The organism is Lysinibacillus sp. LK3 (assembly GCF_001043675.1).
Lineage (GTDB): Bacteria > Bacillota > Bacilli > Bacillales_A > Planococcaceae > Lysinibacillus > Lysinibacillus capsici.
Window position 1 is genome coordinate 1 of the sequence record NZ_LDUJ01000007.1, and the last position, 57671, is coordinate 57671.

The following is a 57671-nucleotide window of genomic DNA, read 5'->3' on the forward strand; positions in this document are numbered from 1 at the left end:
CTGGTACGATTGCTGATGCTACAAGTGCTGCTGTAGCTGTAGTTGCGAAAAATTTACGACCTTTGTTTTGTTTTGTCATAGTATATTCCTCCAGAATATTAATAAATTATATTATTCTGTGAGAACAATATTATCGCGCTATTTAATTATAAAATTATAAAAATATGTATAAATCGTTCCCACAAATAATAATTCAACAAATTATATGTAAAGCATTCTTCTAAATTTTTCATGATTAAATATCCCAATCAAACTGTAATTTGCTTTACAAGACAATAATATAACTTCATTACCAATAAATAAACGCTAAAAATAAGGTAATTTTAATACTGCATTGGTTATATAGGGAATCTTTTCATAAAAAATTTCTATAATTTAGAAATACTATAACCTTTAACGGCAAAAGTAGCTGTTTCAATTAAATTTACAAATAATTCCTTTTTAATCTAATCCGATTTCATTATTTTTTCGATATAATGATATACTGAATCATAAATTTTTATCCTTCTGAAATTACATCTACGATTCTATTATCCATTTATGCCTCGTTAGAAATATTCAATTGAGTATCTGAATGCTTTGATTGCAAATTCTTCATTTACCCCATTATCCTATCTCCCCTATAGAAATAGATTGCCTTAGCTGAATCTAATAATAAAAAGAAACGGATTGGGGAAATGCTTATTTCCCAATCCGTTTTATAATTTTGATCATAAAAGCACAACAAGCAGTACTTACTTTGAAAGATCAAGACTTAATGAGATCTACTAACAACAGACCAAACCTGTTCAAACAAATGTAGATGGTCCCCCTGATTCCACCGTTCAGCAAAATAAGGATTATGGAAGTAAGTAAAAGCTACAATAACTGCCATCCCCTTATTTTCCCAACCACTAATTTCTTCAACTTTTTTAGCAAGATGCTGGAGATGATCTTTAATTAAATCTTTATTTGTTTCTATATAATTTGTATACAACAGAAACATTTTTTGATGATTTTGATACAGATTTCTTTTTGTGACATGAAGAAGCCATAGCCAATCATGTAAAGCGATTTCCGCATCAACGCCTTTTTTAGGACTCCATTCAAACAAATCTTTAGAAGTATTATCCAACCACTTAAGGGCAAGCTTTTGGAGCAAATCATCCTTATTCTTATAGTGTTTATAAAGCGCAGCATGTGTTACGCCTAGCATCTTTGCAATATCTGATAATGTTGTTTTATTTATACCTTTGCTTAAAATAATTGCTTCAGCCGTAGAAAAAATCTTCTCTTCTGAAAGAATAGCCATTAAATATACTCCTTTCGCTTCTTCATAGTTACATTTTGTTGACAATGTAACTATAACATGTGTAATATGCAATAACAAAGTTACAAAATTAAAAAAATGTAACTTTCAATAACAGGTTGTGGAGGATGAATTTTATGGTGAAAGAAATGTATGAACGTGTTGCTTTGGTATTAGGCGGATCTGGAGGGATAGGACGTAATGTTGTAGCAAAATTAGCACAAGAAGGTTATGCAGTTGGCGTTCACTTTTCTTCAAGTGAATCAAAGGCTAACGAATTAGTTGAAGAAATATTAGCTGATAAAGGACATGCTATAAGTGTGGGAGGTGATGTAGCAAATGAAATAGAAATGAGTATGGCTTTTGATCAAGTAGAAAACGCTTTTGGTGGTATAGATGTCGTGATAAATACAGCAGGAATCATGTTACTTAGTCCAATTGCAGATTTGAATTTAAATGATTTAGATAAAATGCATCGCACAAACATCAGAGGTACATTTGTTATCTCACAATTAGCTGCACAACGAGTAAGGAGAGGTGGCTCCATAATTAATTTCTCTACCTCTGTTACTCGTAGCCAATTTCCAAACTATGGTGCTTATGTAGCAAGTAAAGCAGCTGTTGAATCTATTTCAATGATTCTAGCTCGTGAATTAAGAGGAAAAGATATAACTGTTAATACAATAGCTCCTGGACCAACGGCAACACCTTTGTTCTTCAATGGAAAAGATGAAAAACAGATTCATAATTTAGCAAATGCTGTACCATTAGAAAGACTAGGAGAACCTAGGGATATTTCAGAAGTTGTTTCTTTTTTAGCAGGACCAGCACGTTGGGTAAATGGACAAGTAATCTTCGTAAATGGTGGTTTAGCTTAATAACGAACTGTTACCAAGGTAAATACCCCTTTAGATTAATCTAAAGGGGTAAGATAAAAAATCATCTATCTCTTTTTGTTATTCTGGTAATGCCTACATGACCTTAGGCTCCACAAGCATAATATGGCATTCCTTTTCAGCAAAGGGCATGTGTTCCGCTCCTCCAGGAACAATAAACATCTCACCTTTGGATATTTTCACCTGACCATCCCGAAAAGCAATAAACATCTCCCCTTCGAGCACAATAAATACCTTATCAGCCCCTTGATGTTCATGCCATATAAAATCCCCAGCAATCTTCACCACTTTGAATTGAAAATCGTGTATTTCACCAATAATTTTCGGTGACCAAAGCTCCTTTAATTCGGATAATTTCTCATTTATATTGATAACTTGATCTTGCATATTCATCTCTCCTTATTTACTTTTGGAAAAGGTTTTTTCCTATTATTCGCCCTTTTGTAAGGCTTCTGTTATATTTTGCAAAGCGTACTCGATAGCTAATGGACCTCCTGTAATAGCGGAAGTATCCATTAAATGAATATTACCTTTTTTTACGGCATTCATATTATTCCAGACATTGCTTTGATTTAACTCACTCATTAATGCTTCCTTTTTTGTAATATCACCGATAAGGAAAATATGGTCTGCTTGAATAGTTGAGATGCCTTCAAATGCAGCGAATTGATTATTATTCCCCTTAAATGTATGATCTGGTGTTAGACCCAAACCCTTTTCTTTATCGAAAGCAAGTGTATAAACAGGGTTATCTTCACCAAGAACATTAAACGTTTTTCCGTCCCAAGACAAAATAAGCGCTACAGACTCTCCTTGAATTGACTTTAATGCTTCACGTCCTGTTGAGATATCTTTCATCATTTTATCAATTACTTTTTCCGCCTCATCGTCTTTTCCGATAATCTCGGCTACTGTACGAAGTCCATATTGCCAGTCTTCGTAGATGTCCTGTGATTGCAACGTAATGACTGGGGCGATTTTTTCTAGGGATTCATACAATTTTTCATGATGTTCTGTTGCTAAAATATAATCAGGACCAATCGATAGCGTTTTTTCAATACTAGGAGACAATTTATCGCCTAATTCCTCTGTTGAATCTAGCTTACCGTTTAAATAAGACAAAGTGGATAAATATTCTTTATCAGTAGAAGCTGCAGGTGGCTCACCTAATGCAACTAAAATTTCAGGGTAAAAATACCATAATGAAACAATTTTTTCTGGTTCTTTCTCGATGACAAATTCCTTACCTAGGGCGTCTTTAATGGTTCTAGGCCAAGCAGTTTCTTCTACATTAACTGCTGATGAAGATATGTCTCCTGTAGTTAACCCCTTATTTTCAGCAGGCGATTTATGACAACCTCCCAATATACCTGCTAGTAGTAGCATTAAAAATAGCAGTCCTTTAATCTTTTGCATTGAAATTCCTCCAACATAAAATCTCTGATATACACTTAGTATAGTAAAGTCATGTTTGGCGGAGAATGGAAGCTTGGTGAACTTAGCATGGATTATTGATGAACTTATCTCGATATTCAGTAGGAGAGATACCATATTGCTTCTTGAATACTCTACTAAAATAAAAGGGATCAGTAATTCCCACCGTTTCTGCAATTTGTTGTACAGGCACATCACTTGTAAATAGCATTTTTTGAGCCATGTTTATACGATAGTTTAATAAATATTCTGCTGGACCCATCCCTGCATGCTTTCTAAATATATAGGATAGTCGATTTCGATTAACGTTATATTGTTCGGCAAGAGAGGTAATGGAAAGGCTTTGATAATAGTTTTCATGAATATAAGTAGTTATTCGTTCGAATAGAGTGTGAGACGCACAGCTATTTTGTCGATTAGCTACACATAATAATGCTTCATTCAGTACATCACGAAATAGCATTTCTGTCTGAAACATTGATATACCTCCACGCTGATTATATACATGCCATAGACGCATAATTAACTCGATTAGACGAGGAGATTGTCCTATCGGTAATTCAAAATGCTGATGTGAAAAACTTGTCTCTGCTAAATTCTCCGTACATATCCTGTACAAAACCAGAATATATTCCCAATTTGCATCATCAAAATTTTTTTGATTTAGTTTCATCTTCGCTCCCCCGTGTACAACTTTTCCTGGAGAAAAGATGTAAGGGGTGCCATTAAATTGAAATTCTATTTTTCCAGAAAGGGGAAAAACAAATCCTGGAAAAGAATCTGTATAATCCGCGGAAGGTACACCTGTATTTCTAGAATATCGATAGATTCCTTTTACTTGGAAAGGAGTGTTTGCTAAATGCTCTGCAAGCTGATTTACGTCGATTTTCATACTTATATACCTCATTTCAATAATAATTTGTTTGGAAAACCAATATTTGTCATACAGCAAACTGCACGTACCACATTAAGTTATTGCTTTTTCAAGGTGTAGTCCTCGGTAGTTGGGTTGAATTATAGTTTTCATCTTATTCATTACCAAAAATATAAAAAGGTAGGGATGACGGCTCTCGCCTATCCCTACCTTATCGATAACGATTATCATTGTCAATTAAGTTGAAGCCTCCCTCTTATACCCAAAGATCCATCAACCTCACTCATTTCATTTCTCTATCTTTTATCCTCTACCTAAAAGCAATTTCTTGCAAATCATCTCCTATTTCTTGTGAAAAGGATTTTATTTGGAAGGCTTCTGAAAGCCTTTGATTCTCAGATAAAGCTACTACTTGTAACAATTTTTCTTCATAAGTTTGTACAAAATGATCAAGCGTCGGACTGGTTACTTTCAGGACTTTCGCAATATGGAGACTTGAAACTATACCTTTGCTCAACATTATAGATTGAAGTATCAATTTTGTAATCAACACTTCGATGAACGTCGAAATGTTTATATTTTACAATGAGTCTGACAGTGAAAACATTTATGGGAGGAACTAAAAATGAAAATAATGAAACAAATGCCAAATACCAAAATAATAAATCCTAAAATTTTATATTATGGATTTCCGGTAATTTTACTAAGTACGTTAAATGAGGATGGAACAGTAAATATTAGCCCTTTATCTTCTTCTTGGGTATTAGGAGATTGCATTATCTTAGGGATTGGTCTTGGAGGAAAGGCAATTGAAAACTTAGAACATCATCCTGAATGTGTCATAAATATCCCAGACCCCTCTCTCTGGGAAAACGTGGAACAGTTAGCTCCTTACACAGGAAAAAATCCAGTTCCAGATTTTAAGAAACAGATCGGTTTTACATTTAGAAAAGAGAAATGTGATATTAGTTGCTTAACACCTATTGGGTCTACAACGGTTATTCCTACTCGAATTATGGAGTGTCCTATTCAAATCGAAGCAAAGGTAAAACATATACGTATTCCAGATTATTCTCCTAATTTTGCTATCGTTGAGACCCAAACGACACAAGTACATGCCCACGAAGAAATAATTATTGACGAAAATCATATTGATCCAAATAAATGGAGTCCACTAATTTATAATTTTCGTCATTATTTTGGTTTGGGTAGCAACCTTGGAAATAACTTCCGCTCTGAGATCTAAACATTGGGATTAAAACATATGGTTCACAAAAAAAGACCAGGTTCTCATTTGAGCGCATGGTTATTTGTTAATAATTAGGTCTATAATAATATGCTTGCTGCTCATACGCACTAAATACTTCACTATTAAGCAATACAATAATTAAATCTGTTTTTTTCCATTTAGAAATGAAAAATCTTTCTTAGAACATTCACTTTATCTCTTTCATAAATTCTCTAAAGTCTTCAACGATTTCTTTTGCTTTTGTACGATATAAGAAATGATCCCCTTCAAATGTCATCACTTTCCCATGGACAGAATTAGCTATTTGTTTTTTATGCTCTGGTATCCATTTGTCCGTTACTGGATGCTTCTCTTGTATAAACAAAATAACTGGAAGATTTTTAGGAAATATTAAACTTTCAGCCGCTTTAAAGTTAGCATACATCATTTCAGCTTCATTTAACTGGCTGAGATTATACATATTTTTGAGCTTAAGAATTTTCAGTTGTTCTTTTGTTTTCTCATCATAGGGTAGTTCGACATATGGGTCATCACTAAGCTTCATCTGCAATCTAGCTAAACCTGATTTTTTTAGTAGTTTTAAAGTAGTTATTACTGAAGGTTCAATCTTTCTTTCACTTATTGTTGGAACACTACTATCCAGCCCGACAAATGCACTTACTTCGTTTGGATATTTGTTCACATAATCCAATCCGTAAAGGCCTGAAATGGAGTGGCCCATTAGAATATAACGCTCAATTTGAAGACGCTGTAATGCTTCATGGATTTCACTAACAATATTCTCAGTGCTTCTTTCTTTTTCGGTAAGAGCACTTAATCCATAACCAAAAGGCTCAATGACCACAACCTTGTAAAATGGAGATAATTCATCTACTAGTAGTTGAAAATCAAGTGCTGGTGCTGCTGTTCCATAACCAGGTAAGAGTACGACGGTTTCTTCTCCTTCTCCCTGGATAAAGACATTCATTTTTTTCCCATCTACGGTGACAGACTGACCATAAGTTTCTAGTTTTCCTTGCTCCATTTTGCTACAAACAATATCAACAAGGAAAACAACCGCTAATAAAAGTAATATGGCTATAATTAAACCTACTACTATTTTACTTATAAAGGTTATCGTTTTTTTCATTATTTTGGCACGAGGGTATAGAACAGCAAGCGATAACTGTGTTTTCCTTTCTTCTCGTGCCACACCTCCCTTTCATACTTTCTTCTCCCTATCAATCTATCTCGGCTACTTTCATAAACCGCTAAGGATAGCTTATACAATGAAGGTGTACTGCCTATGACAACAATATGAACAGCGTATGAACAAAAAAATAGTACGTCATTAAATAAATACAGAAAGGACCTAATGATTCTTTTGCTATGACATTGCTTAATTGACATGAAAAAAAGGATCTTCAAATCGAAGATCCTTTTGCTACTTTGTCAGATTTTCTGTATTTAGCTTTTACATTTTTTAATAATCCATCTTTATCAAGCAAAGTTGGTAAACTGATACCGATAACGATTATGACAATACCTGCTATTTGCAAAGTTGTAACCGTTTCGCTTAAGAGGATAACTGATACCATCACCGCGATTGGCAATTCAACAGCACTCAATATGGATGACATACCTAATCCCACTTTAGGCACTGCAATTGTGAATAAGAAAACTGGTATAATCATGCCAAATAACCCCAATGCTAAACCATAAATCCACAGTCCTTCGTTAAACAAAGTGCCATTCCAAATAATTTCTGGAGACTGAAAAGCCGCAGTCGTCATGAAAGCGAAGAAAGAAACCAATACTAAGCGATTAGAGGTTGTCATACTTGCGGTTGTCTTTCCGTTTACATATAAAAATAAGGAGTAACAAAGAGCAGCTGCTAAACCCCATAACCACCCTTGAAAAGGTATTTGAGACAAATCAACATCAATTATGCCTGCAGCTGGTATGGTTCCAGCTATTAATATAATTAAAGAGATGAATTCAATTCTACTTGGAAATTGCCGTTTTGTGATACAAGAAATCAGCATACCAATCCATGTAAATTGGAACAGTAATACTACTGCCAAGGAAGCAGGCAAAAAGTTTAAAGAATGACCATATAAAATATTTGTTAACCCTGTTAACATGCCTGCAAACAGAAGGATTTTAACGCCTTTAAAGCTAAAATTTGATCTATTTGTAACTAAGGAAATACATACTGCTATACAAAAGCCGATAAAAAACTGACTTGTAACTGCCTCAGATACAGAAAAGCCACTACGCATTGCCAGTTTTATAATAGTTGAAACGATACCAAAACTACTAGCTGCAATCACTACTAATAGGGGATAAAGATACATCTTGATTATTCACTTCCCTCTCAAAACTTGTCTATTGATGAAATTTTGTTTATGATTTTGAGATGTCGAAAAAAATCATAATCTCCAATATATATCACAGATTGTTATTTTACAATCTTTTTTTCGTTAATAATGAATCCTCTCGTAGAGGAAAACCTAATTTCTAAAAATGATAAAAAAGCCAAAACCCACATGTATCAAGGGTTTGGCTTTTATCTTTGTATTTCATTAATAAAGAATGTTAAATTGAATGTTTTTTCTCAATTTCCTTCAGCATAAATCTTATACTGTAATAATCCAATCAAAAAAACACCCCCTCTATAAAGAACATAGAAGTGAGATGTTTTTAATGTTCACTAATAGTATTAAACGGCCGCAAACGTTTAACGTGACTCTTTTGGCGGTTGGCATACATCACATTTTCGTTGGTTTTTATTTTTAAATTTCGTAAATGTTTTTTCAAAGTTAGTACCACATGCACATTTAAATAGTAGCTTTTGAGAAAAACCATGGTATTCAGTCGTTAACAACTTACTTTCTGAATTGTTCTCAACAAATTTCTGAATTTCACCAATCGTCCAACGTTTATTCATTTCCTTACACCTCCATATTTAATCGTTCCGCGGAGGCTTTTCTTGGCATCCGTTATAAAAAAGAGCTTAAGTATCTTAAGTGCCTCATTATAACATGAGCTGGCTCACAATAAAACAGAAGTTTTACAAGCGTTGGAGGGCTGTACTCTTGCCTGTTACGGTTCGAGCGAGCCTCTAAACATTTGGTTTTCTAAGGAAATTTCATCTTTAATCATTATTTTTAAGATTCAAAGCTTTTGAATCTGCTCTTTAATATCCACCGTGCATAATCCTCCGTGATAACAAATCACCGATTCAATGTCTAGGTCTACATATTTTTTTAAAGATTGTTGAGCAACCTCTATATCTAAAGTGGTTGGAACATGAATCCCTCCCAATATACCATTTACACTATACATCGAATCGCCGGCAACAAGCGTTTTACTTTGCTTCAAATATAAACTAATATGGCCAGGCGTATGTCCTGGCGTATGGATAACTCGTATTCCCCCACAATATGGTAGTTCTTGACCGTCTTTCAAGGTCTCATCCACTTTCCCCTTGGGTGGATTCTCTATGTGCCCGTCTTTCAAAAGCAGTAAATCCCCCTGAATATAAGGCTTATCTAGTTCGTGCGCATAAATTTTTATATGACTACCGCAATTTTGCAATATTTCAGGAAGACTGCCTATATGATCGATATCCTGATGTGTCAAAATCACAACTTTTAATTGGTTGAACGACACGCCTACCTCTTCCATTGCCTTACGTAAATCTTCCATTTGACCTGAACATCCGGTATCAATTAAAACAGCCATCTCCTGATCCCATAAAAGCGTTGGATGAATGAAGGCTCCGTTAAATTTAAGCTCCAGAATCTCTACTCCCCTAGAAATTTTCATCATTTCTTCCCCTTTATGATTAGATTTTATTATTCTTTTACATCCTGAAGAACGGTCCTTTTCCGCCAAAGCAACTCTCTCAATGTTTCAAAATTGACTAGAATCGTTCCAACAATAATCGTCAGAGTACCAATTCCTGTTAACCACGAAATATATTCATGATAGAAGGTAACGCCTAATATAACGGCAATTACTGGTGAGATATACAGCCATGTGGACGGAAAAACAGGATTTGTTCGTGACACAAGCCAATAATAAATGCTGTGACCAATCATTGAACCAAAAATAATTAAATAAAAAAGAGAACCAATTGAAGCTGGACTTAAAAGATAATGAAGCTGAATGTTCTCAGTAAAAAGTGACAAAATGATTAATAAAATCCCTCCATGCATCATTTGTGCTGCATTTAAAGCAATTGGAGATGTTGTTCCAAATTTTTGGATGACATGCTTCGTATAAATTGTTCCAGATGCATAGAAAACTTCACCTAAAATAATAGCGAAACAACCAACCATCCAGAAGGGACTAATCTCAATTGCAAAACTAGGTAAGATTAAGAACGTAACACCAATGACTCCGACAACACAACCAATAAATGATTTTCGGTCTCCTTTTTGCTTCAATATAAATGTCTGAATAACAATAATCATCATTGGACCTGTAGCAGATAAGACAGCTGCGATTCCAGATGTCACATACTGTTCTGCCCAATATAATGTGGCAAACGTTCCAAAGGTTAAGGCCACTCCTGTAAAAAACATTTCTTTTCGAAATAATAACCGGATTGTCGTTTTTTCGCGCCAAGCCATAAAACTAAATAGTAGTAAACCGGCAATGAAAAAACGAAGACCAGCTGATAAAAACGGAGGAACCCCTGCATCAACACCAACTTTAATTGCTAAAAATGTTGTCCCAAAAATCAAACACATAAAGAAATAATTAATCATTACCATATCAAACTCCTCCTCTTTTTCTATCATAAAAGAAGTAGGATAGAACAGATTAAAAAGGATAGAACAGATCAATTTGGTTCGTGGTACAATCGGTTTGAATAGGAGGAATCGATGTGGGCAAAGCAAATCAAAATGAAGATTATCTTTTTAAGAAAGTCTATGATGATGTACTGCACCGAATAGAGCGTAAAGAATGGAAAGAACATGAAAAGCTTCCCTCCGTCCGGCAATTAGCATCTGAAATGAATGTCCATCGGCTAACGGTATTAAAAGCTTATCAACTATTAAAACAGCATGACAAAGTTTATGTAAAAGATAAATCAGGCTATTTTGTCCAATCAATTGTAACAAAATATATTGAATGTTTAGATCAAGACAATCCCATTGTTTCAGCATACGTAAAAAAAAATCATTTATCCGAAATCCATCAGCCATCTGTTTCCTATCATTTATCTCAGGCATTGATTGATCCTAATCTTTTGCCTAATCACTATTTTTCAAATTACGTGAAGGAAGTGTTTGACCTATATCCGAAAGTACTGGCAACCTACTCAACGGTGCAGGGTGATTTAGAACTACGTGAGACACTGACCCAATATTTTATCAACCACTATAAAACACATTTGAGTCCAGATGAACTGTTAATAACATCTGGCTCACAGCAAGCCATTCACTTAATTGCTCAAGCTTTTATTAAGCCAAGAGACGTCGTTTTATTTGAACGTCCAAGCTATAGTGCTGCGATTGATATCTTTAAAGCACAAGGAGCTCAGATTGTTACGGTGGATATCCACCCTGAGGGCTACGATTTAGAACAGGTCGAATACTATATTAAAAAATACAAGCCACGCCTATTTTATCTCAACCCTACCTTCCATAATCCAACTGGTTATACGGTTTCTGTTGAGCAGCGCAAAAGATTAGTGGAATTAGCTGAGCACTATCGGTTTCTAATAATAGAAGACGATGCCTATCACGACATTTATTTTGACCAAGCCCCACCACCTCCAATTTACACATTTGATAGTGTTGGGACAGTCATTTATATCCGAAGCTTTTGCAAATACATCTCTCCTGGTTTGAGAATTGCAACTGTTATTTGTCCATCATCATTAATGAAATCACTATTAACAGAAAAATCGCTAGCTGATAATGGCTCACCACTTCTCAATCAAAAAATTTTTCTCCATTACTTCTCCTCACTAAGATTGCAACAACATTTGGAGAAAATCCGAATTGCCCTACAGATTCGAAAGGAAATTATGGAGGAAGAGCTAGCTGTAACAGGCTGGCGATGGAACAGTCCAAAAGGCGGTCTAAATTTATGGGTACAGCTCCCAGACGATCTTCCAACTGAATTATTATTATCTAGAAGCATCGAACAATCGATCTCCTTTGTGCCAGGTCAAGTTTGTGATCCATTAAAACAACTATCCTCCTGGATACGTTTAAGCTATTCCTATGCAAATGAAAAACAGCTAAGAGAAGGAGTAAAAAAGTTGGTTACAGTGGCGCAATCACTTTCTAAGTGATCGGACTAGCGATTTAATTTCATCTATAAACGGTGGTATTCACAGCTTTATCAACCATTTCAATTATTTTTTCATCGGTGGCACGAATCGTAATAAGCGGTAGACATAGCAACAACAGGCAGACATATACACCTAACATATTCAGCTGTCTATTTGAATAATATGAAAAAAAGTTATACACCTAGCTCTTATCTGTTCAAAAGAATTACAGCACCTCACAGCAAAAAATTGTTCTCGGTGTAGAACACAATTTTACCAAGGAATGATAAGAGTGCTTTCAGATTTGAGAAAGCCATATTAACTCTATATTCCAGTAAAAATAACAGCCAAATTATTATTGAAGAGAGATTTAGAAAAATTTCTATTCTCATAACCTCCCTGTAGAATGATAGAATGTTTTTATACAGTGATAGAAGGAGGAGAAAGATATTGTCTAATCAAAATGAGTCTTCATTAGATAAGGAAAAGCAGCCTAATCCGAAAGTTAAAGTAGAAAGAAAAGAGGGGGAACCAACTGCTGCTTTCAAGGGGGCTTCCTGGGGCGCATTGTTAGTAGGTGTTACGGCATATTTTATAGGCTTGTTTAATGCAACGATGCAACTAAACGAAAAAGGATATTACCTAGCTGTTTTAATATTTGGACTCTATTCAGCAATATCCTTACAAAAAGCAGTAAGAGATAAAGAAGAGGGAATACCAGTTACTAGTATTTATTATGGTATTAGCTGGGTTGCACTTATTGTATCTATTTCATTAATGGGCATTGGGTTATATAATGCTGGAAGTATTGTTTTAAGCGAAAAAGGGTTCTATGGTATGTCATTTGTTCTAAGTTTATTTGCATCCATCACGGTTCAAAAGAATATTAGAGACACACAGAGAGCTAGAGAAAGAGATTAAGTTACTGAAAGAGTCGAGAAGTTCATTCTCGATTCCTTTTGTCATTTTTTCTTAAGCTCCATACTCCTCCAGACTATAAAAAAAGAGCATGGCTGTCATCAGCCATACTCCTCTCAATTTTATTTTTCTCCGCTTATTTCGACTAAAATTTTAGATTGTGTTTTGTCATTTGTTAACGTTTTGAATCCTTTTTCAACAATCTCATCTAGGTCAATTTGACTTGTGATGATCCCTTGTGGATTTAGTTGACCAGCGCTCATTGCATCAATTGTTCTTTGGAAAATTGACGGTGTATAAACAATGGATGATAATACATTAACACCTGTGTTTGTAAGTTGCATTGGATTCCATTCGATTGGTCTTGCAAAAATCGAAACAATCATCATGTTACCACGAGGTTTTGTTACATCAATTGCTTGTTTAAAGGTAGGAGCAACTCCTGCCACCTCAAAGGATACATCAACCCCATCTGCAACAATCGCACGAACTGCTTGTACAGGATTTTCTTTACCTGAATTAATAGCATGGGTTGCACCTAATTCTTTTGCCTTTTCTAATCGATCATCGGATAAATCTAATACGATAACTTTACTAGCACCTGATGCTTTTGCAGCGATTACTGTTAATAATCCAATTGGTCCAGCTCCAAATACAGCAACAGAATCACCTAATGTAACCCCAGCATCTTTAACAGCTTGTACAGCAACAGCCATTGGTTCTACCAGTGCACCATCTTGTAATGTTAAGTTATCTGCTAAACGATGTATATTCGTTACAGGGACATTAACATATTCCGCAAATCCACCGTTTCCATGTAAACCGATGAAGTTAAATCCATCATAACGATCGACTTCTTCATGTTTATTTCTATATGTTAATGTAGGGTTGATGACAACTCGGTCCCCAGCCTTAAAGTCAGTAACCTTAGAGCCAACTTCTTCGATGATACCAGCAAATTCATGTCCCATTGTAAGTGGGGCAACTTCACCTGTTAATTCAGCTTTTTCATTAACTGGTACGAAAACCGGACCTTCTTCGTATTCATGCAAATCACTTCCACAAATACCAGCCCACGCTACTTTTACTTTCACTTCTTCTTCTCTTAAAGCGCGTAATTCAACCTCTTCAACTCTAATATCTTTCACACCATGCCAAACTGCAGCTTTCATTTATGTTACCCCCATAAAATTATTTAAATTGGTACCATAAAATAACATCCTTAATAGCTACTCGTGCATGATCAAAATCCGACACTTCTATACACTTGATAAAAGTATTGATGGACATATGATAGGATTCAACTAGATTCATCTTCCATTTGGTTTGTGCAGCTACATTTGTAACAAATATTGTTTCTTTAAAGAATCGTAGCATAGCAATATTTCCTGTAACATCAAAAAACAATTGTAACAAGTGGGCAAACGAAACAACATATTCATAAATATTTTCAGCAGACTTTCTTTGTTTCATAGCTTCAAATCGAAATAATAGTTCATTTTGCAAATCGGCAGTCCATTTAGATTCACACTTGGTTAGTGCAATATCCAATAGATGATAAAGCGCTTCCAAATAATCCTTTAATTCCTGATCCGTTATAATCTTCACTCTTACACCTTTATGTTGTACTTTTTCAACTACACCATCTTTTTGTAAAAGATATAGAGCCTCACGGACAGGTGCATGACTTACTTGTAACTCCTTTGCAATTTCTGCCTCTATTAAGCGCTGACCTTGTTCATAGTAACCAGAAAATATGCGAAATAATAATCGTTCAGCTATTTGCTCAGAAATTGTTTTTTTTGAAATTGAATTTTCATCAAACCCCATTAAACCACTCCAATAAATTTATATCCTTTTATTTTAACATAGTTCAGTGTATAGGGTGATTAGCTAAAAGCGTTATATATTATGGATTATAGATTATCGATAATCTATAAAAGTATTTTAATCTATAAACTCATTTCTTTCAAATATCTTGTTTTGGGTAGGTAACTAAATAATATGAAGTACCTTTTAAGAGAAAATTTATAAATGCAAAAAAGATGGTGTTAAGTTGATCAGACCGGTATATGGAGATAATTTGCGATATGAGTTACTCAATAATAACCTATAAAAAATGCACACAAACTGCTAGTTATTGTCTAACAATTTGTATGCCATTCATCTTAAAGTGATTTGTTATGAGTTGACGATGTATATCCCTGTTTCTTCCACCAACGACTGTTGCGCTATATGAACCACTAATCTTCTCTGTTGCAATTTATATGGGCTTACCAGCACTTTGCGTACCGAATGCAACCTTTTAATTATACTATTTCAAAAAGACTTAGGAATAACTCCTAAGCCGTAATCATGTTTCTTCTCATATGAAAAAGAGTCTGTACCCCTAGTCTCTATTCTCTATATAACTTACAATTTGATTGGCAACAGTTGATGTTAACAACGTAGATATATTACTTAAAACAATAATTGTTGCGTCACTTTCTATCAACCTTAAATAGGAGGAAGTAAAACCATTAATCCCGCCATGATGAAAAATGAGCGTATTATTCTTTTTTGTCTTAGTAATGTTCCATCCATATCCATGGCCAAAACGACCTGATGAAAGCATCTGAGTTGTTATATTTTTCGATAGTAAACAATTATTTTTTATTGCATCATCAAGTAATTGTAAATCTTCTACTGTAGAAAATAACCCACCAGCAGAATAGGTGTTAGACATATTGATGAAACTAGCATGATAAATATTATTTTTTTCTAACTCATAACCGTTTGCTTTATACTTTTGAATAGCCACGTTATAATCAAGACCAGTATTTAACATAGATAGAGGCTGAAGAATCTTTTGTTTAAGAAACTCTTCATAACTTAAACCACTTGTCTTTTCTATAATCTTACCTAATACAATGTATCCTGAATTAGAATAATTAAACTCTTTCCCTGGTATAGATTTGAATGAACAAGAAATAATCCAATTTATTAAATCATCTGGTGATTGTAGTTGATAAGATTTTAATAAAAAATCAGGTTGATCAGTAATATTACCAATGCCAGATGTATGAGTTAATAGATGTTCGATCATAATTTGGTTACCTTTTGGAAAATTAGGAATAAAATTATCCACAGTATTATGTAACTGTAACTTTTGCTCTTCAACTAGCATTAAAATTGCAATGGTAGTAAAGATTTTAGTTACAGATCCAATACGGAACTTTGTAATAGCTGTATTTGGTATATCCCATTCATAATTAGCTTTTCCAAATGATTCTTTATATATTGTTTCTCCTTGATCAACCACTAAGATATTTCCACTAAACCCCTCTTCTTTTGAGTTTAAAAATGAATGAATATATGATTTTAGCAAATATCAAGCACTCCTTATTTTGTACTATAAGTTACTTGAAATGTTATCCAATGGCATTTACCAACTTCCTCCTTTCGAACTTTACGAGATCTTAAAGCTCATTTCTAAGATTTCTGCGAATTTCCTTTTGCTTTAACTTTATTAATTCTATGATACTTTTACAGATTCTTTTAAGTGACTCATTTGATTTGTAAGTGAGTACGAAAATACTGCCACCTTCTATCATGCTAAAGACTAAATACGCCATTTCTGTAGCTTCCTCAGGGGGCCAATTTGATTGGATAAACTTTTCTCTTAATATCATGATAAGTTCTTCATAGGCATTCTTGCATGCTAAACGAAGTTGCTCACTCATATGCCAAGTTTCCAAAGAAATAAGTGCTAGTGGAATTCCATCATGTGCAATTTTTGGATTGAAACTTAAACATTGCCCAAAAAAACACTCTAAAGCTTTTATTACATCATCATGCTGTGAAAATAAATTTCTCAACTCTTGAGCAGCAAAATCTTTTGTTCGATTAATTGCCTCTGTCGCTAATTGCTCCTTGCCTTCAGGAAAATAATAATAAAGCGAACCTTTTGGACAACCCGACTCTTTAATAATTTGATTTAATCCAGTAGCATGGTACCCTTGTTTTTGAAACAATGTTGACGCGGTCGATAAAATTTTCATTTTACTTTCTTGATTTCTAGACATTTTCCCCTCCGAAATTATAATGACTGGTCTATATAATAAATTGTTAAGACTATAAAGTCAATAGAACTGATTATTGCTTCACCTTTACTCGTTTAATAGTTAATTCAACTTTCATTTTTAATGGCAAGCTCTAATTCCTCTCCTTTTATGATTACTTGATCTACATCAAATAATTTATTTTAATTACCCATTAATTCAGACTGCTTTTCACCAGGATCAAAATTTTTTAAAATCATCACCATCTTTTTTTCTCTTCATATTCTATAGAATCAGAATATTGAGGGGGAAACGTATGGGGATTGAATTCACAGCTCTCCATTGGATTTACGTGGTTTTTATTGTGCTCATCATCGGATTTATGGTTAAACGTCGCGATACCACCCTCATTTGTGTAGTAGGCATCTTTATGCTAGCGATTGTTGCAACTGGTGATTTTACTTCTTCCATAAGTGGTGTGTTTAACAGCTTTATTTATGCCATAACTGAGCTGCTATCAACGATTCTTATTATTTCGATTATCGTGGCGATGAGTCGGGTCATGATGTCTTCAGGTATTAATGAGGTTATGGTGGCCCCTTTCACAAAGATCATTAAAACACCCGCACTCGCTTATTGGACGATTGGACTTTTAATGATGTTTATTTCTTGGTTTTTCTGGCCATCACCTGCAGTAGCGCTATTAGGAGCCGTGCTCTTGCCTGTTGCGATTCGGGCGGGCCTCCCAGCACTGGGGGTTGCCATGGCCATGAACTTATTTGGGCATGGTATTGCATTATCGAGTGATTTTGTCATTCAAGGGGCTCCAAAATTAACGGCTGATGCTGCTGGTATCCCTGTTGGAGATGTTGTTTCAGCCAGTATTCCGCTTGTTATCACAATGGGCGTTGTAACGACAATTGTTGCTTATATTTTTTTAAGACGTGATATGAAACGAGGAACGCTACTTTTAAATACTGGCAACAATGAGGAGGAGGAGGGTGAACAAGAAACTGCGGAAAACTTACTGTCAATTGGGCAAAAACGATTCTTCGCCGTACTTATTCCTATTGCCTTTATCTTAGACGTTATCGCTATGTCAGTATTCAATTTAACGGGCGGCGATGCAACGGCTTTGATCGGTGGAACCTCTGTTTTTATTTTATTATTGCTTAGTATGGTTGCTCATAAATCAGCGGGATTAGAAAAGACAACAAGTTATTTGATTCAAGGATTTCAATTCGGCTTTAAAGTCTTCGGACCCGTAATTCCAATTGCTGCTTTCTTCTATCTTGGAGATGCTGGCTTTACACAAATTCTTGGAGATCACCTCCCCGCTACTTCACACGGTATTGTCAATGATCTGGGTGTCGGTCTTGCAGCAATAGTTCCGTTAACAAAGGAAATTGCTGTTGTTACATTGGCAGTTGTTGGTGCCATTACTGGGTTAGATGGTTCGGGCTTCTCCGGAATTTCTTTAGCAGGTTCGGTTGGTAGTCTATTCGGGAATGCTATTGGTGATGGAACAGCAACTTTAACAGCTTTAGGGCAAATCACAGCGATTTGGGTTGGTGGTGGTACACTAATTCCTTGGGCATTAATCCCAGCAGCTGCTATTTGTAATGTCAGCCCATTTGAGCTGGCAAGACGAAATTTAATTCCTGTAGTCATTGGACTGATTGTGACAACGATAGTTGCTGTGTTTTTAATTTAATAAAAATAGTAAGAGATGGTCACTAGGTTATCAGTAGCCATCTCTTTCACTCTCCGTATAATACTTTTGTAAAATGTCATAAAACATTTCTTTTAGTTGAGATTTTTTCATGCCTAAAATATAAGCCTCTATCAATAATTGCTCCACTTTCATAGCTATTTGGTGACATGAAATAGTCGTTGCTTTATTAGGATCTACGATAATAAATGCTCTAGACTGAGGCTTAATGGTGATGATCCCCTTTTTTTGAAGCTCTTTGTAGCTTTTATGAACTGTATGCAGATTGAGGTTTGTTTGTGCTGCTAGCTGGCGAATTGAAGGCAAATGTTCCCCCTTTTTTAAGCTTCCAGTCGCTATGGATAAAAGTAACTGCTGTGTGAGTTGTTGATAATATGGAATTTTGCTTCTTCGATTTACTTTTACATTCATTTGTCGAGGATTTCCTCCATATTAAAATTTCTTTTTGGCAATAAAATGATGCATGATAGCCATCATGAATAGTACAAGTAACAGTGTGACAATTATATTAAAGCTATACCATTTTTCTATGTCACCTGTCATGATTATCGTTGTAGCATACAAACTATTACTAGCTGGATTTATGACATCTAAGAATGGATGTAAACCAGCACAAAAACGACAAATAAATAAGACACCAATACTAATTAAAGCAATAAATGGTGTACTATTAAAAAATGTACTCATCATGGCAACAAATGTAATGATGAACAACAGCCAAATACAATAAAATGCTAAAGCTATCAATGCGCGCATTATCGGTACAGAGGTAAATAAATAAGATGTATAGCCAAGGGACATTGCATAGCCAAGCGAAATACATAGGACGGCTAAAATATAATGAGTAAGGAGTTTACTGTTTAAGTAGGATGTGATTGATACTGGCCTTGTTAAAATGAAGGCCATCATTCCATTCGCTTTTTCTCCTTGAATAATACCCATCGTTGCAATAGCAAGGATGATTATACCTAATTGATCAAATTGCGAATTAAGGGTTGAAGCAAGCACTTCTTCTCCCCCTGGCTTTGCCATTGTTGGATCAATTATAATCCCTTCTATACCACCCATTGATTGTAAAATAGCAGGCAAGAAATACATCATAATCGGCTGAGTTAAACCTAGGAGGATATAGACGATTGGTAGCCAAACGACTTTATATTCCTTTGTCATTTGATTCATTTCTTTTTTACTTAGTGCTATAAACGTATTCACTTCAAATTACACCACCAATTCTAAAAATATTTCTTCTAAGCTTTCTTGAAGGCCAAGATCAAACTTTGTAAATAGTACATTTGAATCCAATCCGTACTGTAGCAATCGATGGGCGTCCTCTTCCAAGTGATTGACATATACTTTAAAACCATCCCCACAATTTTCGATTCTCTTTACATAAGGTAAATGTTCAATCGTTGTTAGCCACTTAACATCTTTCTTTTGAACCGCTAAAAAGATAGCTGAATCTTGATAGCGATTAAGTAACTCTAATTTTGTTGCATCTTCTATTTTGTAACCATTTTTAATGACCACAAAGCGCTCACAAACTTCCTCCGCATCGCCTAAAATATGTGTAGAAAGTAGTATGGTCGTTTCTTTTTTTATGTCTTTTAATAGATTCAGCACTTCACGTCTACCAATTGGATCTAGGGCTGAAACTGGTTCATCCATAATGATGAAAGCTGGCTTGTGTAATAAAGCTTGTGCGATTCCAAGACGCTGTTTCATACCTCCTGAAAATGTTCCAACATGAGCATGTGCTTCTTTCCCTAAGCCTACCTTTTCCAGAAGAATTGGGATGTCTTTTTGTAATTGATTTTTCGAAATACCCGAAAGTGTCCCCATAAAGGCTAAAGTTTCAGAGGCTGTCATCCACGAGAAGAAATTAGGGTACTGTGGTAAATAACCAATATGATTTTTCATCTTTGAAATTTTTTGCCCATCAAGTACAATGTCCCCTGCATCTGCATAAAGAATATCAGCAATAATCTGAATTAATGTAGATTTTCCTGCCCCGTTTGGTCCAATAAGCCCTACACATTCATTCGAATCTATAACCATTGAAAAACTACTTACTGCCGTTTTCTGTTTAAATTTTTTCGTAATATTATTAATTTCTAAGCGCACGTTTATTGACATCCTTTCTTCCCATCACGAAATATAGAACAGAACCAATTGTATTAAAGAACAAAATAATAATGGCCCACATTAGTATGTTTTCTCTGCTATCTCTGTGTTTATATAAATCTATTAGTGCAACAGTGATAAGTAAAAAACCTACGAGTACAAATGGTAAAAGAATTGGTAGTATGCTTGCCCAATCAATTTGATTTAAGTCTTCAAAACCATAGTGTAATTTCATTTTTATAACCCCCTTCATTATCATTATCAATAATGATAACAAAAGAATGAAAAAATTTCATTACCTTTTTACTGTACATCTTTAAAAAAACGCTATAGTATATTTTTTGATAATGTTCTCAAATTGATAACATTTGATTGCTTCCCTTGATACTATCTCATTTTCTGGTAGGAGGATCGGTTTATGCGTAATAAAGCAGAGGTATTAATGCACCCTGTGAGAATGAAAATTTTACAAGCTCTGATGCACAATAAAGAAGAGGGTTTAAGCACATTGGAGATGATTTCTGTCATTAAAGATGTACCACAAGCCACTCTATATCGTCATATCCAAATTTTAGTCGATGAAAATATCATAAAAATTGTGAAAGAGCGAAAAGTTCGTTCTGTTACAGAGAAGTTTTATGCATTAAATGAAGGAGCAGCAAAACTTAGTAAGGAGGATTGGACTCAACTCACAACCAAGCAAAAATTAAATTATATTTCCTACTATCAATTGGCTTTACTATCTCAATATCAAAATTATTTGCATTCACTTGATGAAAAAGAAAGCACAACAGATTTAGCAACTTTTTCTTTAATCGACTTAACGTTAACGGACGATCAATTCAAAAACTTTGAAAATGAATTAAACGATTTATTAACTAAATACTATAATATGACCGATTCAAATAAAGGTTTGGAGACTAAAACAATTGCTTTAAATATTATTCCAAAGCCTTAGGTACTATTGACGTAAAGAAATGGAGAAGATTTATGAAAAAAGGAAAGTCACTAGAAAATATACGAAAATTAATTATGATCATTATTGGGGCAGTTATAGCCGCATACGGACTAGAGGCCGTGTTAATTCCGAATGCTGTCATTGATGGCGGTGTAACAGGTCTTAGTATTATGGGTGCGCACCTCTTTGGTATCCCGTTAGGCGTACTGCTCTTTGTATTAAATATTCCGTTCATTTATATCGGCTACAAGCAAGTTGGAAAAACCTTTGCCTTAATGAGTAGCGCTGGTATTGCAGCATTATCGATTTCTACAGTGCTTTTACATGACGTCAAAACCATTTTAGGCCCAAATGATCCCCTCCTAATTGTCTTATCTGGTGGTATGCTCCTTGGTGTGGGTATTGGAATTGTCCTACGAAATGGTGGCGCTTTAGATGGCTCAGAGGTTTTAGCTGTACTATTATCTCGTAAAATTCCATTTTCAGTCGGCGATATTATATTATTTATCAATGCCTTTATTTTCTTAGGGGCAAGCTTTATCTTTGGCTTAGAGAGTGCTCTCTACTCAGCGTTAACTTACTATATTGCCAAAAATGTTATCGATATTATCCAAGTTGGTTTAGAAAAATCAAAAGAAGTTCGTGTTGTTAGTGGAAAATCCGAGGAGATTGGAGACGCTATCCAAGCCCGCTTAGGACGTGGTGTTACCTATACACATGGACGTGGTGGTTTCTCCAATGAACCAACAGAAATCTTAAACTGTGTCATTAACCGTATGGAAGAAAATAAATTAGTTTCGATTATTAAAGACATCGACGAAGGCGCTTTTGTAGTCATTTCTGATGTGTCAGAAGTTCGTGGTGGTAACTTTAAGAAACGAGATATCCATTAATTTCAAAGTAAGTAAGGCGCACTATGCCTTACTTACTTTTTTTAGTTGCTTCTATCATATTTTACGCCTCCTATTAAACATAATCCTCCCAGCATTACTACTAAGGAAGCCCCAACTAAGGCATACTGATAGCTATTTGTGTAACTTGCAAGTGTGCCTGCAATGGATGGACCAATCATTTGTCCGAGCGCATAGCCAGCCGTTAAATAACCTATCATTTGATGACTATTAACTGGTGCAAGTTTCCTCGCTAATGTTGTACAAACAGTTGTAATTCCCATAAAGGTTGCCCCAAAAATGAAGGCACTAGCATAAAGGGTCATCGAATTTGTAGCTAGCGCAGGTAAAACAATACCTATCGCTTGCAGTAGCATAGAGATGAGTAAAATTTTCACATAGCCATAACGCTGTGCTAGCTTAGACCAAACGATACATGAGGGAATTGCTGCAACACCCACAACAAACCATACAAAGGCTGCATCTCCATGAAAGCTTGTCGACTCCTGTGCAATTGATACAATAAATGTGCCTGTGACAATATAGCCAAGCCCCTCTAAGCTATAAGCGATGATTAACCATTTCATCCAAGACTGAGGAGGCGTTTTCTGTGAAATTATCTGGCTTTCCACTAGTTGTTTACTTGGTGTAATAGGCTTAATGAATAGTACAATCAAGACAAACAATACAATACTAAATAAAGCTAATACGATCCAAGTTCCATTCCAATGGAAAACAGCTTGGATTGGTGAAACAATTACCGCACTTAATGCAATCCCTATTCCCACCCCACTATAGAACAGCCCCGATAGATGCATATGACTACTGCTGGCTAACTGGTCTAGTATAAGGCTTGTTATAACAACAAAAATAAAAGCACTCACAACACCCGAGATAAATCGTAATAAATACCAAATGATGATTACATTTGTAAAGCCCATGAAGGCTGTTGTTAAAATGCTGATACCAAGGGTAATTTGCAAAAAGAGAATACGTTTATTCCCTATTGGTAAACGACCTGCCACCCAGGCTCCAACCAAATAACCTAAGTAATTACTTGTTGCTAAGTAACCTGCTGTTGCTCGGCTAAATTCAAAAGTTTCTTGCATATAAGGTAAAATAACCGTATACGAAAAACGGCCGATGCCCATAGCAATAACTAAAGCAAAAATACCCCCGATTAAATAGCGTACGGTTTGCTTGTGCATATCATCACTCCTTCTATTTCACTATATCGAATATCTAGGTATCAAAAATAGATCTAATTCTTTATAATAAGTATCAATAAAATTGATAGCTGGAGGGCATATGAATATTAATGATTTAACGATTTATCGAACAGTCGTCCAAACAGGTAGCTTTTCTAAAGCTGCCACAGCACTTAATTACACACAATCCAATATCTCTATGAAAATACAAAGTCTTGAGGCAATCTACGAAACAACCTTTTTTTATCGTGGACATCGAGGGATACGGCTAACACCAAAAGGAGAACAATTCTACGAGTTAGTCCTAAAAATGCTTCATCTCTATGAAAAAACCTTTGAGATCATACATGAAACGGAGGAACAACGAGGCGTTTTACGAATTGGTTCGATGGAAACAACTGCTGCATTGCATTTACCAACTCTGTTAAGCACATTTCATCAAGCACATGAACAAGTGGATATCACCATATTAACAAGCCCTTCTCAGTACAATATTGAACGGGTAGAAAACTATGAACTAGATGGCGCATTTGTTACCGGACCTGTTTATAAAGAAAATATAATGATGAAAGAGTTTGTCTGTGAAGAGCTTGTTATTCTCACTTCTAGCAAGCATAAACCTATTAAGCATCTACAGGATTTAGAGGGAAGCACTGTGATTACATTCCGACATGGCTGTTCCTATCGAGCCATCTTGGAACATTGGTTACATGAAGAAGGGGTTCGACCACAAAATCGAATGGAGCTTGGTACGCTTGACGGTATTATTGGCTGTGTTGCTGCTGGGTTAGGTATTACCTTACTACCACTTGCCATTGCGGAAAAATATATGGCAACACAAGCATTAACATTGCACAAGATAAAGAACAAGCAAGCACATATTCCTACATGGTTTATTTATCGTAAGGACGAAGTACAATCCCCCATCCTAACTTATTTTTTAGAAGCCATAGAAGCTTATGACTATCCGACAGTTTGAGGGTTCTATCCTTCAGTTTTGAAATTCTATCCGTCAGTTTTGAAATTCTATCCGTCAGTTTTGAAATTCTATCCGTCATTTTAACAATTCTATCCTTCCCCTAATAAAAAAAGCTGTTCAGCAGATTATCTCCACTGAACAGCTTAATATTAGGCAATAACGGTTTCCGCTATGTTAGAAGCATGATCACCAATTCTTTCTAAATTACTCACAATATCCGCAAATACAATACCTGCTGAACCTGAGCAAACTCCTTCATTTAATCGCTTAATATGCAACTTACGTAAACGTCTCTCCATATTATCAATTTCATTTTCTTTTTCTATCACTTGCTGTGCTAAGGAAAGATCACGCTTATCAAGGGATTCAATAGACATTTTCACAGTTTCTAATGTAAAAACAAACATATCTTCTAACTCCTGCATCGCTTGTTGACTTAAACGAACGCGATTACTATCCTTGTATTGCAGAAGCTCAATTATATTTTCTACATGATCACCAATTCGTTCGATATCCCGAATATTTTCAAATAAAGCATGATGCACTTGGGAATCATGGGTTGATAGAGATTGTTTTGATAGCTCCACTAAATATTCCGTTGATTTGCGGTCTAAATTATTAATGGCTTCCTCCAATTGGCCGACCTTGCCGATTAACTTAGCATCATCCGTTTTCAAAATCGTTAACGTTTCTTCTAGACCTTGAATACTATACTCGCCCATGCGCACTACTTCCATTTTTGCTTGACCTAATGCCACTGATGGTGATTTGATAATCAAATTTTTATCCAAAAATTTTGGTTTGTATTCAATAACTGAATCTTCGCCTGGAATTAGTTTCGTTACGACATAAGCCCAAACACCTATGAACGGTAACTGAATGATTGTATTGATGACATTAAACGTTCCATGTGCAAAGGCTATTTGCATTTTCGGCTCTAAATTGAGCACCCCTGCAATCCATTCCACATAGTTCGTAAATAATCCCAATATGAGCATAAAGATAATTGTACCCACTACATTAAATAGTAAATGTGTGGCAGCTGCTCGCTTTGCTGCAATAGAAGCACCTAAAGCGGCTAGAATTGCTGTAATCGTTGTACCAATATTATCTCCAAACAAGACAGGTAATGCCCCGTGTAAAGTTATTAAATCTTCAGCATAAAGCCCTTGTAAAATCCCTACTGTAGCTGAGGAAGATTGAACAATCAGGGTGAATATCGTTCCTACTAATACCCCTAAAATCGGCACATCAGACATTTGTACAGTCAAATCTAAAAATGGTTGCCAATCTCTAAGTGGCTTCATTCCACCACTCATAAGCTCTAAACCAATAAATAAACCTGCAAACCCGAATAATACTTGTCCAATATTTTGAATGAAACTTTTCTTAAAGAAAAATAAGCATATCGCGCCCACTGCCATAATTGGATATGCGTAAGCACCTACATCTATTCCTATAATAAATGCTGTGATGGTTGTCCCAATATTAGCTCCCATAATAACGCCTATTGCTTGACGCAATTTCATAAGTCCTGCGCTCACTAGTCCAACAGTTATAACGGTCGTACCTGAACTTGATTGTATGAGAACTGTAACCACAATACCAACTAGTACACCCATCAATGGGTTTGTTGTAAATTTATCTAAAATATCTCTTAGTCGATCACCTGCAGCCTTCTGCAAGCCATCTCCCATAAATTTAATAGCGAAAAGAAATAAGCCTAACCCTCCAAGAAATTGGAAAATCATCTCCTGTACATTGATAGCCAATCCATTCAACCCTTTCCTTGTTGTCAGACTTTATTATTAATAGTTTTAAGCTAGCTGTACATATCATTTACAATGGATTAAATTAATGTTTACACGCCCTTTACAATTAGTCCAAAAAACGGACATATTCAAATCAAATTCAACAAAAAACAAACAAAAAAAACATGAAAAAATCTTCAATCAGATTTTTACATGTTTTCTTTTGACGACTGAATGCATTTCCATTAGGCTGTAATTAGACACTGAAGGGAGTTTTTTATGGATATTTTTATAGCTAGTAACCGCCAATTACCGATCCGCTACTATGTGCAGGAAGCAATTTGGATTCGACGTGGTGGCAGTATTAAGCTGCCAGATTTAACACTGCCATTTTTCGTTGAGGTAGAGATTAAAAATCAATATAATTTACATATCATTGCAGATTATATTATGGACTTTCAACGACAATACAAGCATACTGAAATCCAATTATTAATCAGAAACACAGCTACCCTAGCAACCCTGCAAGACATGCTGTCACATCATACACAAACACAACATGCCATTACTATTCTTCCATTGTAGTCAGTTATGTAGCTGCTAACGGCAATGTGATAATAAAGTACAGTGTCTCATTTTTGTATTTTGCGTGAATCGTTCCTCCGTGAAGCTCCACTATACTTTTGGCAATCGCTAGTCCAAGCCCTGAGCCCTCGGTTACATTTGTTCTCGATTGATCTTTTTTATAAAATCTCTCAAATAAACTAGCAAGCTCCACCGATGTAAAGGCATCACTTTGATTCGCTACACAAATACGCACATGGTGTGCTTGTCCTTCAAGGGAAACCATAATTTTCCCTTCAGCAGTACTATAATTGATCGCATTGATGAGGAGATTATCAAAAACTCGTACAATCTTTTCCGAATCCAGCGCAGCAACAATTCGATTCTCTGGAAAATGTTTTATAAAAATACGTTGTTTCTCCTCTGCTAACGGTACTAATTCCTCCATTAGTTGTTCGAGCAGCTCATTTACACAAACTTGTTGTCGCATTAAAGTATTTTTATCATTCGTGAGCTTAGTATATTCAAATAAATCGTCTATTAAATTTTTTAATTGTTCGGATTTAGAAAAGGCTATTTTCAAATATTCGTCATATTGCTCTTTTGTCTCATACTTCTCTTCTCTTAATAAACGCAAATAACCCATGATTGAGGTAAGAGGTGTTCTAAGGTCATGTGAAACATTTGTAATAAGCTCGTTTTTTTGTTGCTCAATTTTCCTCTCCATCTCGATACTTGTCATAATTTCTTCTGCCATTTGATTAACATTATCCGTTAGTGAAGCAATTTCATCTTGGCCTTTTTTCTCAATACGAAAGGCTAAATTTCCTTTTGCGATTTCCATAACCCCCTCTGCTAATGCCTCAATTTGATTCATTTTGCGTTTTGTTATCGAGAAAAATGATACGATAAACAACATAACACCAATGAAAAAAGGTATGGGACCTTCATTCGTACTTGTGATGGCTTCTCCTTGTGGAAGTCCACTAACAAAGAAGTAATAATTTTTATCTTGTAAAGTTAGTGGCACTAATGTAGTAAACTCTTCACGAGAAGTTTCGATCATATGATAGGCATTTTCAAAAGGTTGATTCATTGTAAAGCCCATGACATGCCTTATTTCTTCATGCAAATCGATTTGTTGCTCTTTTACCTGCTTTGTTTTATATAAGATCTTACCTGCCTCATCTGTGACGACAATTTTGAATGCATTGTCCTCATTTTCTATTTTTCCATTTTCTTGATCGATCAATTCTCTTAATGCTTCAACACTATTTTCTTGGGTTGCCAATGCTGCTGTATCCTGTGCATGATAATACATCATCTTCATACTACCACTATAATCCACAATCACTGTCTCATTGTTATTCTCAAAAAATGGCACTACTGCACGTGCCACTAAAAAACTGCCAAGTGCACATAATAAAAACGTTGTAAATAGTTGAATACGAATGCTACGTTGAATATTATTTTTTATTTTCGCACCAATTTGCTTCAGAAACCTTGGGAACTTTAAAAGCCTAGAGAACTTTTTCAACTTTATACCCTACTCCCCATACGGTTTTAATATATTGTGGATTCCTTGGATTTGCCTCAATTCGCTCTCTAATTTTTCGAATATGTACCATTACAGTATTTTCCGATTGAAATGCTTCCTCTTTCCAAACTTTTTCATAGATTTGCTCTGCACTCATGACAATGCCAGGGTTACTAACAAGCAATTCCAAAATAGCAAACTCCCTAGGTGTCAGCTTTACTCTTTCATTGTTAACAAAAACTTCATGTGTCGCTGTATTGATACGTAAATCGCCAACTTCCAGCTCCTCTCTATTGCTGCTATGTAAGCCACTCATTTTCAGATAGCGACGGAGCTGTGATTTAATACGTGCAATTAGCTCTAACGGATTAAAGGGCTTAGTCACATAATCATCAGCACCTATCGTTAAACCACTAATCTTATCCATATCTTGAGATTTGGCAGTTAGCATAATAATAGGCATTTCTGCTATTTCTCTTACCTTCATACACATTTCAATGCCATTTACTTTAGGCATCATTAAATCCAATACAATTAAATGTACTTTATGCTTCTTTACTAACTGTAAGCCCTCTTCTCCATCACATGCCTCTAACACATGAAACCCCTCATTTTTCAAATAAATGCCTATCAGATTTCTTATCTCTTTTTCATCATCTACAATTAAAATTGTTTCATTACTCATCTAATCCCACCATTAATCAAATATTTTCCATTCATAATGCTCCTCCATTTTAGCTATTTTATTATTTTCCGTATATAAAAATAATAAATACAGCTAACAGTCACGATGAATAACCCAAAGTACATACCATATTTCGTAGCAATCAAAGAAATATATTCAATTTGACTGCCAAATAATAAACCTAGTGTAAAATAAATCAATGTCCAGACAAAGCCTGTTGTATAGGAAAATAAGGCATATGTTTTAAAAGACATATTATTCATTCCCACCAAGTAAGGGAGGATATGTCGAACAATTGGAATAAAGTAACTCAGGACTAATGCAAAGTGTCCATATTGATCTAACAATTCTTGTGATTTGGTTAAGTACTTTGCCTTTTTCTTTTTCACAAGTTTATCGAGTACACGATGACCAAATAGTTTTCCAAGTATAAATCCTAGAGAAAGCCCTGAAACAACGCCTAAATAAGTAAGTAAGAAAGATTTCCATATGATCAATTTTCCTAGCGACGATAGAAAACCACCACTCATGACAATCATTTCATCTGGTAGTGGCATGCCTATGATCCCTAGCCATAAACTAAAAAACAAAGCAAAATAGCCATATTGTTCAATAAATAATAAAAGATCCTTTAGCTCCATTAGCTGACCCTCGTATTTCCTAGCCTACAGCTCAATACATAGGCTGGTGGCATATTAATCCATACTTTCTCATGTGAAATATTCTGAAAATAGGTTTGAAAAAATGATTTTTTCACAAGTGAATATTGGAAAGTAATGAATTTTCCATTGTACAAACAATCCCTCACATTTTTTAAAATACAACACGATACTTCCGCCTTTAACGATGTAAATGGCAGTCCAGAAATAACATAATCTATTTTTTTGATATTCAAATCCGTCAAATATTGCTTCAAATTTTCTGCTGAACCATGGATCACTACAACATTGGCTACATGAGCAAATTGCCTACGCAGTTTCTCACAAAAAATCGCATTATGTTCAATGAGAACAAGTAATGTAGCTGGCTTTTTTCTTTTCACAAGCTCCTTTGTAAAGGCCCCCATCCCAGGGCCAAGCTCTATAATGCATTGAGCCGTCTCAAAGCAAATAGGTTGCACCATTTTATGCGCTAATTTCTTAGAACTAGGTGATATAGCGCCTATTGTTTTTGGATGCTTTATAAATTCAGTAAGGAAGGTGATGAGCTGCATTTAGTTGTCTCCTCGCTTTGCTTTCTTTATTGATGGTTTTAACTATAAAGAGACTTTCTTAAAGATTTGCAAGGAGAATTCTTAACTTTTTCTTAATAATTGACATTATTTAGTTAGTAGATCAACACGATCTCATACGGTGAAACAAAAAAGTCGCTCATTTTCATTCATGAGTGACTTAATTGCTTGATTTCTATATTCATCTTCATTTTTCTTTTTACACTCTTCATCCCTAAATCTCATAAAATTCAATTTCATTGGTATTGAACTCACACACATTAATTCTATAGATGTAGCCTCCTCCCCATTCTTTATAACGTTTAAGTAACCGTTTCCCCAAGATGATTGATCGCAATATAATCTTCATTTTTAGCTGTATCAATAGTAATGATCATATTTCCCTCTTTTCTTAACAGCTTTATAAAGGCATGGTCCTTTCTTATACGACTTATTGTAATTTTAATCTTTTACTCTATGTCTTATGATTCCAATATTAATCCCTCTTATAATTAATTGCCCTAAAACATAAAAGAATGAAACAAAGATAATGGCTATATCTCTTCCAAAAGGCTTAAACCAACTTCCATCATCATCTATAAAAAAATGGCCTAACATTAAAGACAAAGCAGTCATCCAAAAATTTAGGACAATGAACAAAGGTAGATGAACATTTCTAGATACTATGCCAACTCCAATGATGGAAAAAAGAAATAATGGCAATAAGAAGCTGGCCTCTTGGTTTGAGAGGTGGCTATTATACTCGTAAAAATGAAATAAAAACGGAAATGGAAATAGCGACAACATACTTTGAATGCATCTTTTCATTTCAGCTACACCTCCACAAAAATATAATATGATTATTTAAGTGTAATTTTACACTAATTATAATCTTTTATCTATAAAAAATAAAATGTATAGGATGGTAATTCTTCTGTATTAACTTCCTCCTGAACATCAGTACAATTTCCCTTAAGATTCATAAAAGATAAAAAGGTACTTCGTTCTAATGACTATTTCCTACATAAAATAGGCATACAATTGCTGCCAATCGAATAGAAACCTATATAGGGAACATTTAGTCATGGGAAAAATAAAGTGGGGTGTGTAAGGATGCTTAAAGTAAATGATGCAAAAGAAATGGTACTTGAAATTGTGCAAGATGACCCATTGTTTGTGGCACTGCAACATACACCTTTAGAGGAAAACCTCTATAATGATGGGTATTTAGCAGAGATCGATGAATCGAAACACTATACAATTGCAGAAGTCGCGGGCTGGTTTGATATTACAGACGCCATGCTTCGCTACTATTTAAAACCGTTTGAACAGTATATTTTTGACAATGCTTCGCCCAATACAAATAGCAATATTCGTTTAAACCTACCTGCTATATTGAGATTGCGCATGATTTTATTATTGAAGGATGAGTATCGTGTAAGGGGGATTAAATTATTGCTAGGTATTGATGATAACGGTCAGTTGCTGAAACACCAAATTACCGCAACGACCATGGATTCTGAGGATTTATCACATAAAATCGATTTGCTTGGAAACGTCCTACAGCAAATGATTCAAACAGGTCTTTTTCAGATTTTGCCGAATGAAGAGCAAGGGACATTACAAGTTAACATTAATCAGGACTTTCTTGACAAAAACATTCAACGTCTTTCGACCGATTCTGTCCTTCAAGTGGAAGAAATTCAAAAAGAAACGTTGGAGCTAAAGCAGGAAAATGAGCATCTACAAAATCAAATTACCGAGCTGCAAGAAAATAGCGTGAAGGACATTGTCCAAAAGATTAGAGAGCGTCATATAGAAAATGAAATCGTTTCTACATTACGTACAGAAGCATTACAGCAATATTCCCAAAATCATAAAGTCGGTTTTTTCACCAAATTTTTTAAGTCCGCACAAATTGAAATGGACAAAGAGCAATTCGTTCTAAGCTATATTTCAAAGCATTTAGAAGAACGTTTAGAAATTGCATTGAACAATTATTATGATAAGTAAACTGAAGCAATGGAGAGCATGAGTGAGACTATTGGAAATGGTCACAATCATGTTCTTTTTTATTTTCCCAAATCACATTGACCACAGTAGTCAATTTCTATATAATGGCATAAAATATGACGGAAAGGAGTAAAAAATTGTATCAAGCTTTTATGAATTTAACCGAAGAAAAGCGCCAAGCAATTATTAATGCTGCCTTAAGGGAATTTTCGCTCAATAACTATGCTACCGCTTCAACAAACAAAATTGTGAGCAATGCCAATATATCAAAAGGCATTTTATATCACTATTTTGGTAGTAAAAAAAATTTATATCTTTTCTTATATGACTATACAACTACTAAATTCTCCGAGGCACTTAATCGCCAAATTGATTTAGCAGAGCCTGATATTTTTAAGCGTTATGAACAGATCATGAAAATTAAAGTTGATCTCATGAAGCAATATCATGCGCTGTTTGATTTTTTGAAAAAGGCCTATGCTGAAACAAGCTCTGAGGTACGAGATGAACTAAATCATTACAATGCCGCTTTTCAAAAAAATGCTTATGTAACTGCATTCGAAGGAATTGATACGAGTTTATTCCGAGAAAATTTGGATATCAAAAAGGCAATTGATACTATTCAATGGGTAACAGATGGTATCAGTCATCGTTATGAGGAAAGATTAAAAGCGCATGTAGATAATCAAGAGCTCTTTAATGAATTAATCGAGCAATGCATGGAAGAGGCTAGTGAATATTTTCTATTTTTGAAAACATTATTGTATCAATAAAATGGGGTGAGTGACGTGTCCATGATTGAAGTAAACCATTTAACTAAAAAGTTTGGCGATTTTTATAGTATACAAAATGTTCATCTACAAATTCCAAAGGGTGAAGTGTTCGGTTTTTTAGGACCAAATGGGGCAGGAAAATCCACAACTATACGCCATTTAATGGGTTTTTTACAGCCAACTGAGGGCTCTTGTTTCATTAACGGTTTAAATTGTCGGGAGGCATCTGCAACCATTCAACAAGTTGTTGGCTATTTACCTGGAGAAATTGCGTTTATTGATAAAATGACGGGTAAGCAATTTATTCACTTTATTGCTAAGTTAAGAGGGATGAATGATTACACCCATGCCGAGGAATTAATGCATTTCTTTGAATTAGATGCTTCTGGGCTCATAAAAAAAATGTCGAAAGGTATGAAGCAGAAGGTTGGTTTAGTTTGTGCCTTCATGCATCATCCCGAAATTGTCATTCTAGATGAACCTACTAGTGGTTTAGACCCGCTCATGCAAACCAAATTTATTGAATTCATTTTAGCTGAAAAGGACAAAGGAACGACCATTTTCATGTCCTCTCATATAATTGAAGAAGTAGAGAAAACTTGTGATCGTGTAGCGATTATTAATGCAGGTAAAATCGTGGCGACTGAAACCATTACAGATTTAAAGAAACGTAAATCTAAAAAATACATGCTTGAGTTTCAAGATGAGCAAGAGCTCACTCGCTTCCTTGATGAGGAATATGTACTTGAACGTATCTCTTCTACAAAAGTTATGATTACTATAATGGGAGACCTTCAAGCATTTCTCCATACGCTATCTAACTATAAAATTATAGACTTAGACGTTATTTCCCAGTCACTAGAAGATATTTTTATGCATTATTACGAAAGTGGAGGTGCTTAATCATGAATTTTACCTTATTCAAGCATGAGTTATTTGCCTCTCTTAAACTATTCACCATTATTATCGGTGTACTAATGCTATATATTGTCAGTGTAATTTATATGTATAACCCAGAAATGACGGATACACTAAAAAAATTAACAGAAACAATGCCTGAGATGATGGCAGCCTTTGGTATGACCAGCATTGGCGATACCTTGATAGAATTTCTCTCCACCTATTTATATGGATTTTTATTAATGATTCTTCCTTTGGTATTTTCTATCATGTTAGCCAATAAGCTCATCATGGGCTATATTGATAATGGTTCGATGGCATACTTAATCGCTACACCGAATACACGTTTTAAAATTGTCTTTACACAAGCACTATTTTTGATCATCAGCCTTTTTACACTCCTTGCTGTTACTACGTTGGTCATGATTGTCTTTGCAGAAATATTATTCCCTAATGAGCTGGACATAACGGCCCTACTGCTGTTAAATTTCGGGCTATTTTTATTGCACTTTGCCATTAGTGGATTCTGTTTTCTTATGTCTTGCAGCACGAAAGATTTAAGAACATCCTATGCCTATAGTGCTGGCATTCCCATTGCCTTTTATCTGATTGAGGCACTGAGCAATATGGGTGGTTCACTAGACAAATTACAATACATTACAATCTATTCATTGTTCGATTCCGTTCAATTAATCCAACAAAATAGCTCTTGCTGGTGGATGCTAGGTACACTTTTCCTCATTGGCTTGCTTTGCTATAGTCTAGCAATTCGTTTTTTTGTAAAACGAGATTTACATCTCTAAATTTCTAGCCGCTACAGATCCAGTGCTGTAGCGGTTTTCATTAAATAGTACCTACTACATTTCCTAAAAAACGTATTAATCGAAAATGTAGAGCGACCATTTCTTCTACTGTTAAGTTCTCGTTCCCCTTGTCCAACCACTCCTGAATGACCCCTAAAATGGCAGATGCTATAAAGGCTTGTAAGTATTGTTGAAACTCTGGATCCTGTGCTTCCTTGCGTATAAGCGATAATCTGTCCAAAATATGACTCCCAAAGATCATTTTCACCTTTTGTGTAAAGCTAGGGCTCCCCTGCTCTCCTAATAACATACGAAAAGCTGGTGCATGCTCTTTTATACACGTTATCACCTTGATAAATGGCTGATAGAGTTGCCCCATTTTTAACGTTTGAAAAGCATCCAACGGCTGAACATGTTTGACATAGCACTCTAACTCCATTAATAGCTCTTGCTGCAAATCCTCCATCACATCATATTTATCTGAATAATGTAAATAAAACGTGCCACGATTAATTTCAGCTACTAACGCTAAATTCTTTACAGTCACACGCTCAAAGCCTAATTCCTCTACTTGTTGGATAAAAGCATTTTTAATGGCTTGCTTCGTTTCAAAATTCATTTTTTCATGTACAGACACATATTTCCCTCCATTTACTTAACACTTGCTGGCAAACTGTTGATTGTATTTGCTCACATGCTACCGTAAAATTTTTATCAAATCAACATTGTGTTCAGTGAAGGAGTGAGGACCATATGGGCAACCAGGCAATCTCTATTAAGTCTCTCGAAAAACGATTTCAACATAAGCAAGTTATTGCCCCCCTTTCTTTGGATGTTCCTAAGGGACAGTTAATGGGCTTACTCGGTCCTTCAGGCTGTGGTAAAACAACACTAATCAAAATGATTATGGGCATGCTGAAACCTGATAGTGGTACTATTCAAGTATTAGATTTGAATGTTCCTCATAAACAATTATTAAATGACATTGGCTATATGGCACAATCAGATGCACTTTATACAGATTTAACGGGAGAAGAAAATCTACATTTTTTTGCAAAGCTTTATTCACTATCTAAAGCGGAACGAATAGAAAGAGTAGCCTATGCGGCAAGCCTCGTTCGTTTAACAGATGACTTACGACTAAAAGTAGAAAATTATTCGGGGGGAATGAAACGTCGATTATCTCTTGCTATTGCCCTTATTCAAAATCCTAAACTACTCATTTTGGATGAACCAACGGTGGGGATAGATCCTGTCTTAAAAAAGGAAATTTGGCAAGAACTGATTCGTTTAAAAGATCAAGAACAAAAAACCATTTTAGTGACGACGCATGCGATGGATGAAGCGGAAAGATGTGATCAATTGGCCATGCTGAGAAGTGGGCATATTATTGCACAGGGTACCCCACAAGAGTTAAAAGAACATTATCAAGCAAAAGATTTTGATGAGGTGTTTGTAAAAGCTGGAGGTGACGTTCAATGAGAATAAGTGCTATCATCACAAGAATCATCCAACAAATGAAAAGAGATAGACGGACACTTGCTTTATTATTTTTAGCCCCACTTCTTGTCTTGTCCTTAATGTATTTTATTTTCAATAGTAATGAGGCTTCCGTCACACTTGTGGTCTCTAATGCGCCCGCCCCATTGATCGACAAATTAAAAGAGACTGATTTTACCATTATCGTGGACAATGATTTTTCAAAAAAACAGCTACAAGATAAAGAGTATAATGGTTGGCTAGCAGTAGAGCAAAATGTTAGTAAGTTAACTTTATTAAATGATGATCCTTCTCTGGCAAAGGCTTTAACGATGCAACTTGCTCAAATCTTACAGCCTACACAAGCCTCTATAGGCAGTATGAAAACGGACTATGTTTATGGTGATCAGGATACGGCTATTTTTGATATATTTAGTCCTATGCTCATTGGCTTCTTTGTTTTTTTCTTTGTTTTTTTAATTACGGGCATTGCCTTATTAAAGGAGCGTACTTCTGGAACATTGGAGCGTTTACTAGCGACACCGATTAAACGTTCAGAAATTGTAGCAGGCTATATGGTTGGCTATGGTTTATTTGCGTTCCTGCAAACAATTATTATCGTCCTGTTTGGTATTTATGTGCTCGATATTGTCCATGTAGGCTCCATCTGGCTTGTCCTACTCATCAATATGATGGTTGCTCTTGTCTCGTTATCCTTAGGTGCGTTGCTATCTAGCTTTGCCGCTTCAGAATTTCAAATGATGCAATTTATTCCGCTTGTTATTGTTCCTCAAGTGTTCTTTTCGGGTATTTTCCCGCTGGATAGTATGGCGGAATGGCTTCAAAACATTGGGCGTATCATGCCTCTATACTATGCTGCGGACGCATTGAATGGTGTGATGTATAAAGGTTATTCACTTTCTGATATTATAGTGAATCTCAGCATTCTTGCTTGTTTTGCCATTGTTTTCATTACGTTAAATATTATCAGTTTAAAAAAATATCGTTCGTTGTAATCAAACCTTAAAAGTTCTGCTATTTAAAAAGCAGAGCTTTTTTATGTAACTTAAATAACTAAAAACAGGAAATATAACCAATTTAATTGAAGTGAATGGTCGATTTTCATTATAATTATTTTATGGAGAAGAATTATCCAAAAATAAAGGTGTGTGAAGATGACTACTATTTTGGAAGTACAAAACATCTGTAAACAATACAATGGGAAAAAAATTTTAGAGAATGTATCGTTTTCAATTCCGTCCAATCAAATCATTGCTCTAGTGGGGAAAAATGGTTCTGGAAAAAGCACTTTACTCAAGATTATTGCAGCATTCATTAAACCAGATAGTGGTTCTATTGTGAAGCATAAAACATCTTTAAAAGTTGGCTATGTACCAGAAACAACTCCTTCTCATATTTTATTTACGCCTCAAGAATATCTTTATCACATGGGCTGTATACGAGGTATGGCTAAAAAGCAGCTTTTGCAGAAGATAGAAGAATTACTTGATATGTTTCAACTAAAAGAGGAAAAAGATACAAGGATTGTCCATTTCTCTAAAGGGATGAAGCAAAAGGTGATGATTATGCAGGCGATGCTAGAAGAAACTGATCTACTGATAATGGATGAACCATTGTCAGGACTTGATGCCAAGGCACAAAATGATTTCGAACAAATCTTAGCTAAAGTAAGAAGCACAGGTCTCAGTATCCTCTTAACCTGTCATGAAACCAAATTACTCGAAAACCTTGTAGACTCCGTTTTACTTATTCAAGAGAATACGATCATTCAGATAGAGGGTTTCGATCGCAATCCAACGCATCGATTAATTTTTGAGATTGCTAGCCTGTCATTACTCGATGAAATCATACCTTCTATGGAGATTCAACAAAAACAACTTCTAGTGAATGGACATTATGAAATAGTGACGATTGTTCCAGCAAAGGATTCAGATGAAATTTTACTGAAATTATTACAACACAATGCTTCAATTAAATATTTAGCTACTGTCCACTACAAAAAAGAACAATTCTCTTCTCATTTTTGAAAGGAGGAATCGAAAAAGATGAGCAGTTTAGTACGTTATCAATTGATAAATTATTTAAGAACCTATCAATACGTTCCACCTTTTACAATCTTCATTCTATGTCTTATCGTTAATTATACTTTTGTGCCTAATCCAATATTAGATAGTTATTCATTTACATCTCTTGTGCTCTTTTTTTTAATGGGCTGGTTTACTGTTACATTATTTCATGCTGAAGATGAAGGACAAAAAATGATTACTACCCTTCATACGAGAAAAACAATAGACTACAATTTAGGGATATTCATCATTTGTGGGCTGCTTGCCTTTAGCCTAAGTTGTGTTTCTGTCATCTATCCAATCCTAATAGAGGCATTTTTTGAGAAGCCCAAACTATTACATATTTTACTAGGTTTCTTGTCTCATTTTAGTTTATCGTTACTTGCCATTGCACTCACTGCTTTATTTACTAGGGAACTCGTGAAAAATAGGCGAAATACGTGGTGGGGTGTAATAGGCATCCTTATTATTTCTGTCGTGATCGCTACTTTAAAAGATTCTATTCTAACTGGACTTCTTTGGTTACTTCCTCCTCTTCATTTTTCATTAGAAATGATGAGTGTGGGCGATCAAATTGAAGTTATACCCAACGTTTTTTATTGGCAATACACATGGATTATAATTTATGCATTCCTTATCATTGTTTTGTTTTTTTTCCTAGTCAACCGAAGAAAATGATTTAGACATCTTACTAAGGAGAGATAGTATGTATGAGCAACGGGAACATCAAAGTACTAATTGTTGAAGACGAAAATGATATAGCTAATATTATAAGGGACTACTTAAGTGTTAATCAGTTCGATTCACATATTGTTCGAACAGGTCATGAAGCAATCCATTATTTGCAAGAATCTAAACCTGATTTCATTATCCTTGATCTTACTCTACCCGATTGTGATGGCATTGAAATATGTCGTAAAATCCGTGAAAACAGCAATGTTGCCATTCTTATTTTAAGTGCTCGAGGAAGTGATACAGATAAAGTACTGGGATTAGGTTTTGGAGCAGATGATTATATGACAAAACCGTTCTCTCTAAGTGAACTTGTCGCAAGAATTAACGCTCATTTACGAAGACAGGATAGATGGCTTCAGCATAATGGACGGCATATGGGAGGAGATGTAATTCACATAGATAATATGGTCATAAATAAACAGGAATATATTTTTTTACGTGATAGCAAGCCAATACCGCTGTCAGCAAAAGAGTTTGAACTGCTATTTTTCCTAGCTAAAAATAGAAATCAAGTTTTCTCTAAAGGTCAGTTACTTGATGCCGTTTGGGGTTATGAGACCTATGGAGATGAAAATACAATTACAGTTTATATTAGAAGGCTTCGAGAAAAAATTGAAGTCAGCCCTTCTCATCCTGTTTATCTTCAAACGGTTTGGGGAGTCGGTTATAAATTCAGTACACCCAATCACTCATAGGAGAATCAAATGTACCTAAAAAATTGGATGAATAAGTGGTTATGGACCCTATTAATCTGTGTTGTATTATTGTTTATCGTTGTCCTTTCACTATACTTTGCAACAGAGACTTCTCAAGAAGAATCACAAGATAAATATGTTATTAATCAAATTCGTTTATCAGTAAATCCATTATTATTGTACATAGAAGATCATTTTCCAAATTTCGCATTAGATTCAGCTGTACGTAGCACGCTACAACAAATGAGTGATGACAAGAATATTGATATTACAGTAGTTCAACTAGATGGAACAGTAAGTTACACTTCAATTAAGAATGATGTTTCAACTACTATTCATATTAAACATGATATACATTATGATTTATTTACCTCACAACAAGAGCCTGGAAAGATTAATATAGCCTTTCCGATTATGAATGGAGAAAGCAATGAACAGATAGGTAATGCTATTTTTTCCCTGAACAAAGACATTCTCTTTCCTTTAAAACAGACTAATTCCAACTCGATTCTTTTATTAGTCTTTATTGGCTTCTTGAGCCTTTTGATCATTTGCCTTGCCCTATTCATAGTAAGGAAAGTTCATAAAGATATTTTAAAGCCTTTAGATGATCTAAAGGACAACACAGAGGAAATTGTAAAAGGAAATTACGAACAAATTACCATCCACTCGAAAATGGATGAGATTGGTGAATTGTATGCAGTATTTGATCAAATGCGATTAGAGATTAAACAGTTAGCCATCCAGCACAATGAACAAGAGCAAACTCAAAAGAAGCTCATTTCTAATATATCTCATGAAGTGAGAACTCCCTTAACCACAATCAAAGCATATTTAGACGCTATTTCAGAGGGTATTTGTCGAGATGAAGATTCGCTTATGGCCTATATTCAAATCATGCAGTCTAATACGGATAAGATGTCGAGGCTAGTTGATGATTTATTTATTCATACCTTAAAGGAGCTTGGTCATATCCCGATCCATTTAAAAGAACAATATAGCCAAGACGTTCTTACAAACATTCTGAAACCAATTCAATATTATGTCCAAACAACAAATATTCATTTTATAAGACCTACTAGTATTCCTAATGTCCTTATTCTAGTAGATGCTGATCGACTAGAGCAGGTGATCTCCAACCTTATTACCAATGCGTTAAAACATTCTTCTCATGAAGATACCATCACCATTACTACCTATATCGAAAATCAATCACTCTATATCCAAGTAATAGATACTGGTAATGGAATGCTTCCCGAAGATATGCCTTTTATTTTTGAACGTTACTTTAGAGGTCGGCAGCCTGGAAGTGAATCAGTCATTAAAAATGAAGGAGCAGGACTTGGCCTATCCATTTGTCAGCATATTATGGAAGCGCACCATGGGTCCATTTCATTTCATAGTAAGCCTAATGAAGGCACTACCTTTACACTTATACTCCCCATCTCGTAAAAAGACTCCCGTTTTAGGAAGTCTTTTTTTCTTTCAACGTTCTTTTCTTATATGCTAAAAAGAAAGAAAGGGTAAGTATACTACCAAAAAATGAATCGATAATACGGACAACCCATATTCCATAACTTCTTAAAGGAATGCCGTTAATAAGCTGCCATAGACATACATATCCGAGCGTTAAAACAGCTAGTAAACTCCAAAAGATGCGTTTTTTCCGTGGCGATATAGCTGGTATTTTTATATCTTTGCTTAAAGTTGCTCTGTAATATACATATCCAAAGATTAACACAATGCCAAACAAGGTACTCCCGTGTTGTAGAAATTTATAAATCGGTATTTGATAGCCAAAGAAAGTATATGTTTGAGTAAGAACTCGAAGTTTTGTCACCATAAGCCCATTTTGATGTGTAAATGAATCCCATATGACATGTGTTAACATGCCCAGCAATGCAGAGTAGCCAAAAACAAATACTTTCCAAATGTTATTTCCTGCAATTTGATGGCTTTCTGTAGCTTGTAAAAACTCTGGTAAATGACTCATGATTGGCTGTTGGATAAACCGTTGATAAATCAAATAGATGAAAAGAACGAGTGGCAGATTGAATAAAAAGAACCCTGCAAAGGTATGACCAATCTCCCCTATCGGCCGACCTCTTAAAAAATATTCAAAATCTGGAGCCATACTTCCTAAAACTAATGCAGAAAAATGAATATATTTACTTTTTCGAGAAAAAGGTAAGACTGCCGCTGGATGAGCAAATGTTAAGGGCATATCTCAAACCTCCTTATTTATTTCATCTATTAAATCGCATATTATAACGTTTACTATTAAGAAAGGTTACTCTGTCTGTAAGAATTTATTAATAATTTCATAAGGACTTACTAATAATTACATATTACACTAAAGAAAATGAGTTAAGGAGGCCTTATCATGGAAAAAGAGATACTGATTCGAGCCCAAAATTTATGTAAAACCTATTCAACCGGCAGCGAACAATTCCATGCTATTAAGAATATGAATGTCGACATTTATAAAGGGGATTTCACCGTTATTATGGGGAATTCTGGTTCTGGTAAATCAACGCTTCTTTATCTTTTAAGTGGGCTTGATGCCCTTACAGCAGGTGAAGTTTATTTTCAGGGAGAAAAACTTGATACCTTTTCTGAACGAAAGTTAGCTACTTTGCGTTCACAGAAGGTTGGCTATATCTATCAAAGTAGCAATCTCATTCCAGATATGACACTACTAGAGAATATTGCTCTTCCTGGATACATCGCGAAAAAAAATAAAAAGGAAGTCATACAAAAAGCGGAGCAACTACTAAGTTTAATGGGACTTGAAAAGCAACGAAATCGATTACCCTCTCAAACATCAGGTGGACAGCAACAAAGAGCTGCCATTGCTAGAGCGTTGGTCAACAATCCTGAAGTGTTATTTGCAGATGAACCTACTGGTAGTTTAAATTTTGATCAAGGTGTAGCAGTATTAGATACCTTAACGAATTTAAATAGAAATGGGCAATCCATTGTCATGATTACACATGATATGAAGGCAGCTTGTCGTGCGAATCGCCTAATCATCATTCAGGATGGAAAAATAGATGGGATCTTAAACTTTGAAAAATATGATCATACCAGCATACAAGAACGGGAACACATTATCTTTTCTTATGTTGCCGGGAAGGAGTAAAAAATGTACGCGATTATAACCCTTTGCTCTTCCTATATAAGAAAACGGAAAATACAAAATGGACTGATGGTTGTCCTTATTTTTTTATCAACACTTTTACTGGCGACTTCTGTCACTATACTGACCAATACAAACAATATTTTTGAAAAAGCCCATCATGATTCAAATGGTGCCCATCAAGTTTTAACAATGGGTAACAATATTCATAACCCGATTGCTGTAAACGAATGGTGGCAGGAGCAACCAGGTGTGACTACTTCTAGTCTCATACCCTATAGAAATTTATCTAGATTTACCTACAATGGGAAAGAAATATCCAATATCTATTTATTTATGATGAATACGCCAAATACACCGTTTATGATTGATCAATTACTGTTTTCTGAGGGTGAAAAGCAACTCTCTCCTCCTAAGGGTACGATTTGGATTCCCACATCATTGGCATCTAGCGCTACCATTTCGCTCGGTGATGCAATTGAATTTCATACAGGTGAGAGCACGTTTAATTTAACAGTGTCAGGTATTGTGGTTGATATGCCATATGGAGGCCCTTTTACAACAAATGCTCGTATCTGGATGAACAACACTGATTATCAACAGCATTTAGCAACCATGACAGGTTCTGATCAGTACATGATGGCATTACGCTTTAATGACTATCAGCAAAACACCAATTATTGGGGTGATTTTGAAAAGTATCTGCAGGGACCTTATCTTGAATCTAAAATGGAATATGAAGAAATAGCTTCTTTTTATTTGATCATTAATAAAATCATTGGCTTTATTATGATCGCCTTTGGTATAGCTATGCTTTTGGTTTCCTTGTTTGTTATTGGTTTTAGCATTTCCGATGCCATTTTAACGAATTACAGAACAATAGGCGTTATAAAATCGTTGGGTCTTTCTTCTCGAGAGATAAGTATCACTTACGTATTACAATTCGGGTTGTTATCTGCTGTCGCAATTATACCTGGCATCATCATTAGTAAATTCCTTTCCAGAATAATTATAGAAAGCTCCTTATCTTATATGAAGGCAGGAAATCATTTAACCATACATCAAGATACTCTACTTAACATAGTGATTGCTCTCATCTTATTTGGCATTGTGCTACTCACTGCCTATTTCTACTCACACAAGGCGCGAAATGTAGAGCCTGTTCAAGCCATCAAATATGGGATGTCAGAAAGTGCAAATAGTAAAATGAATCGGCGCAGAAACAGCTCGAATAGATTATTTAGATTAAGCAGTCTACCGATTCAACTTCAAATTGGTCTTAAAAGTATCACAAAAAACATAAAAAGTTCCATTCTTGTTATTGCACTTACTTCCATTACGTCTGCCATACTAGTCTTTAGTGTAGTCATATTAAATAGCTTTATTTCCATCAAAGAAACATCTCCTTCATGGGGATATGATGCCTCACATGTAGTAGTAACTGTATCTAATAAAGAAACTTTTACAAAACAACAATTTGAAGATTTTTTAATGGCTGATGAACGGGTTAAAGATCATGCATGGCTTGATCAATTCACAGGCATACTTCCTAATGACAGCAATCCCCCATTAAATATTAATGTCAATGTGATTGAGGGTAGCTTTGATGCCGCTGGCTATGTGACAATGTCTGGCCGTAATCCAATCAGTAAGAACGAAATCGCGATTGGACTCAATGTCGCTCGCGCTTTAAATAAAAATATAGGCGATATTGTAGAAGTTTATCTTGAGGGGAAACCGCATTTTCTTATTGTGACCGGAATCTATCAATCGATAGCAAATATGTCGAATTCAGCAAGGATTACAGCAGAGGTTATTAAAGTTTATAATACTACCTACACTACTTCCGAGGTAAGTATGATTAATCTTTTAGATGAAACAGTCGCTACGCCATTCGTTGAGGATTTAAATACGCACTTTAAAAGTTCTGTATCAGCTGTCACACAACAGCTATTATTAGATGCCGTCTTTAAAGAAGTCGTGGCCGTTTTAGTCATTCCCCTTTCAATTGTTGGTATTTTATTTGTCATCGTAACCTGCATCATTATTTTTAGTGTATCACGAATTAATGTTAGAAAAGAAAGTAGTACGTATGGCATTTATAAATCGATTGGAATGACCTCTACAAATATTAGATGGTCGATTACAATAGGTATTTTAATTCTATCCATAATAGGTGCATTAGCAGGAATCTTTATCGGGATAAAATTAATTCCTCTTGCACTTCAGTCAATTATTTTAGATTATGGCTTACTCGAACTACCGCTTGTTATAAACTGGCCGACAAGTATCGGTATAAGCTTTGTAAGTGTAATAGCTGCCATTTTTGGCGGCTGGATTTCGACCAAAATAATTGCTAAAACGTCGCCTCGCATATTAATTGTTGAATAAATAAATTTGGCCCCTACTAGTTTAGGGGCCTCTCTTTAATCACTCAAAAAAATTCTCTTCAGATAGCACGACAATATTGTTTCTTCGAAGCAATGCCGTAGTTACTCCTTCGCCAGCTAATTTTGTTCCATTAAACGCACCGTTATAAATCTTTGTACTGCCACAGGATGGGCTATATTCCTTTAAAATGACATGAGTTGCCCCTACCTCAAGTGCTTTTTGTAAGGCTGCATAGGCTCCCTTCAGATATAAATCTGTGACATCTCGTCCAGAACTTTCAACCACTGTTGCGTTGCCATCAAGTACATCTTGTCCATTGCCACCTACAATTTCAGCCGGTTCGCGGGGCGTTGAAAAGCCTCCCATCAGCTCTGGGCAAACGGTGACAGCTTTATTTTCTAACACAAGCTTTTGTATTTTTTCATCTAGACTGTTTGTGCCATTATAACGAACATTTAAACCTGCTAAGCAAGCACTTATTAAAATCATCTTTTTCACACTCCCTCTACTATCTTTATTCCACTATAACACGCGTGCTACAATAATTTTATGAAGACCAAGGGAGGAGATAAAATGCCTGATCCTATTTTGATTTTACCTTATACAGATGAATGGGCTAAGGAATTTCATAGCATAGGCTGTCAATTACGGGAGGCCTTAGGAAACATAGCGCTGAGAATTGATCATATTGGCTCAACTGCTGTAACAGGGCTAGCAGCAAAGCCTGTAATTGATATACAAATATCCGTCGCATCGTTTACACCATTGGCAGCATTTAAAGCTCCATTAGAATCTCTAGGTTTTAGTTATCGAGCAGAAAATCCAGACAAGTCTAAACGCTATTTTCGAGAGGCTCCTGGAGATAGACGAGTACATATTCATGTTCGACAGGCTGGTAGTTGGGCAGAGCAGCTAGCCTTATTATTTCGAGATTTTTTGCGCCGTCATCCAGATTACTGTCGTCGCTATGAGCAGGTAAAATATGAATTGGCTAAGAAATACCAATATAATCGTCAACTTTATACAAAATCTAAAGAATCGATCATATGGGAAATTTTAAAACAAGCAAATCATTGGAGTCAGCAGACTGGCTGGTCTCCTGCCAATTCAGATAACTAAAGAAAAAGGAGGAACAAACTTGGCTGAATTTACAATTTGTTTTCTGAAGAAAGGTGATTATATCCTTTTATTGAATAGAGATAAGCCTCAGTGGATGGGCGCATGGAATGGTGTTGGTGGCAAAATTGAACAGGATGAAACACCATTAGCTGGTGCCTTACGAGAAATTAAAGAAGAAACAGGCATTACGGTTGAGGATATTACCTATAAGGGTAAGATTACCTGGACAGATGGCGTTGTAAACTATGGCTGTATGTATGCGTTTATAGCGGAACTACCTGAATCTTTCCCATATGTAACACCGATAAAGGTTGCTGAGGGCATTCTTGATTGGAAGGAGCTTACTTGGATTTTACACCCTGAAAATGTAGGTATTGCGGACTTAAAATATTATTTACCTAAGATGCTCAATGAAACAGCAAACTATGATTATATTTTTACATATCAAGATAAGAAATTAGTGAATATCTCTTCAGCACCAATTGAACAAACATCGACTGTCTAATAATAAATAAGCCTCGTCCATGCAATAGGTGCATAACGAGGCTTGTTTTTAGAATCTTGGTTGTGCAAAGCGCATTCTGCACATGGACCAATTTAAGCTTGTAGTTTGGATTTTATCATGTATTTCCCATAAGCTATCCACGATTCGCAATTCAACATTGCGCTCCAATAATGCTTTAGCTATATCATTGATCTCTGAGACATGGATGGGCATTTGTGTTAATTCACTCGTATAATAGCCCGCAATATCATCCTGTAAAGTGAATCCATTACTATCAAACTCATATAGGTAAAGACTTGTAGTTTTCAATACTTCTAACCACTTGTTTTCTATGACTACTACATGTGAAGCTTGATGCAGATATTGCTGTCTATCCTGCTCTGTTGTTTGATCTCCTGCATGAAAGCAGACACGCGGACAATCTCTTGGCGTTAAATAGTTTGGCAGGCATCTTTCGTTGATTGCCCATACTAGCCCTTTTTTAGCATCTAAATCTGGTCGCTCAGGCAGTCGAGGATGAAAAATCATAATAGTAGGGTCTTCACTGACATGAAATAAACGCATCGGTACTTCTCCTTTATTTCTTTAATTTAAAAACAATAAAATCTGCACAATGCAAATCTTCCGCAAATTGAGGGTACTTCCTTAGCATGTCTTGTGATGGCTTGGGCTCTACAATAGTCTCAATAGTAAATCCAGCTTGCCTAATTGCTTGCACATAGCTTGTTAATGTTCGGTGGTATAGAACTATTGGTGGGTCAGCATCTAGCTGGTGATACTCCCCTTCATAAAAATAACGTTGGACTTTCCAATACTGTTGATCTAGATGCTCATGTCTCATCCATCCACTATTTGGTGTCACAAAGCATGGATGTAAAATCGAAAAAATAAAAGTGCGATTAGGTTTTAATAATCGAAACATCTCACATAGAGCAGCCTGATAATCCTCTAAATCTTGGAGAACCATATTTGAAACAATACCATCAAATTGTTCATCTGCTAAAAAGGATAAATTTTCACAATTCCCGTGTAAAAATTGAATAGCTTCCTGCTGTGGTGTTCTTTCCATAGCAATGTCTAGCATTTTTTGTGAAAAATCAACAGCTGTTACTCTTGCACCCTTCTTTACCAGTAATCTGCTTAAATAGCCTTCTCCACATCCTGCATCTAATAGATGGTTTCCATCTACCTCACCTAGCAAAGAAAAGATGGTGGGATTTAACAGTACGACACGATGAATATCCCCCTGCTCATCGTAGTTTGCTGTATACCTTTCCGCATATCGATTCCAGCGTTGAATAGCTTGTTCTGTGTTCATTTACAGTCCCCATTTCAAAGTAAAATCGTAACGTTACGTCCTGTGTGCACTTGTCTATTTTTCCATATAAAGAAAAAAATATATAGACTTTTATTTTATTTTTTAATATCATGTAGATAGAGGCACGGCTTCTTTAAGTAAATGATAAAGCCAGAAATCCAAATAGGATTTCTGGCTTTTATGCGTTATATAGAAATTGTATGTTCAGCAACAGCTTCTTTTTTTACAGTTAGCCATCTACCAATTACCATAACGAGCAATGCAAGAAACACTATGACACCAGCAAATATAAGTGCTGCTTTATAGCTACTATAAACTTCAACCAGTTTTCCTGCGATAATCGGTCCGATAATTTGTCCAAAAGCATAAAAGGTTGTTAATAAAGAAACAACGAATCCGCTCTTTGTCGGGAATAGCTGTCGTGCATAGGAAGTAGTTAGCGTGACAATTCCTACAAAGGTTAGACCGAATAAAAAAGATGCTAGTAAAACGCTCCATACCGTTTGTGCAAAAACAGGTAACAGGATACCAACCACTTGCAGTATGTATGCCACAAACAAAATTTTTATAGCTGAAAACTTCTCTAATAAGACCGTCCAAACAGGAGCTGATGGAATAGCCGCGAGCCCCACAATGACCCAGCTATAGGAAGAGTAAGCTTGAAGAGAAGGAATATTATGAATAATATCGACTAAAAAAGTACCTGTAATAATATAGCCTAACCCCTCTAAACCATAGGATAAAATCAGCCATGGCATAAAACCCTTTGTCATTTTTGTATCAAGAGATTTCGTAACTTTTGTGCTGTCCTGCACCACTAAACTTCTCCATAAATAAGAGGTAATAAATAAAAAAATCGCTGATAAAATTCCTAAGCCTAACCATGCACCCTGCCAAGCAAATCTTGCTTCTATAGCAGGTACACATAAACCTGAAATAGCAATCCCTAAGCCTATACCACTAAATACATAGCCAGACCATCGTGATAATGAATGCTTCGCCAAGTAATCCATAATAATACTCGATGTTAACACAAAAATAAGGCCCCCTGTAATGCCCGCAATTAAACGCAGAACTAGCCAAACACTATACACTTCTATTAAGCCCATTAATATAACAGATAGGACATTGGTAACAACACTTGCCATTAAAACATTTTTACGCTGACGATAAATGAACCCTGCCCATAATGCGCCAATGAAATAACCAATATAATTGCTTGAAGCTAAAAAACCAGCCACTTCCAATGAAAACCCTACATCATGACGCATAAAGGGTAGAATCGGTGTGAAGGCAAATCGACTAATCCCCATAGCAACAACTAATAATAAAATTCCTCCAAAGACAATTCCTACATGTTGTCGATTCATGATGAACCCCCCCTCTCATATATTCTACTGTAATTAAAAGGATACAGAGCGCAAATTAATAAATCTAATATATAATGTATATAAAAGCATAAAAAAAATTTATGAAAGGTGTAACGACATGAATTTACATGCTCTACGTTTATTTACAAAGGTGGCTGAACTCAATAGTGTTTCCAAAGCGGCACAGACACTTATGATTAGTCAGCCTGCTGTAACCATTCAAATTCGAAATTTAGAGAAAGAACTAGGCTTGACACTGCTAGAAGCCAAAGGTAGGGGCATTTCGCTAACACAAAATGGTACTTTTTTATACAAACAGGCACAGCGCTTATTTGATCTAGAAACTGATATTGAAAATAAAGTTGAACAGCTTAAAAATACGGGCAATGAAGAACTGCAAATTGCCTCCACGCATGTTCCCTCCCATTTTTTACTACCTAAATGGTTAGCTCAATTTAAACAAGTTTATCCAGCAACACATATTCATTTAAAGACCGCCAATTCCCAGCAAGTGATTGAGGATTTACTCCATTATAAAGCTGATTTAGCTTTTATCGTCAAAGAAGATGGACATCATGCTGATATTAATTATCAATTTCTAATGAATTTGGATTATTGGTTTATTGTGCCGTACAATCATCATCTGGCAGGTCAAACAGTATCGCTTGCAGAACTTATGCAGCAGCCCTTCGTCACAAGGGAGGATGGTAGTTCCACAAAAGAATACTTAAATGCCCTATGTAAAGTGCATAAAATTCCTCCACCGAAAGTAGGTTTACAACTAGACGGGATTAATGAATCCATACATGCCATTGCAGCAGGTTTTGGTACAATGCTAGCACCATCCATAGCAGCTTCTAGCTTTATTCTACAGCAGCAAGTTGCCCGCGTTTTTATTAAGGACATTGATATCCAACGACCGATTTACCTTTGTACAAGAAAAAATGAATTGCATCACTCCACATCCTTTAATAATTTTCTTCACATCATCCATGAATCGATCATATAGAAAGAAGGCACTCTCAAATAGGTGCCTTCTTTTGTTATCTATCAACACTTGTCAAAGCTGTAAAAATGTAGTTAAAAAGGTGCATGCATTTCTTTAGTCATTATATTAATATTCGTTTTTTTGTAGACTTAATAGTTTTTATATCCTATAATAATCCGTGTTATTATCAATAAACGAACATTAAGGTGGTTTTTATGTCTGAATATACGCATATTTTCAAAGGAACAGCTTTTACTAGTAAATCTGCTACTGACGTTCACATTTTAAAGGATTATTTATTTTTCATTAATGCTGACGGTATGATTGTTAAAACTATCGCTCCCGAACAACCTGATTACCAACAACTATTAATTACATATCAAGATCAAAATAACTTCCATGCATTAGCTGAAGGCCAATATTTCCTACCGGGATTTGTCGATTTGCATGTACATGCACCTCAATGGGCACAATCTGGGACAGCTTTAGACATTCCTCTTTACGATTGGTTAAACACATATACTTTCCCTATCGAATCAAAATTCTCCGATTTAGTATTTGCTCAAGAAGTTTATGAGGATTTAGTAAGCACACTACTTGCCAATGGTACAACTACATCATTATATTTTGCGACGGTCCATAAGGAGGCCAGTGTACTTTTAGCGAAAATCTGTGCTGAAAAGGGACAGCGAGGATTAGTCGGAAAAGTGGTCATGGACGATCCTGAACAGAATCCTGATTTTTATCGAGATGAAAACACAAAAACCGCATTAGAGGATACGGAGGAATTTATTTTAGCTGTAAAAAATTTAGCCAAAACGACTAAACAGGGTGTTTACCCCGTTGTCACTCCTCGCTTTATTCCAAGCTGTACAGACGGTGCCTTAAAGGGCTTAGGTGAATTATCTGCGAAATATGATACACATATCCAATCACACTGTAGTGAAAGTGACTGGGAGCACAGCTACGTCAAAGAACGTTTCAACAAAAATGATGCCGTCGCCTTACATAATTTTGGTTTGTTAGGTGAAAAATCTGTCATGGCTCATTGTAATTTCTTAAGCGATGAGGATGCCAGATTATTTGCTGAAACTGGCACTGCCATAGGTCATTGTCCAATCTCTAATGCCTATTTTGCTAACAGCGTGATTCCAATCGCCCGCTTTCATGCAATGGGCGTTGATATTGGACTAGGTTCAGATGTTTCAGGCGGATTTTCTCCAAGTCTTTTTGATAATGCAAGACAAGCTGTTATGTCATCGAGAATGCTAGAGGATGGTGTAGATACAACCATTTCCGCCGAAAAGCGTGGTGTCCCAAATTCACGCATTACAATAAATGAGGCCTTCTATCTAGCGACAGCTGGTGGTGGAGAAAGCTTAAGTCTTCCAATTGGCCGTTTACAGGAAAACTATACATGGGATGTACAAATTATCGATACAAAAATTCCTACTGCTAGGCTTCCAATTTTTGATTCAAATGAAGATTTACACGATATATTCCAAAAAATCATGTATCTTGTACGCCCAGAAAATATCCGCGAGGTATGGGTGCAAGGAAATAAAGTTCATACGAGAGGCTAATCATTCTCTTATTCTCTAATAAAAATCTATCATTTTGAGGTGTACAACTTCGTGGAAACACAACATAGAAAACTAACTAATCAAACAAAACAAACACAATTAACCGTGTTACCAGATGAAAAAATTTCGTTCGGTCAGTCTGCTCTACTCGGTTTACAGCATGTTATGGCTATGGATGTTTATGTGGTGCCCTTTTTAATTGCCATGCTAATCGGTCTACAAACTGGTCAGGCAAGCGCCTTGATTCAATCAACCTTTATTGCAGCTGGGGTCGCGACGATTGTGCAAACACATTTTTGTATGAAATTACCGATGGCACAAGGTCCATCCTATGTTCCACTTGGTGCTATTGTTGGGATCTATGCAGCAAGTGGTAGTGGTGATTTAGGTTGGAGTACTGTGCTAGGTGCTAGTTTAATTGGAGCCATTTTGGTTATTATTTTAGGCTATACAGGTATCTTCAATAAAATTGTCCAAACATTTATTCCACCAATTGTTGGTGGAACGATTATCTTTGTGGTTGGATTGTCCTTAATGCCTGTTGGTTTAAGTGATAATATTTTTAATGGTGCAGGCGCATCCATAAATCAAAACATTTATTTAGCACTTATCTCAGCATTCGTATTAATTATTTGTGTCATGTTAGGCACAGTCTTCCATCAAAAAGGACGTCTATTCCGAATTGCTTCTGTCATCATCGCCTTAATTGCTGGTAGTATTGCAGCAAATATCATGGGTGTTTTAGATTTATCTCCTGTATCGCAAGCCAAATGGTTTAGCATGCCACAAATTCCATTTGCAGATTTTAGTTTTAGCTTTAATTTTTCTGCTATTATCACAATGGTCATAATATATATTGTCTTAATGGCTGAAACAACAGGAACATGGTTTGCCATTAGCAATGTCATCGACCAACCTTTAACAAATAAACAAATTAACCGTGGTGTTATTGGTGAAGGAATTGGCTGCTTTATTGCTTCTTTACTTGGCTCCACTCCTGTGACAGGTTATTCAACAAATGCAGGTGTTATCTCTATTACTGGGATTGCGAGCCGTCGTGTCTTTATAGCAGCAGGTATTTGGTTTATCGTCTTCGGCTTCTCTGGTAAATTAGCAGCACTCATCTCAGCAATTCCTTCAGCTGTTATTGGTGGTGTATTTGTGATCGTCTGCGGCATAATAGCCATTAGTGGTTTACAGGTCATGAAAAATGAACATATTGGTGAAAAGGAAATGTATGTCATCGCGATTCCTGTTATTTTAACGTTAGCATTGACATTATTGCCTGATGATTTCCTGTATTCCTTACCTACAACCGTGCAGTATTTATTTGGTTCGCCTATTGCAACCGCTGCGCTCGTAGCGATTTTCCTTAATAAAATTTTACCAAGCTCAAAATAGTAGCTATCTACAACGCACAGCATCTCTAGTCCATTCGGATTGCAGGTGCTGTGTCTATTTATTTTCTAAAAATTCTGTTTCCTTCCCTATAAATCTGTTATACTAGAGTAAAAAAGTAGGGATTAAAATGGACTATGATGTCATAATAGTTGGTGCTGGCTCCATGGGGATGGCGGCTGGTTACTTTTTAGCAAAGGAAGGAAAAAATGTACTTATGCTAGATGCCTTTACTCCACCCCATGAAGAAGGTAGTCATCATGGGGATACAAGAATCATTCGCTTTGCCTATGGTGAAGGAGCTAGCTATGTACCTTTTGTAAAAAGAGCTGGCGAGCTTTGGCAAGAGCTAGAGTCTTTAGCAAATGAAAGCTTATTTTTACAAACTGGTGTAGTTAATATTGGAGAGCCAACATGTGCCTTCATTCAAAATGTGAAGGCTAGTGCTGCGCTCTATAATTTAGCGCTTGAACACTATTCACCTGCTGAAGCAATGAACAAATGGCCAGGGTTATTCTTGCCAAAAAATTTAGTTGCTTGCTTTGAACCTACAGCTGGTGTCCTTCGTGTCGAAGCATGTATTCAAGCCTATAAAAAATTAGCCTTGGAGGCGGGTGCAAGCCTTCGAACAAATGAAAAAGTATTGGCTATCCAAGCTGGTGATATTGTACAGGTACAAACAGTACATAATAGCTATAAAGCAAAGCAATTAATAGTAACGGCTGGTGCATGGGCAACAGAATTATTACAAACAGTAGACGTGAGCATACCCGTCACACCAACGCGGAAAACCTTTGCATGGTTTGAGGCAGATGAGCAGCTGTATCGTGATAAAGTTTTTCCAGCCTATTGCTTTGAATTTGCCGATTCAACCTACTACGGCTTTCCAAGTATTGATGGAGCGGGGTTAAAACTTGGACGACACGATGGTGGTGATGTGGTTAATCCAAACGACCCTCTACGTCCGTTTGATGCGTCTGATGCTGTTGACTTACAAAACTTCATTGATCAGTTTATGCCTCAGCATGGAACGCTTAAATACGGAAAAACATGTAAGTATTCGATGACACCAGATGAAGATTTCATCATCGACTTTTTACCTGAACATCAGAATATTGTGATTGCTGCAGGTTTTTCTGGTCATGGCTTTAAATTTAGTAGTGCCGTTGGGGAAGCTCTTGCAGATTTAATTATAGAAGGCAAAAGTAAACAAGATTTATCTACCTTTAAACTTAGTCGATTTTAGCAAAAAAGGATCGGTACAACGGTTAGTCGTTGCACCAATCCTTTATTTTGTTAACATCGTTTGAAACTCTTGCCAATCATATAAACGTGGAAGATTTACATGCTGGTTATAAGATTGATTCTTTAAGATTACCTTAGTTGTCACATCATGAAGTGTCTCAAGTACTGCTGGTTTATCATCTACATAAATATCTAAAGCAAGCTCTTTTATAATGGCTACCTTTTCTGCATCTTGCATGCCACAAAAAAAATGACCGTCTGTTATTGGAAAGCCCTGTGCCTCCATCCAAGCTTTTGTTTGCGCACAATATTGTTTTGGACGAGATGTAATATAGTAAATGTCATGTCCCTGCTCTGCTAAAGCTTGGAGGGCTTTTAAAGCACCATCAAAAGATGGACAGTCCGTAAAATAGATCTCTTCCAATGCGCTATTCCACAGGGCAGTTCCTTCCTCATCTGTTAATCCAAATGGTTCATGAATTTCTACTCGTTGTATCGCTTGAAAGGTTTCAAAGGAAACCTTTTTGCCAAGCTTTTTATTATAAAGTAAAAAGGCATGTGCTCGTAAATCAATTAATGTGTCATCTATATCAAAGCCAAACTTCATTTAGTTGTTCGTCCTTTCACGAAGCCTTGTTTATAAAGTTAGAAGCAAATGTCAGTTCTTTTTCAATTTGTTTTGCTAATACTTCCTCAATGGCTTGCTTACGCATTTGTTGAAAATATTGTACGTTAAATTGTGCTAGTGTGTCTTTATTTAGCAATGATGCAAGACAATCTGCATCTTTTAGTGCACTATTCAGCCCAAAAGCGCCTGTTGGTGTCATTGTATGAACAGCGTCCCCTAGCAAGACAAGGCCCTTTGTCCCCCAACTATTACAATGGCTACTAAAGACATCAAGCAAAACAAAATCCTGCCAGGAAGTTATCTGTGCCTGCACTGTCTTCGTTAATTCTGGAAATGCCTCCACAAGCTGCTGGATAAAGGGTGTAAATGCTAGTTTTCGAAGCTGAGGGAAACTACCTTGCTCAATATTCCAGCCTATTTGAAGATAACCACCAACTTGTGTAAACAATGACAGCTGCTTATTATCGATGAGTGCCATTTTTATGGATGGTTCCCAATCAGCTGGCGCAGGAATTTTAGCCCACAGTAAATCAAAGCCATGCTTCTGTTTTTGAACATCAATATGTGCTTGCTTACGAATAGTAGAATAACGACCATCCGCACCGATAATTAACTGACTATCGATTTGTATAGGGTCCCCGTTTTTTATCGCCATAACGCCTCTATAATGACCAGTAGCATCCGCGATCAGCTTTGTTACCTTTGTATGTAGCAAGCATGTAAAGTTAGGGAACAGCTGTGCTTTTTGTAAAATTCCTTTTAATAAATTTGCCTGTGGTACATGAATGCCTAAATGTCCTATTGCTTCATCTGGAAGAATTGTTTTAAATGCTCTGCCACCAGCATAATACTCAAGTTTCTCCATTCGTAATATACCGAGTGCCTCGACTGCTTCGAAAAGATGGTGGCTTTTTAAAACAGCCTCCCCTTCCTCATTTAAATGCTCGCCACGAAATGCCTGACCAAGTGCTACATTTTGCTCTAATAAAATCACTGACAGCCCTTTTTTAGCAAGTAGGTAGGATAACAATGCACCAGCAGGACCTGCCCCTACTATACAGACATCTGCTTGATAGTTCACTTTTTTTCACCCTGCTTTGGATAGGCAATAATACGCAAATCCTCGCCTATTTTATCAAATGATGCAAACTCAACATTCCATGCCTCATGCATGAGAGAGGGATTATAGCCAGCAAACGGCGTTAACGATAGATTTCCACCCAAAACTTTAGGTGCTATATATACTACATATTTATCGATTGCACCTTGCTGTAAAAAGGAAGCATTCATTTTACTTCCACCTTCTAGCAAAATATCTGTTATGCCGTGTATATAAAGCTTTTCAAGCATCTCATCAATCTGTAATCCATATTCATTTTTTTGTACGGGTAAAACTGTAACACCTTTTTCTGTAAATAAATGAATCTTTTCTTGGCTTACGTCGTCACTACAAACAAGAATCGTTGGTGCATCCTCTGTATTCAAGACATTTGCATTGTCAGGTGTACGTAGAGAACTATCCATAATAATACGTGTTGGGTTTTTTCCATATCCTTCTTTTAGTCTTGTTGTTAAAGAAGGATTATCAGCAATGACTGTACCCACGCCAACTAAAATTCCATCTACTTCATGACGAATATGGTGAACATCCTCACGTGCACCCTCTCCAGTTACCCATTTTGAATGTCCTGTATGCGTAGCAATTTTCCCATCTAGAGTCATAGCAAATTTTGAAATAACAAAAGGACGATGCGTAAGCATATTGTGAATAAAACGCTCATTTAAACGGCGCGCTTGTTGCTCTAAAACCCCCACTTCCACCATTATTCCAGCATCTTGTAGCAATTGGATGCCACGACCTGCTACTGCTGGATTTGGATCTTGCATAGCAATT

61 protein-coding genes (1 of these 61 running past the window's edge) are annotated in these 57671 nt (G+C 35.8%); 27 read left to right on the forward strand and 34 right to left on the reverse strand.

Annotation, left to right across the window (positions count from 1 at the left end; translation table 11 throughout):
- Window positions 1–754: 754 nt before the first annotated feature.
- Complete coding sequence (locus VK91_RS04380; RefSeq protein WP_048391146.1) at window positions 755–1291, reverse strand: TetR/AcrR family transcriptional regulator; 537 nt, start codon at window positions 1289–1291, stop codon at window positions 755–757.
- A gap of 134 nt (window positions 1292–1425) precedes the next feature.
- Here VK91_RS04380 and VK91_RS04385 point away from each other — a divergent pair, with 134 nt between their 5' ends.
- A complete protein-coding gene (locus VK91_RS04385; protein WP_156181893.1) occupies window positions 1426–2166 on the forward strand; it encodes an SDR family oxidoreductase in 741 nt (246 codons plus the stop codon).
- 93 nt (window positions 2167–2259) lie between these two features.
- Here the strand turns inward: VK91_RS04385 and VK91_RS04390 are convergent, their stop codons facing one another.
- The 4 genes from VK91_RS04390 to VK91_RS04405 form a co-directional block, all read right to left on the reverse strand.
- Entirely contained in the window at window positions 2260–2571 is a 312-nt protein-coding gene (locus tag VK91_RS04390; RefSeq protein ID WP_048391149.1) for a cupin domain-containing protein, read from the reverse strand.
- Window positions 2572–2613: 42 nt separating this feature from the next.
- On the reverse strand, window positions 2614–3600 hold the full coding sequence (locus VK91_RS04395) for an ABC transporter substrate-binding protein (RefSeq protein ID WP_048391151.1): 987 nt from the start codon (window positions 3598–3600) through the stop codon (window positions 2614–2616).
- 82 nt (window positions 3601–3682) lie between these two features.
- Entirely contained in the window at window positions 3683–4510 is an 828-nt protein-coding gene (locus VK91_RS04400; RefSeq protein WP_048391153.1) for an AraC family transcriptional regulator, read from the reverse strand.
- Window positions 4511–4802: 292 nt separating this feature from the next.
- A complete protein-coding gene (locus VK91_RS04405; RefSeq protein WP_231595590.1) occupies window positions 4803–5012 on the reverse strand; it encodes an opine metallophore biosynthesis dehydrogenase in 210 nt (69 codons plus the stop codon).
- A 105-nt stretch (window positions 5013–5117) separates the two neighbouring features.
- Between VK91_RS04405 and VK91_RS04410 the strand changes: the two genes are divergently transcribed.
- Window positions 5118–5738 (forward strand): flavin reductase family protein, encoded by a 621-nt coding sequence (locus VK91_RS04410; RefSeq protein WP_048391158.1) that lies wholly within the window; start codon window positions 5118–5120, stop codon window positions 5736–5738.
- A 190-nt stretch (window positions 5739–5928) separates the two neighbouring features.
- On the opposite strand, the gene VK91_RS04415 is transcribed toward VK91_RS04410, so the two are convergent.
- The 5 genes from VK91_RS04415 to VK91_RS04435 form a co-directional block, all read right to left on the reverse strand.
- Complete coding sequence (locus tag VK91_RS04415; RefSeq protein WP_231595592.1) at window positions 5929–6870, reverse strand: alpha/beta fold hydrolase; 942 nt, start codon at window positions 6868–6870, stop codon at window positions 5929–5931.
- Between the two features lie 274 nt (window positions 6871–7144).
- Complete coding sequence (locus tag VK91_RS04420) at window positions 7145–8077, reverse strand: DMT family transporter (protein WP_048391160.1); 933 nt, start codon at window positions 8075–8077, stop codon at window positions 7145–7147.
- Window positions 8078–8460: 383 nt separating this feature from the next.
- Complete coding sequence (locus VK91_RS04425; RefSeq protein ID WP_048391161.1) at window positions 8461–8670, reverse strand: hypothetical protein; 210 nt, start codon at window positions 8668–8670, stop codon at window positions 8461–8463.
- Between the two features lie 227 nt (window positions 8671–8897).
- Window positions 8898–9551: an MBL fold metallo-hydrolase gene (locus VK91_RS04430; RefSeq protein WP_048391162.1), complete on the reverse strand. Its 654-nt coding sequence runs from the start codon at window positions 9549–9551 to the stop codon at window positions 8898–8900.
- A 29-nt stretch (window positions 9552–9580) separates the two neighbouring features.
- Entirely contained in the window at window positions 9581–10504 is a 924-nt protein-coding gene (locus VK91_RS04435; protein WP_048391163.1) for a DMT family transporter, read from the reverse strand.
- 113 nt (window positions 10505–10617) lie between these two features.
- Here VK91_RS04435 and VK91_RS04440 point away from each other — a divergent pair, with 113 nt between their 5' ends.
- Window positions 10618–12036, forward strand: a complete 1419-nt coding sequence (locus VK91_RS04440; protein WP_048391165.1) for a PLP-dependent aminotransferase family protein — start codon at window positions 10618–10620, stop codon at window positions 12034–12036.
- A 429-nt stretch (window positions 12037–12465) separates the two neighbouring features.
- The gene (gene yiaA, locus VK91_RS04445) at window positions 12466–12936 is read left to right on the forward strand and encodes an inner membrane protein YiaA (protein WP_048391167.1); all 471 of its coding nucleotides are present in this window, start codon (window positions 12466–12468) and stop codon (window positions 12934–12936) included.
- 119 nt (window positions 12937–13055) lie between these two features.
- Here the strand turns inward: yiaA and VK91_RS04450 are convergent, their stop codons facing one another.
- From VK91_RS04450 to VK91_RS04465, 4 genes are all read right to left on the reverse strand, one after another.
- On the reverse strand, window positions 13056–14105 hold the full coding sequence (locus tag VK91_RS04450; RefSeq protein ID WP_048391169.1) for a 2,3-butanediol dehydrogenase: 1050 nt from the start codon (window positions 14103–14105) through the stop codon (window positions 13056–13058).
- A gap of 19 nt (window positions 14106–14124) precedes the next feature.
- Entirely contained in the window at window positions 14125–14763 is a 639-nt protein-coding gene (locus VK91_RS04455) for a GntR family transcriptional regulator (protein ID WP_048391171.1), read from the reverse strand.
- A 559-nt stretch (window positions 14764–15322) separates the two neighbouring features.
- Window positions 15323–16300 (reverse strand): serine hydrolase, encoded by a 978-nt coding sequence (locus tag VK91_RS04460; RefSeq protein WP_048391173.1) that lies wholly within the window; start codon window positions 16298–16300, stop codon window positions 15323–15325.
- A gap of 91 nt (window positions 16301–16391) precedes the next feature.
- Entirely contained in the window at window positions 16392–16997 is a 606-nt protein-coding gene (locus tag VK91_RS04465; protein WP_048391175.1) for a TetR/AcrR family transcriptional regulator, read from the reverse strand.
- A gap of 292 nt (window positions 16998–17289) precedes the next feature.
- On the opposite strand from VK91_RS04465, the gene VK91_RS04470 reads away from it, so the two are divergent.
- Window positions 17290–18687, forward strand: coding sequence for a hypothetical protein (locus VK91_RS04470; protein ID WP_048391177.1), 1398 nt, complete (start codon window positions 17290–17292; stop codon window positions 18685–18687).
- A 30-nt stretch (window positions 18688–18717) separates the two neighbouring features.
- On the opposite strand, the gene VK91_RS04475 is transcribed toward VK91_RS04470, so the two are convergent.
- From VK91_RS04475 to VK91_RS04490, 4 genes are read right to left on the reverse strand one after another with little or no spacing between them, the layout of a single operon-like run.
- Window positions 18718–19116 carry a GntR family transcriptional regulator gene (locus tag VK91_RS04475; protein WP_048391179.1) on the reverse strand — a complete coding sequence of 133 codons (399 nt, stop codon included), beginning with the start codon at window positions 19114–19116 and terminating at the stop codon, window positions 18718–18720.
- Window positions 19117–19137: 21 nt separating this feature from the next.
- A complete protein-coding gene (locus tag VK91_RS04480; RefSeq protein WP_048391181.1) occupies window positions 19138–19917 on the reverse strand; it encodes an ABC transporter permease in 780 nt (259 codons plus the stop codon).
- Window positions 19918–19923: 6 nt separating this feature from the next.
- Window positions 19924–20826, reverse strand: coding sequence for an ABC transporter ATP-binding protein (locus VK91_RS04485; RefSeq protein WP_048391182.1), 903 nt, complete (start codon window positions 20824–20826; stop codon window positions 19924–19926).
- Window positions 20810–21061, reverse strand: coding sequence for a PLD nuclease N-terminal domain-containing protein (locus VK91_RS04490; RefSeq protein ID WP_016994843.1), 252 nt, complete (start codon window positions 21059–21061; stop codon window positions 20810–20812). Before VK91_RS04490 ends, VK91_RS04485 begins: the two co-directional genes overlap by 17 nt.
- Window positions 21062–21244: 183 nt before the next feature.
- Here VK91_RS04490 and VK91_RS04495 point away from each other — a divergent pair, with 183 nt between their 5' ends.
- Together VK91_RS04495 and VK91_RS04500 are read left to right on the forward strand one after the other, a co-directional pair.
- Entirely contained in the window at window positions 21245–21784 is a 540-nt protein-coding gene (locus VK91_RS04495) for a transcriptional regulator (protein WP_048391183.1), read from the forward strand.
- Window positions 21785–21816: 32 nt separating this feature from the next.
- On the forward strand, window positions 21817–22677 hold the full coding sequence (locus tag VK91_RS04500) for a YitT family protein (RefSeq protein ID WP_048391185.1): 861 nt from the start codon (window positions 21817–21819) through the stop codon (window positions 22675–22677).
- Window positions 22678–22718: 41 nt separating this feature from the next.
- Here the strand turns inward: VK91_RS04500 and VK91_RS04505 are convergent, their stop codons facing one another.
- Window positions 22719–23882, reverse strand: coding sequence for a YbfB/YjiJ family MFS transporter (locus VK91_RS04505; protein ID WP_048391187.1), 1164 nt, complete (start codon window positions 23880–23882; stop codon window positions 22719–22721).
- A gap of 100 nt (window positions 23883–23982) precedes the next feature.
- Between VK91_RS04505 and VK91_RS04510 the strand changes: the two genes are divergently transcribed.
- Window positions 23983–24861, forward strand: a complete 879-nt coding sequence (locus tag VK91_RS04510) for a LysR family transcriptional regulator (RefSeq protein WP_048391189.1) — start codon at window positions 23983–23985, stop codon at window positions 24859–24861.
- Between the two features lie 149 nt (window positions 24862–25010).
- Here the strand turns inward: VK91_RS04510 and VK91_RS04515 are convergent, their stop codons facing one another.
- Window positions 25011–26612 (reverse strand): Na/Pi cotransporter family protein, encoded by a 1602-nt coding sequence (locus VK91_RS04515; RefSeq protein WP_197078708.1) that lies wholly within the window; start codon window positions 26610–26612, stop codon window positions 25011–25013.
- Between the two features lie 279 nt (window positions 26613–26891).
- Here VK91_RS04515 and VK91_RS04520 point away from each other — a divergent pair, with 279 nt between their 5' ends.
- Window positions 26892–27197, forward strand: a complete 306-nt coding sequence (locus tag VK91_RS04520) for a hypothetical protein (RefSeq protein WP_048391191.1) — start codon at window positions 26892–26894, stop codon at window positions 27195–27197.
- Between the two features lie 4 nt (window positions 27198–27201).
- Here VK91_RS04520 and VK91_RS04525 read toward each other — a convergent pair whose 3' ends face one another.
- From VK91_RS04525 to VK91_RS23010, 5 genes are all read right to left on the reverse strand, one after another.
- A complete protein-coding gene (locus VK91_RS04525) occupies window positions 27202–28713 on the reverse strand; it encodes a sensor histidine kinase (RefSeq protein ID WP_048391192.1) in 1512 nt (503 codons plus the stop codon).
- Complete coding sequence (locus VK91_RS04530; RefSeq protein WP_048391196.1) at window positions 28697–29398, reverse strand: response regulator transcription factor; 702 nt, start codon at window positions 29396–29398, stop codon at window positions 28697–28699. Before VK91_RS04530 ends, VK91_RS04525 begins: the two co-directional genes overlap by 17 nt.
- Window positions 29399–29451: 53 nt before the next feature.
- On the reverse strand, window positions 29452–30039 hold the full coding sequence (locus VK91_RS04535; protein WP_048391197.1) for a DedA family protein: 588 nt from the start codon (window positions 30037–30039) through the stop codon (window positions 29452–29454).
- A complete protein-coding gene (locus tag VK91_RS04540) occupies window positions 30039–30611 on the reverse strand; it encodes a class I SAM-dependent methyltransferase (RefSeq protein WP_048391198.1) in 573 nt (190 codons plus the stop codon). Before VK91_RS04540 ends, VK91_RS04535 begins: the two co-directional genes overlap by 1 nt.
- A gap of 459 nt (window positions 30612–31070) precedes the next feature.
- Complete coding sequence (locus tag VK91_RS23010) at window positions 31071–31436, reverse strand: hypothetical protein (RefSeq protein ID WP_231595579.1); 366 nt, start codon at window positions 31434–31436, stop codon at window positions 31071–31073.
- Between the two features lie 285 nt (window positions 31437–31721).
- On the opposite strand from VK91_RS23010, the gene VK91_RS04550 reads away from it, so the two are divergent.
- The 4 genes from VK91_RS04550 (at window position 31722) to VK91_RS04565 (ending at window position 35097) form a co-directional block, all read left to right on the forward strand.
- Entirely contained in the window at window positions 31722–32621 is a 900-nt protein-coding gene (locus tag VK91_RS04550) for a hypothetical protein (protein ID WP_048391199.1), read from the forward strand.
- A gap of 137 nt (window positions 32622–32758) precedes the next feature.
- The gene (locus tag VK91_RS04555) at window positions 32759–33394 is read left to right on the forward strand and encodes a TetR/AcrR family transcriptional regulator (protein WP_048391200.1); all 636 of its coding nucleotides are present in this window, start codon (window positions 32759–32761) and stop codon (window positions 33392–33394) included.
- 21 nt (window positions 33395–33415) lie between these two features.
- On the forward strand, window positions 33416–34297 hold the full coding sequence (locus VK91_RS04560; protein ID WP_231595594.1) for an ABC transporter ATP-binding protein: 882 nt from the start codon (window positions 33416–33418) through the stop codon (window positions 34295–34297).
- A gap of 2 nt (window positions 34298–34299) precedes the next feature.
- Window positions 34300–35097, forward strand: coding sequence for an ABC transporter permease subunit (locus VK91_RS04565; RefSeq protein WP_175400711.1), 798 nt, complete (start codon window positions 34300–34302; stop codon window positions 35095–35097).
- Window positions 35098–35137: 40 nt separating this feature from the next.
- Here the strand turns inward: VK91_RS04565 and VK91_RS04570 are convergent, their stop codons facing one another.
- A complete protein-coding gene (locus tag VK91_RS04570; RefSeq protein ID WP_048391205.1) occupies window positions 35138–35734 on the reverse strand; it encodes a TetR/AcrR family transcriptional regulator in 597 nt (198 codons plus the stop codon).
- A 116-nt stretch (window positions 35735–35850) separates the two neighbouring features.
- Between VK91_RS04570 and VK91_RS04575 the strand changes: the two genes are divergently transcribed.
- The 6 genes from VK91_RS04575 (at window position 35851) to VK91_RS04600 (ending at window position 41545) form a co-directional block, all read left to right on the forward strand.
- Window positions 35851–36579: an ABC transporter ATP-binding protein gene (locus tag VK91_RS04575; RefSeq protein WP_048391206.1), complete on the forward strand. Its 729-nt coding sequence runs from the start codon at window positions 35851–35853 to the stop codon at window positions 36577–36579.
- Window positions 36576–37592, forward strand: coding sequence for an ABC transporter permease (locus VK91_RS04580; protein ID WP_048391207.1), 1017 nt, complete (start codon window positions 36576–36578; stop codon window positions 37590–37592). The genes VK91_RS04575 and VK91_RS04580 overlap by 4 nt, the downstream gene beginning before the upstream one ends.
- 159 nt (window positions 37593–37751) lie before the next feature.
- Entirely contained in the window at window positions 37752–38624 is an 873-nt protein-coding gene (locus VK91_RS04585; protein ID WP_048391208.1) for an ABC transporter ATP-binding protein, read from the forward strand.
- 18 nt (window positions 38625–38642) lie between these two features.
- The gene (locus tag VK91_RS04590; RefSeq protein ID WP_048391214.1) at window positions 38643–39341 is read left to right on the forward strand and encodes a hypothetical protein; all 699 of its coding nucleotides are present in this window, start codon (window positions 38643–38645) and stop codon (window positions 39339–39341) included.
- Window positions 39342–39373: 32 nt separating this feature from the next.
- Window positions 39374–40093, forward strand: a complete 720-nt coding sequence (locus tag VK91_RS04595) for a response regulator transcription factor (RefSeq protein WP_048391215.1) — start codon at window positions 39374–39376, stop codon at window positions 40091–40093.
- A 9-nt stretch (window positions 40094–40102) separates the two neighbouring features.
- Window positions 40103–41545, forward strand: coding sequence for a cell wall metabolism sensor histidine kinase WalK (locus VK91_RS04600; protein ID WP_048391226.1), 1443 nt, complete (start codon window positions 40103–40105; stop codon window positions 41543–41545).
- 13 nt (window positions 41546–41558) lie between these two features.
- On the opposite strand, the gene VK91_RS04605 is transcribed toward VK91_RS04600, so the two are convergent.
- Window positions 41559–42317 (reverse strand): DUF4184 family protein, encoded by a 759-nt coding sequence (locus VK91_RS04605; RefSeq protein WP_048391227.1) that lies wholly within the window; start codon window positions 42315–42317, stop codon window positions 41559–41561.
- Window positions 42318–42476: 159 nt separating this feature from the next.
- Here VK91_RS04605 and VK91_RS04610 point away from each other — a divergent pair, with 159 nt between their 5' ends.
- Together VK91_RS04610 and VK91_RS04615 are read left to right on the forward strand one after the other, a co-directional pair.
- The gene (locus VK91_RS04610) at window positions 42477–43235 is read left to right on the forward strand and encodes an ABC transporter ATP-binding protein (protein ID WP_048391228.1); all 759 of its coding nucleotides are present in this window, start codon (window positions 42477–42479) and stop codon (window positions 43233–43235) included.
- 3 nt (window positions 43236–43238) lie between these two features.
- Window positions 43239–45623, forward strand: a complete 2385-nt coding sequence (locus VK91_RS04615; RefSeq protein ID WP_048391229.1) for an FtsX-like permease family protein — start codon at window positions 43239–43241, stop codon at window positions 45621–45623.
- Window positions 45624–45662: 39 nt separating this feature from the next.
- Here VK91_RS04615 and VK91_RS04620 read toward each other — a convergent pair whose 3' ends face one another.
- Entirely contained in the window at window positions 45663–46112 is a 450-nt protein-coding gene (locus VK91_RS04620; protein WP_048391230.1) for a DUF523 domain-containing protein, read from the reverse strand.
- 84 nt (window positions 46113–46196) lie between these two features.
- On the opposite strand from VK91_RS04620, the gene VK91_RS04625 reads away from it, so the two are divergent.
- The gene (locus tag VK91_RS04625; protein WP_048391231.1) at window positions 46197–46742 is read left to right on the forward strand and encodes a GrpB family protein; all 546 of its coding nucleotides are present in this window, start codon (window positions 46197–46199) and stop codon (window positions 46740–46742) included.
- 19 nt (window positions 46743–46761) lie between these two features.
- The gene (locus tag VK91_RS04630; RefSeq protein WP_048391232.1) at window positions 46762–47247 is read left to right on the forward strand and encodes an 8-oxo-dGTP diphosphatase; all 486 of its coding nucleotides are present in this window, start codon (window positions 46762–46764) and stop codon (window positions 47245–47247) included.
- A gap of 48 nt (window positions 47248–47295) precedes the next feature.
- On the opposite strand, the gene VK91_RS04635 is transcribed toward VK91_RS04630, so the two are convergent.
- The 3 genes from VK91_RS04635 to VK91_RS04645 all read right to left on the reverse strand — a co-directional run bounded on the left by VK91_RS04635 (window position 47296) and on the right by VK91_RS04645 (window position 49935).
- A complete protein-coding gene (locus VK91_RS04635; protein WP_048391233.1) occupies window positions 47296–47811 on the reverse strand; it encodes a DUF6886 family protein in 516 nt (171 codons plus the stop codon).
- A gap of 13 nt (window positions 47812–47824) precedes the next feature.
- Window positions 47825–48565, reverse strand: coding sequence for a class I SAM-dependent methyltransferase (locus VK91_RS04640; protein WP_048391234.1), 741 nt, complete (start codon window positions 48563–48565; stop codon window positions 47825–47827).
- A 185-nt stretch (window positions 48566–48750) separates the two neighbouring features.
- Window positions 48751–49935 (reverse strand): YbfB/YjiJ family MFS transporter, encoded by a 1185-nt coding sequence (locus tag VK91_RS04645; protein WP_048391235.1) that lies wholly within the window; start codon window positions 49933–49935, stop codon window positions 48751–48753.
- Between the two features lie 118 nt (window positions 49936–50053).
- Here VK91_RS04645 and VK91_RS04650 point away from each other — a divergent pair, with 118 nt between their 5' ends.
- From VK91_RS04650 to solA, 4 genes are all read left to right on the forward strand, one after another.
- Window positions 50054–50944: a LysR family transcriptional regulator gene (locus tag VK91_RS04650; RefSeq protein ID WP_048391239.1), complete on the forward strand. Its 891-nt coding sequence runs from the start codon at window positions 50054–50056 to the stop codon at window positions 50942–50944.
- Window positions 50945–51138: 194 nt separating this feature from the next.
- Window positions 51139–52506 (forward strand): guanine deaminase, encoded by a 1368-nt coding sequence (guaD, locus tag VK91_RS04655; RefSeq protein ID WP_048391242.1) that lies wholly within the window; start codon window positions 51139–51141, stop codon window positions 52504–52506.
- 51 nt (window positions 52507–52557) lie between these two features.
- Entirely contained in the window at window positions 52558–53907 is a 1350-nt protein-coding gene (locus VK91_RS04660) for a uracil-xanthine permease family protein (RefSeq protein ID WP_048391244.1), read from the forward strand.
- A gap of 127 nt (window positions 53908–54034) precedes the next feature.
- Window positions 54035–55150, forward strand: coding sequence for an N-methyl-L-tryptophan oxidase (solA, locus tag VK91_RS04665; RefSeq protein WP_048391246.1), 1116 nt, complete (start codon window positions 54035–54037; stop codon window positions 55148–55150).
- A 42-nt stretch (window positions 55151–55192) separates the two neighbouring features.
- Here solA and VK91_RS04670 read toward each other — a convergent pair whose 3' ends face one another.
- The 3 genes in view from VK91_RS04670 to ribD are tightly spaced (at most 16 nt apart) and all read right to left on the reverse strand, a layout consistent with a single transcriptional unit that may run on beyond the window.
- The gene (locus VK91_RS04670) at window positions 55193–55756 is read right to left on the reverse strand and encodes an HAD family acid phosphatase (RefSeq protein ID WP_048391247.1); all 564 of its coding nucleotides are present in this window, start codon (window positions 55754–55756) and stop codon (window positions 55193–55195) included.
- Window positions 55757–55772: 16 nt separating this feature from the next.
- On the reverse strand, window positions 55773–56858 hold the full coding sequence (locus tag VK91_RS04675; RefSeq protein ID WP_048391248.1) for an FAD-dependent monooxygenase: 1086 nt from the start codon (window positions 56856–56858) through the stop codon (window positions 55773–55775).
- On the reverse strand, window positions 56855–57671 hold the 3' portion of the coding sequence (gene ribD / locus VK91_RS04680; protein ID WP_082148121.1) for a bifunctional diaminohydroxyphosphoribosylaminopyrimidine deaminase/5-amino-6-(5-phosphoribosylamino)uracil reductase RibD. 296 nt of this gene lie beyond the right edge of the window; the window shows 817 of its 1113 coding nt (coding positions 297–1113); the start codon falls outside the window, past its right edge; the stop codon is at window positions 56855–56857. The genes VK91_RS04675 and ribD overlap by 4 nt, the downstream gene beginning before the upstream one ends.

Excerpts from the sequence above, each read along its gene's own strand:
- VK91_RS04380 (WP_048391146.1), bottom strand. The coding sequence starts at position 1,291 with ATGGCTATTCTTTCAGAAGAGAAGATTTTTTCTACGGCTGAAGCAATT.
- VK91_RS04385 (WP_156181893.1), top strand. The coding sequence starts at position 1,426 with ATGGTGAAAGAAATGTATGAACGTGTTGCTTTGGTATTAGGCGGATCT.
- VK91_RS04390 (WP_048391149.1), bottom strand. The coding sequence starts at position 2,571 with ATGCAAGATCAAGTTATCAATATAAATGAGAAATTATCCGAATTAAAG.
- VK91_RS04395 (WP_048391151.1), bottom strand. The coding sequence starts at position 3,600 with ATGCAAAAGATTAAAGGACTGCTATTTTTAATGCTACTACTAGCAGGT.
- VK91_RS04400 (WP_048391153.1), bottom strand. The coding sequence starts at position 4,510 with ATGAAAATCGACGTAAATCAGCTTGCAGAGCATTTAGCAAACACTCCT.
- VK91_RS04405 (WP_231595590.1), bottom strand. The coding sequence starts at position 5,012 with ATGTTGAGCAAAGGTATAGTTTCAAGTCTCCATATTGCGAAAGTCCTG.
- VK91_RS04410 (WP_048391158.1), top strand. The coding sequence starts at position 5,118 with ATGAAAATAATGAAACAAATGCCAAATACCAAAATAATAAATCCTAAA.
- VK91_RS04415 (WP_231595592.1), bottom strand. The coding sequence starts at position 6,870 with ATGAAAAAAACGATAACCTTTATAAGTAAAATAGTAGTAGGTTTAATT.
- VK91_RS04420 (WP_048391160.1), bottom strand. The coding sequence starts at position 8,077 with ATGTATCTTTATCCCCTATTAGTAGTGATTGCAGCTAGTAGTTTTGGT.
- VK91_RS04425 (WP_048391161.1), bottom strand. The coding sequence starts at position 8,670 with ATGAATAAACGTTGGACGATTGGTGAAATTCAGAAATTTGTTGAGAAC.
- VK91_RS04430 (WP_048391162.1), bottom strand. The coding sequence starts at position 9,551 with ATGAAAATTTCTAGGGGAGTAGAGATTCTGGAGCTTAAATTTAACGGA.
- VK91_RS04435 (WP_048391163.1), bottom strand. The coding sequence starts at position 10,504 with ATGGTAATGATTAATTATTTCTTTATGTGTTTGATTTTTGGGACAACA.
- VK91_RS04450 (WP_048391169.1), bottom strand. The coding sequence starts at position 14,105 with ATGAAAGCTGCAGTTTGGCATGGTGTGAAAGATATTAGAGTTGAAGAG.
- VK91_RS04455 (WP_048391171.1), bottom strand. The coding sequence starts at position 14,763 with ATGGGGTTTGATGAAAATTCAATTTCAAAAAAAACAATTTCTGAGCAA.
- VK91_RS04465 (WP_048391175.1), bottom strand. The coding sequence starts at position 16,997 with ATGTCTAGAAATCAAGAAAGTAAAATGAAAATTTTATCGACCGCGTCA.
- VK91_RS04470 (WP_048391177.1), top strand. The coding sequence starts at position 17,290 with ATGGGGATTGAATTCACAGCTCTCCATTGGATTTACGTGGTTTTTATT.
- VK91_RS04475 (WP_048391179.1), bottom strand. The coding sequence starts at position 19,116 with ATGAATGTAAAAGTAAATCGAAGAAGCAAAATTCCATATTATCAACAA.
- VK91_RS04490 (WP_016994843.1), bottom strand. The coding sequence starts at position 21,061 with ATGAAATTACACTATGGTTTTGAAGACTTAAATCAAATTGATTGGGCA.
- VK91_RS04495 (WP_048391183.1), top strand. The coding sequence starts at position 21,245 with ATGCGTAATAAAGCAGAGGTATTAATGCACCCTGTGAGAATGAAAATT.
- VK91_RS04500 (WP_048391185.1), top strand. The coding sequence starts at position 21,817 with ATGAAAAAAGGAAAGTCACTAGAAAATATACGAAAATTAATTATGATC.
- VK91_RS04505 (WP_048391187.1), bottom strand. The coding sequence starts at position 23,882 with ATGCACAAGCAAACCGTACGCTATTTAATCGGGGGTATTTTTGCTTTA.
- VK91_RS04510 (WP_048391189.1), top strand. The coding sequence starts at position 23,983 with ATGAATATTAATGATTTAACGATTTATCGAACAGTCGTCCAAACAGGT.
- VK91_RS04515 (WP_197078708.1), bottom strand. The coding sequence starts at position 26,612 with ATGATTTTCCAATTTCTTGGAGGGTTAGGCTTATTTCTTTTCGCTATT.
- VK91_RS04520 (WP_048391191.1), top strand. The coding sequence starts at position 26,892 with ATGGATATTTTTATAGCTAGTAACCGCCAATTACCGATCCGCTACTAT.
- VK91_RS04530 (WP_048391196.1), bottom strand. The coding sequence starts at position 29,398 with ATGAGTAATGAAACAATTTTAATTGTAGATGATGAAAAAGAGATAAGA.
- VK91_RS04535 (WP_048391197.1), bottom strand. The coding sequence starts at position 30,039 with ATGGAGCTAAAGGATCTTTTATTATTTATTGAACAATATGGCTATTTT.
- VK91_RS04540 (WP_048391198.1), bottom strand. The coding sequence starts at position 30,611 with ATGCAGCTCATCACCTTCCTTACTGAATTTATAAAGCATCCAAAAACA.
- VK91_RS23010 (WP_231595579.1), bottom strand. The coding sequence starts at position 31,436 with ATGAAAAGATGCATTCAAAGTATGTTGTCGCTATTTCCATTTCCGTTT.
- VK91_RS04550 (WP_048391199.1), top strand. The coding sequence starts at position 31,722 with ATGCTTAAAGTAAATGATGCAAAAGAAATGGTACTTGAAATTGTGCAA.
- VK91_RS04560 (WP_231595594.1), top strand. The coding sequence starts at position 33,416 with ATGATTGAAGTAAACCATTTAACTAAAAAGTTTGGCGATTTTTATAGT.
- VK91_RS04565 (WP_175400711.1), top strand. The coding sequence starts at position 34,300 with ATGAATTTTACCTTATTCAAGCATGAGTTATTTGCCTCTCTTAAACTA.
- VK91_RS04575 (WP_048391206.1), top strand. The coding sequence starts at position 35,851 with ATGGGCAACCAGGCAATCTCTATTAAGTCTCTCGAAAAACGATTTCAA.
- VK91_RS04580 (WP_048391207.1), top strand. The coding sequence starts at position 36,576 with ATGAGAATAAGTGCTATCATCACAAGAATCATCCAACAAATGAAAAGA.
- VK91_RS04585 (WP_048391208.1), top strand. The coding sequence starts at position 37,752 with ATGACTACTATTTTGGAAGTACAAAACATCTGTAAACAATACAATGGG.
- VK91_RS04590 (WP_048391214.1), top strand. The coding sequence starts at position 38,643 with ATGAGCAGTTTAGTACGTTATCAATTGATAAATTATTTAAGAACCTAT.
- VK91_RS04595 (WP_048391215.1), top strand. The coding sequence starts at position 39,374 with ATGAGCAACGGGAACATCAAAGTACTAATTGTTGAAGACGAAAATGAT.
- VK91_RS04600 (WP_048391226.1), top strand. The coding sequence starts at position 40,103 with ATGTACCTAAAAAATTGGATGAATAAGTGGTTATGGACCCTATTAATC.
- VK91_RS04605 (WP_048391227.1), bottom strand. The coding sequence starts at position 42,317 with ATGCCCTTAACATTTGCTCATCCAGCGGCAGTCTTACCTTTTTCTCGA.
- VK91_RS04610 (WP_048391228.1), top strand. The coding sequence starts at position 42,477 with ATGGAAAAAGAGATACTGATTCGAGCCCAAAATTTATGTAAAACCTAT.
- VK91_RS04615 (WP_048391229.1), top strand. The coding sequence starts at position 43,239 with ATGTACGCGATTATAACCCTTTGCTCTTCCTATATAAGAAAACGGAAA.
- VK91_RS04620 (WP_048391230.1), bottom strand. The coding sequence starts at position 46,112 with ATGATTTTAATAAGTGCTTGCTTAGCAGGTTTAAATGTTCGTTATAAT.
- VK91_RS04625 (WP_048391231.1), top strand. The coding sequence starts at position 46,197 with ATGCCTGATCCTATTTTGATTTTACCTTATACAGATGAATGGGCTAAG.
- VK91_RS04635 (WP_048391233.1), bottom strand. The coding sequence starts at position 47,811 with ATGCGTTTATTTCATGTCAGTGAAGACCCTACTATTATGATTTTTCAT.
- VK91_RS04640 (WP_048391234.1), bottom strand. The coding sequence starts at position 48,565 with ATGAACACAGAACAAGCTATTCAACGCTGGAATCGATATGCGGAAAGG.
- VK91_RS04645 (WP_048391235.1), bottom strand. The coding sequence starts at position 49,935 with ATGAATCGACAACATGTAGGAATTGTCTTTGGAGGAATTTTATTATTA.
- VK91_RS04650 (WP_048391239.1), top strand. The coding sequence starts at position 50,054 with ATGAATTTACATGCTCTACGTTTATTTACAAAGGTGGCTGAACTCAAT.
- guaD (WP_048391242.1), top strand. The coding sequence starts at position 51,139 with ATGTCTGAATATACGCATATTTTCAAAGGAACAGCTTTTACTAGTAAA.
- solA (WP_048391246.1), top strand. The coding sequence starts at position 54,035 with ATGGACTATGATGTCATAATAGTTGGTGCTGGCTCCATGGGGATGGCG.
- VK91_RS04670 (WP_048391247.1), bottom strand. The coding sequence starts at position 55,756 with ATGAAGTTTGGCTTTGATATAGATGACACATTAATTGATTTACGAGCA.